Source organism: Bradyrhizobium tropiciagri, from assembly GCF_018130545.1.
Classification (GTDB): domain Bacteria; phylum Pseudomonadota; class Alphaproteobacteria; order Rhizobiales; family Xanthobacteraceae; genus Bradyrhizobium; species Bradyrhizobium tropiciagri_A.
The window spans coordinates 57672-113130 of sequence record NZ_JAFCKF010000014.1; the positions used below are offsets into that span (position 1 = coordinate 57672).

Sequence of the window (55459 nt, forward strand, 5' to 3'; positions counted from 1 at the left end):
GTGCAAGCCGAGCGAAAGATCGATCTCAGGCTGCTCAAGAAGCGCTATGCTGACGAGATGGAATCGACATTCTGGAAGACGGTCCATGACGGGCGGCCAGCCAAGGGCATGCCGGCCTGGAAGGACGTCTTCAGCGACGATGAGCTCAGAAACGTATATGCCTATCTGCAGAGCGTGCAGGACACCGGCGGGAACTAGGCGAACAGCAGTGCGAGGGTCCTCATGATGGGGTTCCTGATCATCGACGATCACCCCCTGTTTGGCGAAGCGCTTGGCAACGCCATCCGCATCTCGCACCCCGATGCCCGGATCTATGAGGCCACCTCGATCAAGGGCGCGCTCGGCATCCTCGCCAGCGAGCCGAATATCGATCTGGCGCTGCTCGATCTGCTGCTGCCCGACGTCGTCGGCTTCTCCGGCTTCCAGAAGATCAGGGACCGCTATCCGCGACTGCCGATCGCCATCGTGTCCAGTGAAGAGGACAAGCACACCATCCGCGAAGCGCTGGAAATGGGCGCCGTCGGCTATCTGCCGAAGTCGACCTCGCTCGGGGAGCTGTCGCAGGCGATCGCGCGCGTGCTGAGCGGATCGGTGTCGGCGCCGCGCGATTTCGTCGCGGTCGGCGCACTCGATCAATCCGAAACCGCGCGGACGCTGCGTGAGCGGATCCAGAAGCTGACGCCGCAGCAGATTCGTGTGCTGCATCTGATCATCCGCGGCCTGCAGAACCGCGAGATCGCCTCCGAACTCAAGCTCGCGGAATCCACCGTGAAGGCGCATGTCACCGAGATCCTGCGCAAGCTGAAGCTGTTCAGCCGCAACAAGGCGATCATCGAGCTCGGCAAGATTCCGCTTCCGGTCCTCGAGACCAGCTCGGGTGCGAAGGCAGAGAAGGCGCCCTAGCTTGCTGCATCACGAGGCGATTGCATTGAACGTCCTGCCTATAGGCTGCCGCTCAGCTTTGGGATAACGTCGTGCGCATCATGGCTGTCACAAGCGATCCGAAGGAGGACGGCGCAGCGTTGACCACGACCGCGCCCCTGGCGGACCAGCCGCCGCTCGAGAAGGCGGGTGCGCCTCGACTGCTGATCGTCGAGGATCACCCGCTGTTCCGTGCCGCTTTGATCGGCGTGATCGAGGCCGAATTTCCTGATGTCGAGGTGCTGCAGGCGACCTCGATCGATGGCGCGCTGGATGTGATCGCCGCGCGCGAAGGGCTCGATCTGATCCTGCTCGATCTGTCGATGCCAGGGACCACGGGGCTGCTCGGTGCGTACAGGGTGCGGGCCGCGGCACCGCGCAGTGCGCTGGTGATCGTGTCGGCGCATGACGATTCCCGGATCGTCGGCGGCGCGATCTCGCTCGGCATCTCCGGCTACATCCCGAAATCGACGCCGAAGGTCGAGCTGGCGCGGCTATTGCGCGGCATCCTCGAGGGCGAGGTGTGCCTGCCGACGCGTTTCCGCGATACCGCCGCCGCACGGAAGGCGCAGGCCGAGACCAAGCAGCTGATGCAGCAGCTCGGCCAGTTCACCGCCCAGCAGCTGCGCGTGCTCGACATGATCTGCCGCGGGCTGCAGAACAAGCACATCGCCTATCAGCTCGATATCTCCGTCACCACCGTGAAGGTGCATGTCTCGGAGATCCTGCGCAAGCTCGGCGTGCGCAGCCGGACCGAGGCCATCATCGCGCTGTCGAAGCTCGATTTCGGCAAGCACGACCATGCGCCGGTAACGGCCTCGCCGCACAACGCCGAATCATAGCCGCGCGCCGGACTGCTCCGCCGCCAGCAGGAACGACAGCAGCGAGCGCATCTCGGCCGGCTTGATCGGCTTCTTCAGGAGTTCATGGCCGAAGGCGGAGACGTCGGATGCGGCCTTGGCCGAATAGTCGGCGGTGACGATGATCGCCGGGACCTTGGCGTTGATCTCGCCGCGGATCACATCGACGGCCTGGATGCCGGTCTCGCCATTGTCGAGATGCAAATCGGCGATGATGGCGTCGGGAATGCCGTCCAGCGCATGGATGCGCTCGAGCGCCTCGGTCTTGGAGATCGTCACCGCGACGTCGCAGCCCCATTTCTCCAGCAGATGCGCGAGACCCTCGGCGCTCGACAGGTCGTTCTCGATCAGCAGGATCTTCGCGCCTTCCATGCCGCCGTAGCGATAGTCGACGCTGGCCTGCTCGCGCACGGGGATCGCGACCGGATCGAGCGTGCGCGGCACGGTGACCGAGAACACCGAGCCCTTGCCGGCGTGCGAATTCAGCCTGATGTCATGGCCGAGCAGATCGGCAAACCGGCGCACGATCGAAAGCCCGAGCCCGATGCCGGCCTTGTCGCCGGCGCTGGTCTCGCCGCGCTGGAATTCGACGAAGATCGCCTCGCGCTGGGCTTCCGGGATGCCCGGCCCGGTGTCATGCACCTCGATGCAGATGTCGTCACCCCTGGCGCGGCATCCCATCAGCACGGTGCCGCGATGGGTGTAGCGCAGCGCGTTGGCGACGAGGTTTTGCAGGATCCGGCGCAGCATCAGCGGATCGGAGCGAACCACTGCAGACGACGGCATGATCCGGAAGCCGAGGTTGCGCTTGGCGGCGGTCGCGACGAATTCCTGCTCCAGCGCCTCGAACAGCGCGGCGATCGCGACCGGGCCGAATTCGGGTCGCAGCACGCCGGCATCGAGCTTCGAGATGTCGAGCAGCGTCCGCAGCATGTCTTCCAGCGTCGCCAGCGAACGGTCGATCTGGTCGGTCAGCGCAACGCTCTTCGGCTCGGTGGCCATTTCAGCGAGTGCGGACAGCGTCAGCCGTGCCGCGTTGAGCGGCTGCAACAGGTCGTGGGTCACCGAAACCAGCACCGATGATTTCAGCGAGCTCGCCGCCTCGGCCTGCTGTTTGGCCTGCAGCAGGCGTCCATTGGTTTTCTCCAGCGATTGCAGCGCCTGCTTGAGCTGCTGGGTGCGGTCGCGCACCTGCTGGTCCAGCGCAATCGCAGTCTCGAACAGCGAGAAGGCGTTGAGCTGCTGGTCGGTCGACCGTTCGACGCGCGACATCAGCGCGGCGTTGATCTTGCGCAGCTTCTCGGCTTCGCGTTCGAGGGCTGCAATGCGCGTGGTCTTGCTGTCGGTCATTGCGGCGCGATCGCCCGCTTGCCGATGGCAATGCCGGTCAGCGTCTGGTTGACATGCATGGAGCGATATTGCTCGCCATAGGTCTGAAAGCCAATCACCTTGTTGCGGCGATAGAGCTCCGACATCTCGCGTGACAGCTGGCGCTGCTCGACGTCGAGCCGGCGCAGCACGCATTCGAAGCCGATGAACATCGAGACCTCGCCGAGATCCTCGGTCAGCTCCTTGAGCAGGCGGCTGGTCACGTCGATCGGGTCGCGCTCGCGCGCCACCGTCAGCACCATGCCCTCGTCGATCGCGCAGAAGAACTGCAACGACCCGTCGGGATTGGTACGCTGGATCGAGCGCGCGTAATAGGCGCCGCCGACCCGGACCAGCACCGGATGCGCGGCGAACGAGAACAGTTCGAGTTTGCTGTTGCTGAGACCCACGGCGCGGGAATATTCTAGCGCCGCCGGCTCGGCGTTCAATTCCTTGACGATACGGTGCTCGGTGTCGGCCTCGGTCACCACCATCTTGGTCGAGGTCGGCTCGAAATGGTCGCACTTGAAGGTGCGGAACGGCAGCCGGGTCCGGATCAGAATCAGGACGGCGGCATCGCTATGGGCCTTGCCGTCATGGAAGACCCAGGACTTCTCGAACCGCAGCCCGTCGCCGGCGGAGCCGCCGACCACCGGGATGTCGCCGAGCGAGGCGTAGATCGCCGACATGATGGTCTCCTCACGCTGGCACATGCCGTCGATGAAGAGCAGTCCGAAGGACTCGTCGGTGTGGTCGCAATGCTCGGTGCGTTGCGCGAATTCGTGCTGCAACTCGGTGCAGATCGAGCGGCCGTGGTCGACCCGGAAGGTCGAGACGTCGAACAACGGCCGGGCCGCGATGACGAAATCGGCCGCCACGAAGCCCATCGCGACGACGCTGTCCTCATCCCAGCCGCCCGGTGACAATTCGCCGGCGGTGGTGCAGCCGAAGATCGGAACATCGGGCATCCGCCGCGACAGTTCGGCGATGAATTGCTGCGGATCGTAGAACGGCGACACGAATACCACGAGCATGGCGAGATCAGTCGCCGCCAATTGGCGCGCGATCTCCTCGGCCGCCTCCCGCGGCCCATCGGTCTTTGCCTGCACCACGACAATGCTGTCGGTGGCGCTGCCGTTCTGCTTCGCCAAACGCGTTCTCCCTGACCAGAATTTTTTGCTTTTCTTGGCGCGGCCGGTCGTGACAGCGCGGGTCTTAAGGGCATACGGGGCCTGCCGCGATCGGTTGTGGCCGGGCCTGCCTTTATATTCTAGGTCGTGAGGGGAAATGTCATTGGCCGGCCGACTTCGCCGGCAGCCAGGCTCGCCGCGAGCGCCAACGGCGCCGCTCGACGCGATGACATGGGACACCTCCCGATGTGTTGTCCTGGCCCGGGCAGGGTCAGGTTTGATCGGTTCTAAACTATCGGGCCGGACCCGCGCGTCAATCACCTTGCCCACCCCCCTGGCCCGACCAAGGTAGTACTGGGCCGATACGGGTGGAGCCGCTGCCCATTTACCGGGCCTTATTGATTCTGCCTTAGTTTTGCCCTCCGGGGGCTGGGGCAGGTTGCTGCCGGACCCCGCGTGGTTTTCAGAATGAAGACGGGGGTTGGAATGCCGGGACTGAAGCGATCGTTGTCGATCAGGTTCCCAACCCTCAGATTCCGCGCCAAGATCATGCTCGGCTTTGCCGTCACCTTGGCGCTGTCGGCAGCCACCATGGGCTTTGCCTATATGGGCTTCGAGCGGGTCTCCGGCGGCGTCGGCTCCTATCGCCAGAGCGTCGCGGAAGCCGATCTCGCCCGCAACATCGACCGCGAATTGATCTCCTACCGTTCGCTGGCGCGCTACTACGTCGCCACCGGCAAGGAGGACGACGCCAAGGCCGCGCTCGCCGCCGAGGCCAGCCTGAAGGATGCCATCGTGGCATCGATGAAGGGCACCACCAATCCGGCCCGGCTCGAGCAGGTCACCAAGCTGGAGCGCGAATTCCGCGCCTTCACCAAGATCTTTGCCGAGATCGTCCGCATCAAGGACGACAGCGCGCTGACCGCGCAGAACAAGCTGACGCGCAGCGCGACCTCGATGCGTTACAAGCTCGACGATCTCCCGAGCAACGCCGATGATTCCGAGCTGCAATCGATCCAGTTCGGCGCCAAGAAGGTGGCCGACCAGTTGCTGTCGATCACCGGCGCGGTCAACACCTTCGTCGTCAATGGCGACAAGACCGTCGCCTCCAGCGCGCTCGCCCGCTTGAAATTCGCCGACAATCTGGTGAAGGCGATCACCTCGAAGGACGAGCGGATCACCCAGAGCGTGAAGGACATTACCGGCCTGCTCGAAGAGTACCGCGAGGCGCTCGCCAAGCTGATCGCGAATGCGAAGTCGATCGACGAGTTGACGGTCGAGATGACGGAATCCGCGGCTGCCATCAGCCAGGGCGCGGCGGCGATGAAGTCCGATTTGCTCGCCGACCAGAAGCGGCTCGAGACCGAATCGCACACCATGATCGGCGACACCGAGCAGCTGATCCTGATGCTCGCGGCCGGCAGCTTCGTGCTCGGGCTGGTGTGGGCATTCCTGCTCGGCAAGGGGATTTCACGGCCGATCGCGGCGATGTGTGCGGCAATGCGCGAGCTCGCAGCCGGTAATTTCGACGTCGTGCTGCCCGGCCTCGGCCGCCGCGACGAACTCGGCGAGATGGCCGGTGCGGTGGAAGAGTTCAAGGTCCAGGCGGTCGCCAAGGCTGAACGCGACGCCGCGACCCAGGAAGCGCAGAACAAGGCGAGCGCGACCGCGCGGCGCAACGAGTTGATTCGCTTTGCCGACGAATTCGAATCCGCGGTCGGCGCGATCGTCTCCAACGTGTCGGCTTCCGCCGTGCAGCTCGAATCCGCGGCCGGTACACTGACCCGGACTGCGGAGACCACGCAGAACTTGTCGAGCCAGGTCGCCGGCGCGTCGGAAGAGGCCTCCAGCAACATGCAGTCGGTGGCGTCTGCGACCGAGGAATTGTCGGCGTCGGTCGACGAGATCGGCCGCCGCGCCAAGGAATCCAGCCAGATCGCCGATTCGGCCGTGCGTCAGGCTGAGCAGACCGATGCGCGGATCGGCAAGCTGTCGCGCGCCGCGCAGGAGATCGGCGATGTGGTCAAGCTGATCACGGCGATCGCGGAGCAAACCAATCTGCTGGCGCTGAATGCCACCATCGAGGCCGCGCGCGCCGGCGATGCGGGTCGTGGCTTCGCGGTGGTCGCCTCCGAGGTGAAGTCGCTGGCGAGCCAGACCGCGCGCGCCACCGACGAGATCTCCAGCCACATCTCCGGCATGCAGGCCGCAACGCAAGAATCGGTCGCCGCTATCAAGGAGATCGGCGGCACGATCGGGCAGATCTCCGGGATCGCGACCAACATTGCAAGCTCGGTCGAGCAGCAGAGCGCGGCCACGCAGGAGATCGCGCGCAGCGTGCAGAACGTCGCGCAAGGCACCCAGGAAGCCGCCTCCAGCGTCACCCAGGTCAATCGCGGCGCCACCGAGACGGGTGCTGCCTCCGAAGAGGTGCTGAACTCGGCTCGCTCGCTGTCGGTCGAGAGCTCGCGGCTGCGCGAGGAGCTCGACCGCTTCATGGCGAACATCCGCGCGGCGTAGTGCGCACGCTTGCCAATCAATGATCGTCGTCCCGGCGTGCGCCGGGATGACGCCGTTGGTTGACGAGACGGCGAGCCAAATCCCGTCCGAACCCGTGCTTCAACTCGACTACCCATGCCGCAATGCGGGAACCCTTGCCGGCCTGCGGCGTTGAGGTCGCGTGGCGGGCACTCGGTTTGCCGCAATTCCGGGAGAGTGAACCTTGGAACACATCGTTCCGGGGTTTTTCTCATTGGCCGATTCTGATGACACTGCAGCCGACACAGATGAACTCCGCGACGCACGAGGCCGTGGCTCCGGTCACGCCGAATGACGATCGCATCATCGAGACCTCGATTCCGCTTCGGCTCGACAATCTCCGCTGGAGCGGGTTTCACACCCGCGTCGTGCTGGCGCTCGGCATCACCTGGATCCTCGACGGGCTTGAAGTGACGCTCGCCGGCGCGTTGTCGGGGGCGCTGAAGGAGAGCCCGACGATGAGCTTCTCCAACGCCGATGTCGGGCTTGCCAGCAGCGCCTATCTCGCCGGCGCCGTGCTCGGCGCGCTCGGCTTCGGCTGGCTCACCGACCGGATCGGGCGCAAGAAGCTATTCTTCATCACCCTGGCGGTTTATCTCACGGCGACCGCCGCGACCGCGCTGTCGTGGAATGTCGCAAGCTATGCGCTGTTTCGCTTCCTCACCGGCGCCGGCATCGGTGGCGAATACACCGCGATCAATTCAACCATCCAGGAGCTGGTCCCGGCGCGCTATCGCGGCTGGACCGATCTCGTCATCAATGGCAGCTTCTGGATCGGCGCCGCGATCGGTGCGGTGAGCGCGATCGTGTTGCTCGATCCGGCGTTCCTTGCGCCGGACCATGGCTGGCGGATCGCCTATTTCACCGGCGCGGTGCTCGGCCTTGTCGTGCTGTTGATGCGGATGTGGATTCCGGAAAGCCCGCGCTGGCTGATGATCCACGGCCGCCCCGAAGAAGCCCACAAGATCGTCGCCGATATCGAGACCTCCGTGCTCGGCCACGAACAGCGGAGCGAGGGCTTCGAGAAGATCAAGCTGCGGATGCGCGATCACACGCCGCTGCACGAGGTCGCGGTGACACTGTTCTCCACCTACCGGCAGCGTTCGCTGGTCGGGCTGACGCTGATGGCCGCGCAGGCATTCTTCTACAACGCGATCTTCTTCACCTTCGCGCTGATCCTGACAGATTTCTTCGGCATCGCCGCCAGCAATGTCGGCTGGTACATCCTGCCGTTTGCCGCCGGCAATTTCCTCGGGCCGCTGCTGCTCGGCCGGCTGTTCGATACGCTGGGCCGCCGCACCATGATCGTGCTGACCTACAGCGTGTCCGGCGTGCTGCTGGCGGTGTCCGGCTATTTATTCTCGATCGGCGTGTTCAGCGCGCAGACCCAGACCATCGCCTGGATGGTGATCTTCTTCTTCGCCTCGCCGGCGGCGAGCGCCGCCTATCTCACCGTCAGCGAGACGTTTCCGCTGGAGGTCCGCGCGCTCGCGATCGCCGTCTTCTATGCGGTTGGCACCGGTATCGGCGGTGTGATCGGACCGGCGCTGTTCGGCGTGCTGATCGACACCGGATCGCGCAACAGCGTCTTCGCCGGCTACCTCTTGGGGTCGGCACTCATGTTGGTCGCCGCAGCCGTCGCGTGGCGCTATGCCGTCGCGGCCGAGCGAAAATCGCTCGAATCTGTCGCGCGACCGTTGGCATTTGTGGAGTAGACTATGACGAAGCATAACGTGGCCGAAATGGATGAAACTATCACCCCTGACGCCAGGATTGACAGCGTGCCGGCATCGCTGATTCCGCCGCTTCACCAGACGGCGGTGCTTCTCGACATCGACGGCACGCTGCTCGACTTCGCGCCGACGCCGCGCGAAGTCTGGGTGCCGCCGGAGCTGTCGACCACGCTGAAGCAGCTGCATCAGCGCACGGGCGGCGCGCTGGCGCTGGTCAGCGGCCGATCGCTCAACGACATCGATCTGATCTTCGCGCCGGACGTGTTTCCCGCGATCGGCGGCCATGGCGCCGAGATGCGGCTGCAGCCTGACAGCGAGGCGGTCGCCGCGCATGCGCCGCCGCTCGACAAGGAATTGAAGCGGCGCCTCGCCGCGATCGCCAAGCTCAGCCCCGGTATTCTGCTCGAAGACAAGGGCTATTCGCTGGCGCTGCATTATCGGCTCGCGCCCGCCGCCGAGAAGGCGATCTATGAAGCGGTGTCGCTGATCCGCGCCGAGCTGCCGAATGCGCCGATCGAGGTGCTGCCGGGCAAGAGCGTTTGCGAGATCAAGCATTCCGGCTTCACCAAGGCGACCGGCGTGCTCGAGCTGATGACGCATGAGCCGTTCCGGGGACGCCGGCCGTTCTTCATCGGCGACGACGTCACCGATGAGACCGTGTTCGGCATCATGCCTGATTTCAACGGTCTCGCATTCTCCGTCGGCCGTCACGCACTCGGCGTCGACGGACATTTCGACGGGCCGAGCGACGTGCGTCAATTTCTTGCGCAGCTACTCGGCGACGATAGGGACGCGAGCCTGTCCTAACCAAATCATCTGCACTGCGCGTTGCGCAACGCACGACCGAATGCGGTTGTTTTGCGTCGTGCGAGCGACCTCGCGTGCATTTTTCTTTTCGCGAGTTCCCGCGAGTTCCTTATCACTTCGCCAGAATTTGGTTTCAATTGGGAGATTCTTTGATCCGGAACCATCTTGATGAATGGTTGTTAATACGCGAGTTGACCAACAGGAGGGGACCTGGTGAACCTCGTCGTCGTATCGAACCGCGTCTCGCGCGGAAAACCTAACGAACCCATGACGGGGGGGCTTGCAGCGGCCTTGTTGCCGGTGGTGGAAAAGACAGGGGCAATATGGGTTGGTTCCAGCGGACGGGTCCGCGACGGGAACCACAAGGAACCTTTCGCGGAAGTCGAAGCTCTCGGTGCGGGCGCGCTGGCGATGCTCGATCTGCCGGCCGCGCACTATGGCGGCTATTACGAAGGCTTTGCCAATTCGGCGCTGTGGCCGGCGATGCATTCGCGCGCCGATCTGATTCGCGCCTCGCACGAGGACTACACCAGCTATCGCGAAGTGAACGCGTTCATGGCGCGCGCGCTGCTGCGCTTCCGCAAGCCTGACTCCGCGTTCTGGATACAGGATTATCATTTCCTCGCACTCGGCGCCGAGCTGCGCGACCTCGGCGTCACGCAGCCGATCGGCTTCTTCCTGCATACGCCGTGGCCGGCGCGCGCGGTGATCGCGGGCGTGCCCAATCATCGCGAGCTGATCGAGGCGATGCTGTCTTACGACCTGATCGGCTTCCAGACCGATGAGGACTGCGAGAACTTCCTGAGCTACGTGCAGAACGATCTCGAGTTCGAGGTGCGTGACGGCGTGATCAATTCGTCGTTCGGTCGCACCCGCGCTGCGGTGTTTCCGATCGGCATCGATCCCAGCAAGTTCGCGCAGCAGGCTACCAAGGCGATGACGCATCCCGACGTGACGCGGCTGCGGCGCAGCCTCAACGGCGAGAAGCTCGCGATCGGCGTCGACCGGCTCGATTACTCCAAGGGCCTCGTCAACCGCATCAAGGCGTTCGACCGGATGTGGTCGCTGTATCCGAACCTGAAGCGTTCGGTGTCGATGCTGCAGATCGCAACGCCGTCGCGCGGGGCGATCGAAGCCTACGGCAATCTCGCCAACGAGGTGGCGAAGCTGGTCACCGACGTCAACGGCGTGCATGGTGAGGTCGACTGGACGCCGATCCGCTACCTCAACAAGGGCTTCGGCCAGGGTGTGCTCGCGGGCCTCTACCGCACCGCGCAGGTCGGCGTCGTGACGCCGCTGCAGGACGGCATGAACCTCGTCGCCAAGGAATATGTCGCAGCCCAAAATCCGGCGGATCCCGGCGTGCTGGTGCTGTCGAAATTCGCCGGTGCGGCGAACGAGCTCGACGCCGCATTGCTGGTCAATCCACACGACATCGACGGCATGGCGCGTACGCTCGCAACCGCGATGGCGATGCCGCTGACCGAGCGGCGGATGCGCTGGGAAGCCATGATGGAGAAGCTCAACAGCGGCACCATCCAGCAATGGTTCGCCGACTTCATCGAGGCGCTGCAGGAAACGCACAGTGCTGGAAACGCGGCGCTGCCGGAGCCACCAACCCTGTGGCCGCGCCGCACGGCGGATCTTGCCGCTCGCTATCGCTGAGCGTGGAGGATGGGTAGGGCGCGTGGCGTCGTACCCCACCTCGGTGCGGCGTGATCGCAATCGGCGGCAACGTCCGCAGCCTCGCCGCTGAAAAGCGAGAGGCCGCAGCTCTCTCCGTGTGTCGTCCCTGCGGAAGCAGGGACCCATAACCACAGGGTGGGGTTGTTGAAGTGGGCTGTGGCCACAGCGTAGCAAACCAACAGACATTCGTGGCTATGGGTCCCTGCTTTCGCATGGACGACACCGATTATTATGCACGGCTGGTGAGTCAAACACTCTGATTTGCCCTGGCCTCCGGCCGGGCAGCCGCAGGAATCACCTGCGGAGAGCCATCACGGCGGCCAGGCGCGATCGGGATCGTTGCCAATTTACCTAATATTTTCAATCCATTGGGGAAATTTTGCCCCGGGGGCCCGCGCTCACTTGCAAAATCCGGCTGAGCCCTTCAAGAGAGGCCTCCCGGAGAGATGGCCGAGTGGCTTAAGGCGCACGCTTGGAAAGCGTGTGTGCGGGAAACCGTACCGTGGGTTCGAATCCCACTCTCTCCGCCACTACATTGTTCTCCTCAATATCCAATTATCCGAAACGACAGCAAAAACAACGACTAGCGCGACGACGAATGTTGCCGCCAATGCCGCGATGTTACTCTGGGTCATCGCGCAAACCGTAGTTTTTGACGTGGGTTCGGAGGACGGATTTCCGCGATGGAGAACATATGGCCGGCAAGCTCAAACCCCTCAATGTCGAGCGCGAATCTCGGCCGGGCAAATATCCCGACGGCGATGGCCTGTACCTCATCGTTGCGAGCGCCTCCTCGAAGAATTGGAGCTACCGATATTGGAAGGACGGCAAGCAGCGCTGGCTCGGGCTAGGGTCCTTCAAGGATGTGTCTCTTAAGGAGGCGCGCCTAGCTCGTGATGCAGCCCGACTTCGGGTGAGAGGAGACCGAAGTAACCCTGGCGTCGACATCGTTCAGGAAAAACGTACGGCGCGCAATGAAGCAAGAGCCGTAGAGGTCAAAGTCACTTTACCCACGTTTGAACAGTGTGCCGAAGCCTACATTCGCGAGCATTGGTCGATCTGGAGTAGGAAGCACCGCAATCAATGGCCTTCGTCGCTTAAGCGGTACGCGTACCGCACGATCGGGAATCTCACAATTCCTGAAATCAAGCCAAGCCACATCTATGAATTGCTGCAGCCAATCTGGGTCGGGAAACGTGAGACGGCCAATCGTGTGCGCGGAAGGATCGAAACGATAATCGCGAAGAACGTGGACGTTGATGACGCCGATTTTCGGAATCCTGCCGAGTTGACCAAGCAATTGCGGGAGAAGCTTCCCAGGCGGCCAAAACGCGTCGTACGGCATCACCCAGCCTTGCCTTATGCCGAGGCGCCGCACTTCATGGCCCGCCTTTCCTTTGCCAGCGGCATGGCCGCTTCGATGCTCCGCTTTCTGATCTTCACGGCATGTCGTACTAACGAAGTCGTAGACGCTCTCCGATCCGAGATTGATCGCTCCTCATCGACGTGGAAGATTCCCGGTGAGCGCATGAAGATGAACCAGGACCATGTCGTGCCGCTTTCCGAGCCTGCACTCTTAATCCTTGACAGGGTGCCAGACTGCCCTCGGCGCGAGTTGATATTTCCGAACCCGGATGGAGGAGCGTTCTCAGAGAATGCCATGCTCGCCGTACTGGATCGCCTGGGCTACGGTCATGTAACCGTGCACGGATTTCGTTCGACATTCGCAACCTGGGCCGAGGAGTGCACGGACTATCCTGATGGTGTTCGGGAGGCAGCTCTAGCGCACAAATATAAATCAGAGACCACCGCAGCCTATCAGCGCGGCCAAAAGCTCGAGAAGAGACGCGTTCTCATGAAAGATTGGGCTCAATTCCTTGTCGGATCAAATGTCATTCGCTTCGACCAAACCGGTTCGGTCGATTTCGAATCGACAGGCTTTTCTAGGCCGACTACCGACTCGCGGCGCGTCTAATGCCCTAAGTCGAGTCGAGATTAAGTCGTGAACCGAAAAGAGCGCGAAGTCGTACGACCGAATATCCAAAAATGCGCACGGCAGCAAACGTGGTTTGCGCTGGGAAATTGGTCTGGCAAGTTCAAAAGCGTTCGAGAAAATAGGATGCTTCGCATGTCTATCGCATTTGATGTCCCGCTCGTAGCCTCGCCAAAACAGACGATGAAGGCGATCCAAGTTTCGCGCAAGAAACTGTACGAGCTCATTAACACCGGCGAACTGGAAAGCTACACCGAAGGCAAATCGCGACGCATCCTAGTCAAATCGATAAATGAGTACATCGAGCGTCGGCTGACTGCGGAAGCGGCTCGGCGCGGCCGCGCGGTGCCCGATGGAGATAATGAATCTGGCCGGTAGAGGCCAAGGGCGACCGACGGGTCCGATTGGCAGCCACTGTGATGGCGTAGGGAGGACGATAACGTACGGCCCTAAGCGGAGTTCGCTCCGCTCGCCCAAACCACCCGTCTAACGAACAACGTCGTCCATATAGGAACGGTGGGGCTGTCCAAGGTGACGCCGACGTCGCGTGAGCCGCTAAAATCCTTCGCTTGGTAGAGCGGGCATCGTCAGGATGATGCGCTTAAGTTCGCCGATCTGAAACTGTGTGTCCATGACCTGCTGGTATTGAGCGTACAGCGCCTCATTTCCGAGACTGAGGTGCGGCGCCATTTGGATTGCCGGCGCGGCGCGAAACCAATCGACCACGGATCCCCACGGTAGATGCGAGAGAACGTCTATCAGGTATCCGAGCCCATACGAGGCTATTCCGATAGAACTCAAGAGTTGGATGATCTGCTGGACAACCGCTGCCATGCCGAATCTCCCTGTCAGTGAGGAGGGGAGGGTATTCTGATTCGCCTGGATCACTTCTGTGGATACCGGGGATTGGCGCTGGGAAGGAAGCGCACTATATTCGGGGTACGTTCTGACCGCTTGCAAGCCCGTGCGAGCGGAGGGGCGGGAGCCCATTTTGGATGGGCAAAGTGCCGGGGTGCGGCTACGCCCCTGTTAGACGGCCGGGAGGCTCCCGGTTCACGATCTTCCTGGTGTCCGCGCGTGACACCACGTGCAGTAGGGCTTCGACTGCACAAGGGATGATCCCAGACGGTTAATTTTTTGCCGGAGACTAATCCGGCACGTTGGGATTGTTCCTATGAAGACACTCGGCTGGGCTGCAATTATTTATAATGTTCACGACGCACTGACGTTCAGCGCAGTTCTCATGCTGATTGTTGGCGAGTGCACGGCCACCTACATCGCAAATCGAAAGCCACAGCGACGGTGATGTCACTTTCCGTACTGATCGGCTGCGACGACCAAGTAGCTGGAGCAGTTATTAAAGGCCGTACTTATCATCTGAGGCTCTGTCATTGCCTCGATGCCGGGACGCTGTTCCGGCGACACCCAGGCGAGCAGCGCTTTCTTAAGCTCGGCTGACCGTTGAACAATTTGGCCTTCGCTGTGACCGTGGGCGACGGCGTTCCTGAGAGCGTTGGCGGCTTTGATGGTCGCCCAAAACCCAGCATCCAACTCGGGACAGAATAACTTCTCAGCCTTGTCGATTTTTCCGGCAAAGGTGCGGCGTTTCCACCGTCTACCCGCGACACTTAGCAAGTCATTCAGGGCCTGCTCTGTACTGAGGCTGCCTTTCAATACGGTGACGATGCGCTCATCATATTTCTCGACGCGCTCGGTCATCTTCTTGTGCGCTTCGATCAGGCGCGGATCGCTAATGTCCAAATTCCCGCTCCCGTTTTTGGACCAGCCGGTTAGAATGAGGGCTGGTAGCTCTCCCCTCATGTGAGGGGCGTCTTCGCGGTTGGCAATCCCGCACGCACATCTTGACAGAGCGCGGGATCAATACGCACCGTGATTGCTGACTGCAAATATGAACAAACTCATCATTGGCCTTGCCGGCGACTTCGCACAACGCCTTTCGCGTCACGGCTTCCTTTCGTTGAGGACTTTATCGACGACGATAGCGTGTACCTTGTCGAAGAGCTCAGCGATGGCGTCGGTCGCTGCCTTTTGATTGGGAAATGCGTACGGCTTGTCCGGGCGATACCTGAATGTGTAATCCTCATGCCGAGGGGAAAGGGTCGCGATGACACTTTTGGTCTGGTCGCTCAAGACCAAACCGACATTTTCCGCCTCAGTGAGGCCGACAAGAAGTTTGTGCCCGAGCTTCTTCCGGCAGGCGTCCAGTGTCCACCCGTTAGCCAGGAGGCAGGCCTTTAACAGCAGTTCGATCGCGTGTCCGCGCAGGAAATATGTTGGGGCGACCAGGTAAATGCTGTGCTCGTCGGTCCTCAGGTTCTCAGCTGCTATCATATAGTCGCCGGCATCCTTCTTGAAGATCACGGCCATTTCTTTGTCAGAAAGTCCCGTCATTGGCGGCCTCGGATCACGCGTCAAAAAGTTTGATAGCGAAGGTCGCGGCGCTCGCCATCTGCGCCAGCACGGCCTCAACAGGCCGTCTAACAATACCGGGTTCTTCAATTGCGATGTAGAACCTCGTGTGGATTGCTGGCGTCGGAACACCTTTCCGGATCATTCCTAGCACTGTCTCTTCACCGACCTGTATCGAACCCTCGCCGCCGAGCGGCGTAAAGTCGCCTTCAGCAAGAGTGCCGGCCATCCACATATGGATAGGTTTGAGCTGAGTGTTCAGGAGCCGCCGATGCTTTCGTACTATGTCGAGATGGTGCAACATCCAAAGCAAATCGTTGCCGCCCAGATACGGCTTCACCTGTTCTCTCATTAAGCGTTGATCGAGTGCCGACAGGCCCGCGAGTAGCTGCCTTCCCTTTTTCTCAAACTCCTCTTCGGTTTTTGTGATTGGAAAATAGACCTGATGCTCAGGTATCGCGATGTTGTGCCGCTTCACGAGCGTCATCGCGAGCACGTCGAGGCTGCTGCGAATTGAGTTTAGGTAAGCGCCGACCTCCGCATGAAACGCGAGCGGCAACAGTTCGTTCTCGACTGCGACGATCAGGTTGTCTGCCGGCGGCGGGAGTACTTTGACTTCAATGGTCACGCCGCGCTTCAGCCACTCATCCAAGCGCTTGGAGAGGTCAGGCAATTGTCCGATTGCCCAATCGACGCTTGCTTGGGCTTGTAAAAGGTCCGGGCGCATTTTACGGGCTTTCAGGCGTTAAGTTGGGTTTAAGGAAATTACCCTTGAAAAGCCTCAAAGTGCGGCTATATCGAGGTTGAATACGGAAATACGTGCAGTGTGTTGTGGGGTCACCGGTGCACTCAACAAAAAATCCCACAGCCTACTGGCCTTGTGTGCGAAGGCACGTACCGAAAGGGACCCTCGCGCAATAGAGAAGGAGCTTCACCATGACGGTGCTGTTCACTCTCGAAGCCAGCCAGCCGTGCGGTAAGACGTTTCGCCTGGGCCTTGGATGCAATTTGCATCTGGCTTCGATGATCGCCTTACTATCACGACTGTTCTAAACAGATCGAGCGCTCCCATTAAGTTGGGGGCGCTCTTTTCGCTTCAGAAGGTTCCCACGTCGTACCGCTTTGTTGCCGGACTATTTGGATTCCTGATCTTCAGCCAACACCTTGACCTCCCACTATCGTACACGGGAGGTCTTTCGTTTGGCGACAATGCCCTCATGACCGAGCCTGCACACGTACTCGAGGATGGTGTTGCCGCCACCTTCAAGATGGTTGTACTCGATGCCGTCCGGCGCCTTCTGCAGGAGATCGTCGAGCAGTCCTTTGCGACAAGCGGCTGCTTACGCGCCTCAGTGCCGTTGAGCTCCAGCAGATGCCCAGACGCATGCCTCCGAGACTCTCGTCTGCAGAAGTAGCTCACACTTTCCATCGACGCATTCGAAAAGGGCGAGGCTGCGGCTCGCGATGGCCGCGGCCGGCGGCTCCCAAAATGAATGGGCTGCCGCGTCGTCGGCGAGGGAAACTCTTTGTCATGAACGGCCAGTCCACCAAGCCGGCAGATCGCCGCCATTTCGGGTTCTTGCGGCATCGTCCGTCATTGGCCGTGCGCTGCCGGTGTCGGTCCGGGAGGAATCATCGTACACGTATTGGGTATTGGAACTGCCATTCCTCTGTTCGGCCAAATGCTGCACCATTCCTCCGTTCTCTAATCGCGGCCCATCATGCAAGTCCGCTTTTTCCACTTCTCAGTACACACAAGAGTGCTGCTCTTGTCCGTCGAAGCGATGGCGAGCGAAGGTTTGCTTGGCACGGCGAGGTCAAACCCGAAGCCGCCGGAGGCGGGGGCGCAAAGCGCCAGGCTTGAGCTTGCCGTGTCAAGCAAACATACTGTTCAGCCAGTTTCGACCCTTCAATACAACACCGTCGGCCATAGCGTCAGCCGCTGCCAAGTCCACCGTTCTCTCCGCAGTCCGATTGGTTTTGCGGCTACATTTTTGCGTCAGAAGGTCGACGCCGCTATGTCCCGAGCGGGGTCTGCATCTCTGCAGCCGCAGGAGGAATGGCGCGATAGCCGGCGCTCGTCCCGGTAGTACCTCTTACCGCTGTCGCAGACAGAGGATCTCCATGTTGGTTGTACCGATCAGGCGATCGAGGTGCGACCACTCCAGTGGAATGGCGTCTCGTTACGCCACATGTGATGCAAGATGACCGCCAGTTTCCTCGCTACTGCGACCATGGCCAGTTTACTTCCCGATCGCTCGACCAATGCGCGTCCCCATTGCCGGAGCGCGGAAGGTCGGGAGCAGCGGCGCAACACAACGCGTGCAGCTTCATAGAGCAAGGTTCGAATAGTTGCATCGGCAGCGCGCGAGGTACGCCCAGCTCGATTGGTATCGCCCGACTGGAACCTACGCGGTGTCAGCCCAAGGTATGCGGCAACAGTCCGAAAACGTCGAGAGAAGTCTGTGCGCCGTAGTGACGTTGTTCTTTGCGCTGAGTGTGAGCAACGTTCCTGCTTTCGCCGAAGTGCGATGCGACGAGTGATCGAGCGATCGATCCGTCTGCGGCTTTCGTCGGGCAGGCCGCGCTGCGGTTCGGCGTCCCGGTGCACTGGATACGCGCAGTCCTAGACGTCAAGAGCGTCGGCGACATGCGTGCGAGGTTACCAAGAGGCGCCATGGAGCTGAAGCAGATCATGCCGGAGACGCGGTCAGAGCTACGTCCGCCGTACGACCTCGGCAACGATCCCTACGATTCTCGTGACAAATTCTTGCCGGCATCGCGTACCTTTGCGAACTGCGCGATCGGTATGGCTCGCCTAGCGTTTTTACCGCGAACAACCCGGGACCATCTCGCTATGAAAGCATCTCGCAGGCGGCTGTTTGCCAGACGAGACGCGAGCATACGTCGCAAAGTTTGCAAATCTGCTTGCCATCGAACTGCCGCCAAGGTGGACGTCCAACAGCAGCCGCGGCGCTATCCTTCACGCGATCGGATCTAAGGAAGACGCGCGATCGGTTGCTGGCGCTCATGCCGTCGATTGGTGTCACGACGGCAATTTCAGCGCCCGATGTTTCACCCATGGTCCGATGGCCTATTGGCGTATTCGTCCCTCGATTGGATTCGGGAGGATCGCAATGACCAACTGTGTGAGCTCGCAAGCTGACGGCGTATGGGCGATGCCTTCGGCCCGCGCTCTACTCGTCGCTTTGCTCCTCACCGAGCCACCCTTCGTGTGTCTCGGCCCTTCGGGCAACGATCGCTATCGCAAGCGCTCGGAAGCAGCGTGGGCTTCCCGGGTTGGCTGCCGAGTCGCTGCGGCTTTTTCGGGAACTGGCGGTCGGGAGATCACGATGGACCTTGAGGATGAGGGCTCTTCAAATCGGGCTTCGAGATACCGGTGCACGGGGATAAGACGGCCGTGGCCGAATCCGGAGCCTGGTGCAACGACTTGGAAGGTCGTTGCCACAAGGGAGAGCTCCGATGAAATTCTATGTTGGATTGGACGTCGGCCTTGAAGAAACCAGCGTTTGCATCGTCGATAGCGAGGGTCTCACAGTCCGCGAAATTAAGGTCAGCACGGAGCCAGAGGCGATCCGCTCCGCTGTGGAGGGCTACGCGGATCGCCTCGATAGAGTGGGGGTCGAGGCGTCATCGCTAGGTATCTGGCTGTATCGCGAATTGCAGCCAGCCGGGCTTCCAATCGTTGTCGTGGAGGCGCGCCACATGCGTGTTTCGCTGTCGACAATGCGTAACAAAACCGACCGAAACGATGCGCGCGGCATCGCGCAGATGATGCGGTTGGGCTGGTACCGCGCCGTCCATGTCAAGAATATCGACATGCAAAGAATGCGCACGTTGTTGACCAACCGGAAGCTGCTCAAGCGCAAGTTGGTCGACCTCGAGAACCATGTTCGCGGCGCGCTGCGGGCCTACGGATTGCTTGTCGGAGCCGTCGCCCGAGGTGCTTTTGAGGCCCGTATTCGCGAGCTGATTGAGCACTGCGACCCGATTTTTGTGATGTCCATCCAGGTCATGCTGGACGTGCGCCGGGCCCTCCTCGAGGGCTATGATCGGCTACATCGCGTGCTCCTGCAGGTGGTCCAGCATGATCCTGTTTGCCGGCGTCTGATGACGGTTCCAGGCGTCGGTCCAGTCGTTGCCTTGTCATTCAAAGTTGGCGTTGATGACCCTCATCGCTTTACCCGATCACGCACCGTGGGCGCCCATTTTGGGCTGGCGCCGAAGCGTCACCAGTCTGGTACGTCGATTGATTTTGAAGGTCATATCAGCAAACAGGGCGATATCTCGGTGCGGGAGGCGCTGTGCGAAGCGGCCGCAAGTCTGCTGTTACGGGTCAGGAAATGGTCGGCGTTGCGAGCTTGGGGCCTGCGGATCGCCAGGCGGTCGAGCATGCTGTGTGCGATTGCCGCGGTCGCGCGGAAGCTCGCATGCATTCTGCACCGGATGTGGGTCAGCGAGACCGATTTCCACGTCGGATTCGGCGCCAAGATCACGCAGCGGCTGCGCCTAAAGCCGGCGCAGTAGCCGCTGCGCAGACGAGCATAGAAGGCGCTGGGGGTACGCCCAGCATGCTGAGGAGGAACGAAATTAGAGATCCGCGCGCGCGGTGAGCGTCCCCTGGCGGGGCCGCGAAACGGGGAATGTCCGCTATCTCTTGCCTGCTGCCGCCCTTCGGGGACGAGAGCGCAAAACTGCTTGGACAGCCCTGTTTACGAACCTGATGAAGAGCATGCGACGGCCTAAGTGCTGAACGCGAAGGAACGCATGGACCCCGCCTGGTGAATGCGACCGCAAGCGCGGTGTGGTGACGTTTGTGCGTTGTCGATGCAGGGAGTCCGTCATGGTTGAAGTGCGACGAGTCGAAGAAAAGCGTAGGAATGAGTTGACTTTGAACGCCCGATTAGGAAGGCAAGATAAAGCGAACTTTCGTTCGCGCCTCGCTGTGCTCGTCAAGTTGTTGTGTGCACATTGTCTTTTCGAATTTTAGCAGAGTGGCGAGAAGGTGCGCGCGAGCCGCCATCGCCGTTTTCTCTTTAGCTTCCAATGCTCCGGGCGGCACCATTCGTCATGTGATTGGGGGCGTCTGCTTACGATTGCGCACGTCGTTCGACGCGAGAATGCACCGACCGAATTTGCGATCTTGCCGGAGTTGCTTCGTGCTCCGATTGTCGTGATATGGCGCACGACGAAGACAATTTTCGCATCCATCCTGGCAAAGTCCGTGACCGCGGTGGCGCTCGATTGCGTGCGGGCCGGATAGGTGGGTCACGTCGACGACCGAGCAGCTTTCTTGGCGAGGTTCAGCAGGCGATCCGGCGCGCTGGAGGTGACCCCAATCGACTACCTGGGACCGTCGGACGAAGCGGCCGGTTCAACGCCCGGGGCCGGGGCGCGAAGGTGGTGGCGTCCTTTGCCAGGGACGGGGGAGGATGGAGCGGGGACGGGAGCGGCGTCCGCTTCCGGGCACGGCGGGTCGTCGTCAAGGCGCGCGTCGTCAAACTCAATCCGCAGGGTCGTAGTCGCAGTCCGAAGATGCGAGGCGCGCTCAGCAAGGCGGTCGATGCTCATCTGCGCTATCTCGAACGGGACGGCGTCACGCGGGACGGTGAACAGGGGCGGGTCTATTCTGCGGATGAGGATCGCGCCGACGGCCGCGCCTTCGTCGAGCGCGGCCGTGATGACCGGCATCAGTTCCGCTTCATCGTGGCGCCGGAGGATGCTGCCGAGATGGGCGACCTGCGCGCCTTTACCCGCGGCCTCATGCACCAGATGGAAACCGATCTCGGGACGGAGCTTGATTGGGTAGCGGTCGATCACCACAACACCGGTCACCCCCATACCCATATCCTGCTCCGGGGCATCACCGACGATGGCAAGATCTTGAACATCGCAGGCGACTACATCGCTCACGGCCTCCGCCACCGGGCGAGTGAACGGGTGACGCTTGAACTCGGTCCGCAGAGCGAACTGGACGTCGCCCGCAAGCTGGCGAGCGAGGTCGACGCGGAGCGCCTGACCCGGCTCGACCGGATCCTGATCGAACAGCAACGGGACGAAGGTTCTATCGATCTCAGAGCCGGCGAAGGGCAGAGCTTTCTGGTTCGGGAGAACCGCCATCTGCTGATCGACAGGATGAAGCGGCTGCAGCGTTACGGTCTTGCCTCGGAGGACGAACCCGGACGCTGGACCCTCTCCGACCGGGCCGAGACGAGCTTGAGGGCGCTCGGCCAACGCAACGATATCATCAAGACCATGCACCGGGCGCTGACCGATCACGGCCTCGCCGAGCAGCGCGGCGTAGACCAATACGCCGTCCATGGCGGCAAGCTTGCGGAGCCGGTCACAGGCCGGGTGGTCGGCAAGGGCCTTGCCGGCGACGAGATGGGGGAACGGGTCTGTCTCGTCATCGACGGCGTCGATGGCCGCGTCCACCATATCGAGTTCGCCGATGCTTCCCGCCTTGAGGATGTCAGCCGCGGCATGATCGTCGAGGCAGCCCCTGTCGTCTCCGGGCCGAGAGCATCCGATCGCAACATTGCCCTCGTGGCGGAGAGTGATGACGGCGTCTACCGGCCGAGCCGCCACCTGGCACAAATTCGCGACCGGCTGGAGGCGACGGGGAAGGACCCGGACGCGTTCGTCCGCTCCCATGTTCGCCGCCTGGAAGCCTTGCGACGAGCCGGCCATGTCGAGCGCATCGACGCCGACCACTGGAAGATTCCGCAGGACATGACGGAGCGGGGAATGGCCTATGACCTCAGCCATGGCGGCGGCGATGGGCTCTCGGTCCGCACACTCTCGACTTTTGATCTCGATCGGCAGGTCGGTAGCGACGGGGCAACCTGGCTCGACCGTGAACTTGCCTCGCGCAGCCGCACGCCTCTCGTTGCGGCTGGCTTCGGCCGCGAGGTTACCGACGCCCTGGAGCGGCGCAGGCAAAGCCTGGTCAGCATGGGGTATGCCACCCGCCTGCCGGACGGCAGGATCCAGGGTCCAAAGGACCTTGTTGCGACGCTGGAGCGTGCCGAGGTCGCCCGCGTCGGCTCCGAGATGGCCGCCGCCCGCAAGCTGGCGTTCCAACCGCCCAAGGCGGGAGAATACGTCAGTGGCCGGCTGCTTGGGTCGGCCAATCTGGCCAGCGGACGCTTTGCCATGATCGAGACCTTCATCGGCGACGGAGGCCTCGGCTTCAGCCTCGTGCCATGGCAGCCCATCCTGGACCGGCGCATTGGCCAGCACATCACCGGCGCCATGCGGAGCGATGGCAGCGGCATCGAGTGGAGCTTTGGACGCAAGCGCGAACTTGGGCTGTGAGCGCGACCGGCTAGGGGCTTTACCTGCCCTGGCGCGAGTGGGCCGGACCGCCGCCATCCCGTCAAGGCTGGCGCTACCGCGCCCCCGCTTCGCGGCTGGCGGCCTTGACCGGATGTCGCCGGCCCGGCAAGGGCTGGTCAAGCAGGTAAGATTCATTGGGAGCAGGGCGCTCCCTTTGCGAAAGGCGGCGACGTGATTGCCTCTGCGCCAAAGAGCTAACTAGCCGTTTGTCGCGCAGCAGCCCGCGGTACAGATACTCGGTTATTCACCGCACAATCCCTGGTCGCGTCTTCTGCGTTCTGGCTGCGCTGATGACTTCACCTGCGAATACATGGTTCCGTCTGCGGGGCACATCCTTGCCCGGCTCGTCTGCCGCGAGACGTGGCGCCTAGTCGCCTTTGAGCAATTTCCAAGGCTCAATCTGTAACCCACTGGCAATCCGAGCCAGGTTGTCGAGAGAAACATTTCGCTCGGAACGCTCAACGGAGCTCAGATAGGTGCGGTTGATTCCGGATTCGTGAGCGAGCGCTTCTTGGCTAAGACCGCGCGCAGCCCGGAGCCGGCGCATATTTTTCGCCAGCACGTCTCGAAGCGGTCCTTTGTGCGTCCTCTTCACGGACGCAGATACATCTGTTTGACGCTTTTAAGACTACCGCTTTTAAGTTACATTCCGCCGCGCAATTCTATTCTTCAACAGCGCGGCTGAAGAGCTGACCGACGCTAGCTCGAACGTTCAATTAGGCAGGGGCCCACAAGACATGACTGGATTTATGACTGATCCCGAGGTTGCAGCAATTGCACCGGCCGAACCGGCTTTGACCCCCTACGATCGTGCCCACCGTGTGACATATCTCAGGTTACTCGACGCACACGCTGAAGGCATTGAATGGCGCGAGATCGTACGAACCGTTTTGCATATCGATCCTGACCGGGAGCAGGAACATGCGCGCAAAACGTTTGAAAGCCATCTCGCCCGAGCCCAGTGGATGACTGAACAAGGCTACAGGCAATTGTTGAAAGGCTTTGAATAGATCGATATCGCTTAGCGAGCCGCAGGATTTCAGGAGATCTTGAATTTCTAACCTAACTATCTTTTGCCGAGCCAAATTGCGCGCATGCGTTCCAATTCTTCTTCATTCGTAAGGAAATTCCCCAAATAATCCGATCATAAGATCGCCGTCGTAAAGGGAAAATGGAATCTCGACATAGTGGTCCGGATGGCGAGGCAAGGCGCGTCCGTCATTGGGACCGTTCTTGGTGTGTCCCCGAATCTGCTCACCACTTTCCTTGATGTAGGGCAGCACGACCAGGCGGCCGTGATTGGTGGAGAGGATCGTCCCTTCCTTCCAGATCGTCGCGCCTTCGGACTCGCGCGTCGACGATGTCTCCTTGACCTGCCAGCCGATGCCACCATCGGGCTCGTACCAAAATACAATGCCATTTGAGACCAGCACTTGTTCGCCTCGCGCGAGAGCTTCGGCGAGCATCCGCTGAACGCTAGCGAGCTTCAGCAATTGATTAGCGCGGGGGAGTAGGATCTGCCGGATCTTGGCCTTTGTCTTTCCCCAATGGGTGCTGGCGCTCAGACCGAATCCGTTGGCGATCTTAGCGCGTTCGGCGATCTGCGCGGCCCTCTCGCCGGCCGGATAGGGTTTTGACCAAACGCCATTCGGGGCCAAGTATAGAAGGACGTAGCGCCATTGGTTGCCTGAGCGTCCCACCTTGGCCACTTTCAGATACGGCATTGTGGCCAGTTGTTCGGCAAGGTCCTGACGATAGCGCTCGGAGTCCGGCGCGAGTTTCAGGGCGGTGGCGTCCGGCCGCCCGTCATCAGCGTGTCGGCGCAAGGCTTCGGCCAACATCAATGCTTCTTCGTCTTGCAGGCGCTGTTTCGCTTGCAGGGCCTTGTCGATCTTGAGTTCGAGCGATCGCTTGACAACGGGGTCCATGGTCCGCACGGAGAGTGCCTGCCGCAAGGTTGGATTGAGTGCATTGGCGGCCGCGATGGCAGCCTCGCGATCGGGATAGCGGTCCATAAAGACGCTGTCGTTTTCTCCCGGCACCATGCGCTCGCGCCAGATCGGCGCCAGTTCGCCCTTGTCGATGAGCTCCTGCATCAACCAGCGCTCGAACAGGGGGCGGTAGTGGGGCCAGACGGCCAGGACGATATCGGATGCCCGTTTCAGCTCGGACCATTTCACCATAAGGGGTCGCCTCCAACGCGAGGCCGCATGGCGTGAAGCGGCATCATTATGCGGTATTCTTTTTGCCGCGACCGGATATTGGCAATCCAGTTTTCAAGGCGGCAATTTTCGGTTCGATTGCCATCATTTTGATGGTTATGGACGTGTCACCGGATCAGGTGCTCCCCTTGATACGCCGATCCTCACCGATGGGAATGATCCAGCCGCCGGCGCGATCCGGCCGCGCAAATTCATCCGGTCGTCCCGTCTGGATCACGCGGGCGCGGACCGCCTGCGGTTCCGCGTCGATGGCCGCGCGGATGAGGTCGCGATCGATGCCGACGAAGACCGGGCGGAGGTTGAGGCGGGCGAGTGTCTCCTGATCGGCCGGCGCAACGTCGGCTTCCGTGACCGGTCCCGCACGGGTGACGACACCACCGATCAGCCCGCCCAAGGCGGTCGCCTTCTCCACCTCCCTTACCGGCGCAGCATCGAGCAGCGCCTTGGCGCGGCCGAGGTCGTCCTGGAGCCTTTGCGGGAATGGCTGATGCGTGAGGCGCTGGAGCGCGCCTGCCAGTTCGGCGTGGCCGAGTGGCTTGATCAGGTTGGCAATATGCAGACGAAGGAGACCGATGAAGAGCGACTCCTGATCTTCCGGTTCGATGGGATCGCCTTCGTCAACGGGATCGCGCGCCGAGAGAAAGGCGTCGCTTGGGCCTGAGGTAGCCATTCCCCAACGCGTCGCGATCGCGATGCGCTTCACGCTGACTTCGCGGTCCTTCACCGTAACGTCTATTCGCTTTGCTTGCGCCCATGCGCGATCGAGCGCTTTGGCCGGGCCTCCGACATCGTGACAGCCTTTCGCTTCGGCGACCGTCAGGGAGGACAGGTCGGAGGCACAAGCGATCCAGTCGGGCAGGTCGCCGCGGGCCAGGCGCTTGACCTTGATCTTCTTGCGGCGATCCAGGTCGATGATGCGGCTGCCGAGATGGGCGAAGATGGAGAGCTTGAAATAGCGTTCCAGATAAGCGCGTGCGACGAAGCGCCCAAACAGACCGGAGAGGGCGACTTTTACTTCTCGTGCCTGTCCGAGCGGCTCTTTGAAAATAAGCGGCGTCCCGGCGCCGGTCGGTGTCAGCAGCGTATCCAGGATGGACCAGGCGCCGTAAGCCGTGCCGGGCGTCTGCAAGACCTCTCGGATGCCGGCATCCTCGATGTCCGAGACCTCGAGGTCGACGGTCGGCCCGCTAACAGGGCTTTCCGCGGGTGGATCGAAGCTGTGAAGGAGCGTTCTGGTCACAGCGCGAGCGCCCGTTTCAGGTCGTCGTGCTCAAAGGCGCTGGCCATGCGGCTGATCTCGGCCGACCGGGCGCCGACGGCCTTGGCGATGTTGCGCCAGGTCGCGGTGACGGTTGCGACCTCTTTTATGATCGTGCGGGCTTGCGCCAGCGTCAGCCCGAAATATTCCGACGCGGCCTCGAGCAGATCAAGCGAGCAGGTGCCTTCGTCGAGATCGATGTTCGTGGTCAATACGCGCGCCTTGACGTCTGTTGGCACGGGATTGAGATCATAGGCCGGAGAGAGCGACCACCCGGCTTTTCCCAGCCAGAGGAAGCCGTGGTTGCGCAAATGGTCGTCGACATTGGAGATCAGGACGCTGAAGACGACGCGTCGATAGAGGGCATGAGCGTCGGTCTTTCCCTGCGCGCCATGCTGCGTGAGGGCGTCGACGATCTCGGGATAGCTACCGCGCTCGCCATCCTTGGCGCCCATCATCGCCATGGCTGACAGGAAAGGAATGCGGGTCGCGCCATCGCGATCGAAGCGTCGCGACAACATGACCGCTTTGCCGGCCACTTCGATGAGTTCGTGTTGCGGGGTGGCGATGCCGGCCTGGCCGGCCAGACGCAACGCGATCTCCTCCCAAGTCTCCATGCTGTAGTCGTCGGTCTCCTTCGGAAACTTGGCGATGGAGAGATGGCCGTGCTGGTCGACGACCGAGGCCTTCGGCCGCGCGCCGCCGAGGGAGGAGCCGGGTGCGAAGATGAGCTGAAGGTCTTCCTCCGTTTCCTCGTCCCGGAGAATGCGCTCGGTGATCTGCAGCAGCCGGCCGAGTTCGATCAGGGCCGGTACACCGGCGCGGATCGGCGCCTGGAAGGGGTCTTCGCCGACCCAGCGGAATCGGAGCGCGCCGAGCCGGGTCTCGTCGGCGACGCCGAGCAGATAATCGCTTTCCGCAAGCGTGCGGACAGCGCGGCCTTCGCGATCGGCGAGGCGGCGCTCGGCGCGCTGCATGAGACGGCGGCCCCAGGTGTCTGGCGCGGAGTCGCCGATGGAGCCGAAGGTTGCGAGACCCGCAGGGGGAGCGAAGGTGCCACGGGTGAGGGCGAGGGCAGGCTCCAGCGAGAACCGGTCCGGGTCGCCAAGCCATGCAGCATCATACTCGAAGAGAATGGTCTCCGAGCCGCGAACCTGATTACTCCTCGCCAGGCCGATGCGCCGTGTGGTGCCGTTCAGATCGATATGGACCTCGAAATCAGCCATCGCGTGAGGCTCCGGTCTTGCGTTTGAGGTGGACATGCTTGGGCAATGCGGCGCTGGCGAGCGCCTGTCCGACGCTGTCGTTGCCGATGTCGGCAATCTGGCTCAGACCGTCGAGCAGACCTAGCGCCTGAAGGACGCCGGCATAGATGCCAATGCTGACGTTGGTGTCGCCGGCCTCGACTCTTTGCAGGGTTGAGCGCGACGTGAAGGCCCGCTCGGCAACGACTGCCATCGGCAGCCGTCGGCGCCGACGGGCGTCGTGGATGTCGGCGCCGAGCTTGCGCAGCGCCCGCCGGACGGCGGCGGGAGGATTGTGGGGGGTCGGCATTTGAAGCCTTCATGCTACATATTTGAAAGTTATGTAGCACGAAGCTTACAATTCTCATAGAGGAGCTTGAGGTTAACAAAGTCCCAATTCCAGCCCATCCCAGGCTTGGGAAATCGGGGGATAAAATCGGCGGCCCTTGACAACAAACGGTGCCCTTCCCATCTTCACTACTCTCAATGAGGATAAAAAGTGAAGCTGTCGATTGTTGTTTTGGCCGGTGGCGAACCGGTGCTCAGCGGGGTGCAAGCCGGCCGTCAGCTCCTGGGGAAGCTGGTCGCCGCCGCGCGCCCGCCCGCCGATCCGGAGCCCGCCTATCTGGATTTCGATGGCGTCACCGTCGCGACCGCCTCCTTCCTGCGCGAGGGTGTGATCGCTTTCCGCGATCACGCGCGCGCCACTTTGCCGGGGCTTTACCCGGTTATCGCCAATGCCTCGCCGTCGGTGAGCGAGGAGCTCGAATTTTTCCTGCGGCATCGCAAGGACGCGATGTGGGTTTGTCGCCTGACGCCGACGGGCGAGGTGCGTGATCCCAAGATTCTGGGTGAGCTCGATGAGGCGCATCGCTCGACCTTGGACCTCGTCGTGCGCCTCGGTACCGCAAGCGCACCGAGCCTTGCGGCGCAGAGCCAGGAGAGCTTGACGCCAACGGCCTGGAACAACCGTCTTTCGAGTCTGGCCGCGCGCGGTCTTCTGATCGAGCGCCGGTCGGGGAAAACCAAAACCTTTGCACCTGTCTTGGAGGTCGTGTGATGGGAATTGAATTCATCCGCAACGCCAGCGGCAAGCCCTACACCAAACGTTGGGCGAGGGGTGTCGACCGCATCAAGGCACCGACCTTGATGGATGTGAGCATCTCCGAGGAGAGCCGGACGCTCACCGCGAAGCTGACCGCGAAGGGAGCGGCATGTCAGGGCGCCACGGTGCTGGTCCAGTCGAAGGGTCCGGATCTGGTCGTGTTCGACGGCCTTCGTCAGGTCGCCAGTATCGCCAACGCGCCGCCCTCCGTACGAGCCGCTGTTGATGCGCGACAGGGCATGGCCCCGGCCGTCGTCGAGCGCGTCGGGATCCTCGGAGCGACTGCGGAGATCAAGCTCAAATGACCCGCCGCGCCCCGCAGGAGCCCACACGCGACTTCAAACCGTCCCATCGGCTTCGCGACGACGCCGCGCTGCATGCGACGTCGCTCGGCTGCGGTGGCTGCCCGGACTTCAAGACCTGCGGAGGTCTGCACACCGATGCTGGCGTGTTCGACTGCAACGATTTCTGCTCGTGCGAGGATCGCAGCGTCTGCGACACCGTCTGCCGCAACAAGCCCGACCAGTTCTTTGAACGCTACCTGGAGACCGACGGCTTCGAGCTGGACTCGACGCCCCGGGTTGAGGCACTTGCGACGCCCGAACTGCCGTCTGTGATTCCGCTCATCGGACATAAATACAGCCGCAAGGCGGTGCTGAACGAACCGGTTGTCGCCGTTCCCTTGTATGAGCTGTTCCACATGCGAAGCGGCCAGCCGCATGTTCGTACCAGTGCCGAGCTCGCCGCGCGCTTCCTCATCCCGGAAAACGCAACGGTCATCGCCTCCGGCGTCGACCGGGACATCAAGCTCGAGGCCTGGTGGGCGTTTGCCGACCGCGCGCGGATCATGTCGACGCTGCGCGATCTCGGGATTGCGCTGGTGACCGCGCCGAATTTCAGCATGTTCCTGAATGTGCCGCGGCCTGACAATCTGCACAGCATGAAGCGCATCGCGCTGGGCTGGGCCGAGATGATGATGGCCGGTATTCCGGCGGCACTTCACCTCAACGCGCGGACCGATCAGGACTATGCCCGTTGGATGCGCTTCGTGCGGGAACGTCCGGAAGTCGAGATCGTCGCCTTCGAATTTCGGACCGGCGCCGGCGCGCCGTCCCGGATCGACTGGCACGTCGATCGTCTCTGCCGGGTTGCCGACGCGGCGGGACGTCCGCTCACGCTCGTGGTGCGCGGGGGCGCCCAGGTTCTCCACCGCCTCAACCGCCACTTTGGCCAAGTCATCCTGATCGAGACGGATGCCTTCGCCCGCACCCTCAAGCGCCGCCGGGCGGAGTTCACCGAGGCCGGCCGTCTGCGTTGGCCACGGATCTCTACCCCGAAGGGGGCGCCGCTCGACGAGCTGCTTGCCCACAACATCGTCACGAAGCGCACGGCGCTGCAGCTCTCCGACTTCGCGCCGGTGACACGGTCAGAGCGATCGGCCCGGAACACTCGCCGGTCGGCACAACACGCTGACGGTCAGGCCGGGCAGGGCAGCTTTCTGGCGCAGTTGGACGCGACCTTGGAGGCTCGGGCTGTGTCCACGGATCTCGAGCGCGTGATCGTCGCTGCGGAAACGTAGATCGCCATCATGGTTGGCCAGCGCGCGAAACATCTGACCCATGCCGAAGCCGCAGCCGCTGTCGCGGCCGAATCGGGACTCGCCGTCGGCCACCGCGACCTTCAACGCCATGCCGGCGTCCTCGGTGCCGGCATAGTCCGCATGCGAGCGCAGGCTCGCCAGCACGCCGATCCCGTTATCGCTGACAACGACTTCGAACGTGCCCGGAAGCGCGGCGAAGGCAACAAGGCCGGTGCACGCCGTCTCGCTGTGACGGAAGACATTGTCCTGGAGTTCGCCGAGCGCGCCGACAATCTCGGCCGCGATCCGCGCGGGGAAGCCGGCGGCGAGGGCAGCCTGATCGGCCCGGCTCGCCCAAAGCTGCCAAAGGTCCGATCGCTCGCCATCCGCGCCGAGCCGCTGGAGCGGGAAGACGCCGGCCTGTGCCTTCTTCTCGGTGCCGGTCACCGTGTCACGGTCGAGCGCGGCTTCAATTGTCGCGACGAATGGCGCTTCGAGCGCAACGGACGCAAAGGCTGCGGGATATCGCCGTCGCGCGCGTACGAGTTCGACCAGGGGGCCGATCTGTCCCGATCGCTGCACGCGAATGGGCCCGAGACCGGGCAAGCCGCCGCTCTCAGCTGCAAAAAGCAGTTCGTCGGCGGCCTCGAAGTCGCCGATGACCGTCTCCCCCGGTGTCTCCTCTTCCGGCTCCATGGCCCCCGATCTTGCCCGCCAGCGCCGGCAGGGCGTCATCCTCATGAAGCACGCGGTCCAGAACCACCTTGATAACAGATGAAGGCTGAGTTCGCCTCCTGATTGCGCGCTTTTGGCAAGAATGGATCGCCGGGCCGCACCGAAATTTGTGGATTTCTTATGTATCTCGAACGACTTCTTCTGACGAATTTCCGGTGCTTTGGACCACAGACGACGACCATCGACATGGCGCGGGGCCTCACCGCCTTCGTGGGCGTCAATGGCTCAGGCAAGACTGCGGTGATGCAGGCGATGCTGAGGCTGTTTGGCGTCACACCCGAGCATCGACGGTTGCGCCGGCAGGATTTCCATGTGCCCAGTGCTGAAGCCGGTGCCCCGCTCGAACGAGAGTTCGTGGTCGAGGCCATTCTGGCTTTTCCGGAGCTTGATGGCGCAGACGGCCACGCCGCCGTGCCCGAGTTCTTTCATCAAATGGCCTGCGAGGAAGATGGGCGGTTGAAATGCCGACTGCGGCTCGAAGGACGCTGGACCGACGACGGTTCGCTCGAAGGCGTGATTGAACAGAAGTATCAGGCCATCCGTGCGCTCGGCATTTTCGCGGATGGCGATCGCTCGGATCTGCGTCCGACTGACCGCGCCCGCATTCAGATGATCTACGTGCCCGCGAGCCGGGACGGCTCTTCTCAGGTTAGCGCTTTCCTGCGTGGTCGCCTGTGGCGCGCGATCACCTGGTCTCAGGATATGAAGGACGTCTTCCTTGACGCCGGGGGTCGCCTCAATGGTGCCTTTGGCAATGAGGCAGCCGTTGATCTCGTTTCTGAGGCGGTGGAACGGCGCTGGCAGCAGGTGCACAGCGCAGGCACTGACACAAAGCCGGTGTTCCGGCCTGTTGATCTGCGTTTCCAAGAGTTCATCCGCAAGGTTGAGGTGGTGTTTCATCCCGACGAGGAAGGGCGCGACCGCGGGCTGGAGGATCTGAGCGACGGCCAGCGGTCGCTCTTCCATCTCGCGATGACCGCCGCGACCCTCGATGTCGAAGGCCGGATCGCCGACGGCACGGCCGGCGCCGCATTCCGGGCCGGCAGCATTCCGTTGCCTGCCCTGACCGTCATCGCGGTCGAAGAGCCCGAGAACAATCTCGCGCCCTTTTATCTGTCGCGCATTGTCCGCCAGATCGAGGAATTGACCGCCACGGGACGGGCGCAGGCCTTCGTCTCAAGCCATTCGGCGAGCATCCTCGCCCGCGTTGATCCCGGCCATGTCCGGCACTTCCGGCTGGAGCCGGCCGATCGGACCGCCCGCGTCAGGGGCATTCGGCTTCCCGAGAATGACGAAGACGCCGCCAAGTTTGTGCGGGAAGCCGTTCGCACGTACCCCGAGCTCTATTTCGCACGGTTCGTCATTCTCGGTGAGGGCGCGTCGGAGGAGGTGGTCTTGCCGCGCCTCGCGGAGGCACTAGACCTTCCGATCGATCGGTCGTTCGTCGCGATGGTGCCGCTGGGCGGCCGCCACGTAAATCATCTCTGGCGATTGCTGAGCGACCTCGCGATACCCTACGCCACGCTCCTCGATCTCGATTGGGGACGCGACGGCGGTGGTTGGGGCCGGATCAAGACGACCTGCGAGCAGTTGCTGGCGATTGGGCGGACCTCAACTGAGGTCTTCGGAGCCGAGCTCGGCGTTGCCGAGATTGCGGTGCGGCTTGCCGAACTCGCAGCGCGCGATCCGCGCGACACCGCGGGTTTGATGCAATCCATTAATGCGCTCCGGCCTTTCGGCGTCTTCTTCTCTGCGCCGCTCGATCTCGATTATTCGCTGCTTACGGCGTTTTTTGCGGCCTACCAGCAGCTGGAGCCCGGCATGCGCGGACCACGCGCCGGGGAGCCGCGGCCGGCTGTACTCGGCGATGAAGGTCTGCCGGCGCTTTACGATGCGCAATATGATGCGTTGCTGCTTTGGTATCGATATCTCTTTCTAGGTCGTGGCAAGCCCAGCACCCATGTGCGCGTTCTGGCCCGGCTCGATATGCAGACCCTGAAAGCTGGCATTCCGGAAGAGCTGAGGGCGCTTCTCAATCATGTCATCGCCGCGATCGGCGTCGTGCCGGTGAGGTGATAATGCCCCTTGCTGCACCAAATGCGTGGCGGCCGCGTGGCATCGCCGATCTCGAGCCCAACGCGTGGCATGTTCTCCGCCGTCACGGAAACACCTGCGTGGTCGCAGGGCCAGGCGCCGGCAAGACCGAGTTTCTGGCGCAGCGCGCCGCCTACCTTCTGGAGACTGGCGCGTGTCCGGCACCGCACCGCGTTTTGGCAATCTCCTTCAAGACAGACGCCGCCGAGAACCTCGCAACCCGTGTGCGCGAGCGTTGCGACCGCGCGCAAGCCGATCGGTTTGTGTCGATGACTTTCGACGCGTTCACCAAAAGCCTCGTTGACCGCTTCTTACTGGCCCTTCCGGTCGACTGGCGCCCAAGCTACCCTTATGAAATCGCTTTTTCCAATCGTCGACAGGTCGAAGATTTCCTGACACGCGCGCGGCTTGCCGCGCCTCAGCAGCGGCAGGCGGCTATTGCTGGCTTCGGCGCAGCCGATTTCGAATCCAAGATTATCGGCGCCTTTCGCCTGCCGCTTCAGGCAATGGCGCCGGCGACGGCGATTGAGTTTGTGATCGAGCGCTGGTGGAGCGAACTGCTGCGTCGGCCCGGTCGGTCTCACCTGACATTCATCATGCTAAATCGCATGGCGGAACTGCTATTGCGCGCCCGGCCGCAAATCGCGCGCGCCTTGCACGCGACCTATCCGTTCGTGTTTGTCGATGAGTTCCAGGACACGACCCACGCGCAGTATGATTTTCTAGTTTCCGCGTTTGGTGATCCGCGGATTACCATAACGGCGGTTGGCGACGACAAGCAGCGCATCATGGTCTGGGCGGGCGCGCGCACCGATGCGTTCGATCGCTTCGAAGCGGAACTGGCTGCCGAGCGGGTACCGCTCGTGTTCAATTTCCGATCGTCGCCAGACCTTGTCCGAATTCAGCACGTCGTAGCTCAGGCGCTGGACGCCGGCGCGATCCCAACCATCGCGCAATCTGGCCGACAGGTGAATGGTGACGTCGCTCAAGTCTGGACATGTCCCACCGTGGCCGGCGAGGCGCAGCATCTGGCGCGGTGGTTGGCACAAGACATGGCTTCTCGCGGAACGCGCCCTCGCGACTACGCCATCCTTGTGCGACAGACCGCGGATCGGTTCGAGCACCAGCTCGCGCCCGCAGTGGCGGCATTCAATCTTCATCTTCGCAACGAAAGCCGCGCGCTCGGCAGGACCACGTTGCAGGATCTGCTTGTCGACGTCTATGCCGGAATAGCGCAAGCCGTACTGCGTCTTGGCGCTGTTCGTCGCGTGCCGACGTCGTGGCAATTGGCGTTGGACGCTGTGCTTCGGCTGCGCGACGTCGATCACGACGACGAACTGGCTTGTCTGCGCGCGGAAGAGGGCTTGAGCGCGTTTCTGCACGGCTTGCGCACGACTATGGCGGCAGCACCGCCCTCAACGGCGGCGGCGGAGGCGCTTGCTGATCAGGTGCTTGCCTTCCTCGATCCGCGCGCCCTGGCTCAGTCCTTTTCGGAATATGCGACAGGCGAAGCGCTCGACATTGCGCTCGAAGCCTTTCGATTGCATCTTGCTACTTGTGCAGACGGCAGTCCTGATTGGGTGACTTGCCTCGATCGCTTTGCCGGCGTCGATCAGGTGCCGTTAATGACTGTGCACAAGAGCAAGGGCCTCGAGTACGACACCATCATCTTCGTCGGTCTCGACGATGCAACGTGGTGGAGTCACAGCGCCGGCAATCCAGAAGGGATCGCTACCTTCTTTGTCGCGCTGTCTCGCGCCAAGCAGCGCGCAATTTTCACTTTCTGCCGCGAGCGCGGCCAACGCGCTCGCGTCGCCGATCTCTATGCCTTGCTCACCGCGGCTGGCGTTCCGGAGGTGGCATGCTGACTCCAGGGAACAACGCGCTCGCGCTTCGCATTGCCGAGGTTCTGAAGAACCGATGCACCCACGAAACGCTGACCGGTGCGGCTGAGGACGCGGGGTTCATCCTTGGCGCGGAAGGTTCCAAGCGCGACCGCGTGCTTGGCGGCCTGAAGGCCACCGAACGCAAGACCCTTGCCGTGATTGCCGAGCGCGTGGGTCGCCGGTTTGCTGACTTCGATCTGGAAGAGACCGGATGTCTTGTTTGTGAGGAAGGTGAGCCGCCGATCAGCGAGATCACACGGCGCGATATCGCGAAGGCCTTTGGACACGAACTCGGCGGCGAGCTCGCGATCGATGACGTTTTGAGGCCGTTGTGGCCGATCGACAGCATGGGCGATACCTTCTTTTCCAATCGCTCGCTTGCGCAGCAGGTCGTGCGGCATATGGTCGTCAATCCGACGGATTGGGATGCCGAGCACCTGTTCGGTGAACTGAGCGCGTTTACTTGCTCACGCTCACGTTTCGCACGTCTTCTCGAAGCGGTGATGCACCCGCTGGCACGACGCGGACCTGAGGTCCAACGTCTCGCGAGCGAATTGAATGAAATCCTGCGAAGGGACGGCTACAGACTAGAAGCGACTGGCGAGGCTTCTGGGTATCCGGTCTATGCTCTTTCGCGCATTCACCGTGGGGTCTCAGGTTCGCCAAAGAACCTGATCTTTGCCTCAACAGGCCCGAAACCTGAGTTGGGCTTCGCCGATGCTGTCAACAATGACGTCGTCATCCTGGCTGGTGCCGATCACTGCCTGATCTATGACCGGCCGATACGCAGAGACGGTCTCCTGTGGTCGGAACTTGTTGGCTGGTGGGGTGAGCAGCATCCAGATGAAACCGACGTTGCCAAATCGCTCGGACATCGCCTGCGCGCTTCGCTGGATTCCCTGGCCGAGCAGGGGCTCTTCGACAACTACTTTCGGCGCTATCGGCCGATACTGAAGTCCAACCTTCCTGCGCTTATTCCTCAAGTCTATCTGCATTACGATCCGGCTGTGGTGCGGACCTTGAGACACCGCACATCTTTCCCGCGCCAGCGGATGGATTTCCTTCTGTTGCTGCCCAATAGCGCGAGGATTGTGATCGAGGTAGACGGTCAGCATCACTTTGCTCGTAATGACAAGCCATCGCTTCCTGCTTATTCAGAGATGGTGTCGGCTGATCGTGACTTGCGGTTGGCGGGCTATGAGATTTTTCGGTTTGGCGCGAACGAACTGGTGGGCGGCGGGGCGCAAGCGCTGATCGAACGGTTCTTTGACCGGCTGTTTCAACTTCATGGAGTCGGGTCTGCCGCCACCGGCGAGACACCGATCGAGCGGCCGGAGGCATCCCGCTAATGGGGCAGGTGACCCAGTTTTTTCAGCCGCCGCTTTATTGGCAACAGTTCGAGGATCTGACCCAGTCGGTCGTCGAACTCGTTTATGGAATCGCGACGGCCGATAAGATCGGTCGGCCCGGACAGGCCCAGGAAGGGGTGGATGTCTACGCCGCCAGAACTAGCGTTGGCTCAATCGGCGTGCAATGCAAACGTCTCGACGACCTGGACGAGAACAACAATCCTCTTCCCGGCGGTCCGATCAACCGAAAGCTGCTCAAATCGGAATTAGATAAAGCGCTTGCCTTTCGGCCGAAACTCGACATCTGGGTTTTGGCAACGACGGCAAAACGGGACGCCGGGATACAACGCCAAGCCCGACTGCTTGACGAGGAACATCGGGCGGCGGGTCGCTTCCAGGTGCAGCTCTGGTTTTGGGACGACTATGTTACATGGCTGAATGCCTATTCCGATCTCCAGCGGCGGTACTACGATCAAATCATTGGCGTCCGGAACGCGCGCGACCAGGATCGCTTGATCCTTGAGACGATCGCAATCGCCTTCCATCGCCCGGCGTTCACCGATCCGCTTGGGCAGGAACATTTTGACGATTTCTTGCAGGCCTTGAAGGACACACAGGCTGCACTTCGGACAGGGGAGCTCGTCGACCGTCAGAGTCGTCACGTGATCCGCAAAGCTATCGGCGGTTGGCGGTATCTCGAGGAACCGGCTTGGAGAGCGGGTCTGAAGGACCTGGACGATGAATTGACCGAGCTACGGGGATTGCTCGTCGCCGGGATCAAGGATGGTCGCTTGGAACAACGGCACGGATATCTCGACGTGCGGGATCATCGTTTGGGACGCGATCTTGAACGGCGTCGTCATGATTGCCTTGTTCGGCTTAACGACTTGTTGGTTCGCGCTGCTCTGCGCCCGATCTGACGTGCTCGACCAAAGATCAGTTGGCAGCGGGCACGGATCCACGAAGCTGGTGCCTTCTCCAGCGTTTTTCCCGGCTGCGTTGGGTGTAAACCGGGAACCCGGCGCCGATCGATTGCCGATTATTTCATGGCCTTCACACGGTCTCTGACGACTGCAGCATGGCCTTGGTAGATTCCGCAGTCCAGCGCGAGCTTGTAAAACTCCTCGGCGGCCAGCTCCGTGTCGATCGACAAGCCAAATCTGCGGGTAAGATCCCGCGCTAGTGCTCCCAACTCCAAAGCATCGCTTGGGCCGACGTGACCATAAGAGTGAGCTCTCTGAGCGAATATATTGACAGCGTCCTTTGGCAGTTCCGTCCCTGAGATAAAGTATCGCAGATGTCTGAGAAAGTTCGGATGCCGGTAGATATCATCGCCTGTCGTCTTGTTCCGCTCGAAAAGGGATCGATAGGAGCCTTTGATGCGCCCGGTACGAAACGAGGGATCCTCGAAGTATTTCAACCGGACCTCCGGGATTGCCTTTCGCTGCAGTAACGATCTCATGAGCGCCAATGAAAGCTCACCATTGCGCTCAGCCAGGCTATGGTCGCCGAAGAGCAGCTCCTGGCGTAGTTTTATCTCCTCCAGGATTCGGTTCTCTTCGGGTGTCAGTTCGATAGCGCCAATTGCAACGTCGTTCAAAGCGTCCTCTCGTCAGTTCGGATGTCGATTATTCTTTCGGTGGTTGATGGCCAAGCCGCATGGCTTGCTTGCGCTGTGCGGACGTTAGCGCGCGCCAGAAAAAATGGACTTTGTCGCTTGCCATCTCCTGTAGGTCGGTCGCGTGCTGCTTCCTGCGTAGCGTAACCTTAAAAAACGACGGCGAGTGATCAATGCGATTGCGACGTAGCCTCCAGAACACGACAAACGCTTGTTTTGGCGTCAGCTTTTTGTTCTTTCGATAGTAGGCAAGAGCGTTGTCGAGAATGTTCGAATGCTCGGCGCGAGCGAGTGCCTCGAGGGCCTTGGTGCAGGAATCGAGGCGCATCTGCTGAGTAAGCCTATCGAGTTGCTTTTTGGCTTCCTTGGCTGTGAGGCGGCGACTTCCATCGTAAACTGCGACGTCGAACTGCAGGATGCAGTGCGATCCGACTTGCAGCGCCCGTCCGGTGAACCTGTTGCTGATTTCGAAATGATATCGTAGGCCGTCCTGACCGCACAGCTCGCACGTCTCGCAGGGCTCTTCGTGATCCTCAGTGTTTCCGGTGAAATACCATTCCTCGAACGCTTTCGGCAGTGTGTCTCCCACCGAATGAGGCAGGATGCTGTCTCGAACACGCTGGGAATAGGATTGCATGGCTCGGACACCGGTGAAAATCTGTGTCTACGGCGGCGGCTTGGGCGGTGGTGTTTGAATCTGCGCGGGACCCGGTCCTCCGCTTGCGGTGGTAGGCGAGGGTGTGACGTCGCTTAGCGTGTACACGCCAGAAGCAACGAGAGCCGCGATCAGCAGCGCGTAAACCACCAGCAGGACCCCGCGGGTTTCCCGATAGTTTTTCATCGCTTGTTCGATTGGCGCTTCGGCTATTTCCTCTCGCTCGCGAACAGAAATGTAACTGTAGAGACTTTGTATCCAGCTTCGCCGCGAAGAGGCCTGACTTTCGAAGAAAGAACCATTGATCCGCCATTGCAAAACGAACGACACGCAGATGAATGCAGCAGCCGCAAAGTAGAATATCGATGTAACCAGAACGCCTGACGTTTTGGTCGTATCGCCCAGGGTCTTCAATATGAACGGCGCCGCGGAGACGGCCAGGTCACGCCAGAGAGTAGCGGCGAGATCTTGTGCCCGCTGTGCGACCTTCTGGGTTTCGTCAATGACGGTCTTGCGCAGATCGGCGAGCGCCTTCAGGGTTTCACGGCTTGATGATTGAACATGAGCCTCATAAGCGGCTTTCGCTGCCTCGAGCGCTTGTTCCAGTGTCGTTGCAAGGTCCTGCTGAGGTCGGCTGGCGCGAGCCAGCTCTCCGGAAAAGAGCAGGTGGCGTGCCTCGATGTCCGTTCCGGAAAGAAAAACCCACGAGGCGGCTTCGGTCAGCGGAACGCGTGCGCCGGGCAGGGCATGATCGTCAGCTTTGATACGATAGATTGGAGGTGTGGCCGCGGCCTGCAGCCAGACTTGACCGTCCTCAAGCCATACGCGGGACACGAGTCCGCCCAGCAAGCGCCGAGCCGCAACGGCATCCCATGCTTGATACGCCGCCGACGAGGCTGCCGGCATCGTTACCAGCATCCATGGATTGAGATCGGTCGCCACCTCACGATCCGGAACAAAATCGCGGACATATCGGGTAGGATCGATAACGCCAAGCAGAGTTTCCGGAGTTGCGATTGGTTGTTCGAAATCCCATGGCACGACATCTAATCCGCGTGTGCGGAATGCCTGAGCGACATTGAAATCGGCGATTGCAAGTCGCGCCAGGACGGCCCGCTGCGCCAAGTACCGAGGAATGCTGGACTGGAAAATAAAGAAAGCGCAGGCATCGGCCTTCGGCTTTCCAATTGTGATCACGACCGCGCGCGCGGGGTCGAATACATCGCCCGTGACGAGGTCGCCGCCAAGAGCCGTATTGTACACTTGCACGGATGTGAACGGCGATGGCACATCGTCCGCGAATCGGAGCCACGCCACCTGCGCCTCGGCCGACAACAGCCGCCCGCTGAGGACGAGGGCATCGACACGCTCGTTTGCCGACGCGCCACTGGCGACCAGCTCACGTACGCGTTCGACCAGATGTGCTGAGCTCGAGGTCATCGAGTGTAATCGTGTCCTTGATGATGATCTCGCCTTTGTCGCGATTCACCGATACTACCGAAGGCGTCAAACTGATCGGGAAGGTCAGCTTGACGCCGCTTAACGTTTCCACTCGCCGGTTTCTGGGCGGGGGAATTGCGTTCTTTTGGAGAACGAACGATTCTCCAGCCATTCCTTCACGCTTCAGTTTTGCCTTGAAGTCCGTCACGACTGGACTGTCGTCAGGGAGGGGGCCGAAAATACTTTTCAACCAATTTTCAGCGTTCTCGCCATCAACAGAACCGCCCGACCGGCTTGCATCGTAAAGACGCTGCGCCAGATTCTTCATCGTGTCTGGTGGAAGCACGTCTTTGTACTTTTGAGCGATATTGCGGGTGACATCTACAATTGTCTTGGTCAACTCATCTTCCGTTCGCTGACGCCGGACCAGCAAGAATTGCTCGAAGTAAGCAGCAGGCCGCTGCGGGTTCTGCCGATCGATAACGCAGACTTGGTCTCCCTCTTTATGCAGCTTGATGAGTGCAGCCTTTTGCAATGCATTCCGGTTCTGCACAAAGTTTCGTTCGATTTCGCCAAAGGTTGGCTTTGGCTTCCCCGCGCGTCCGCGGCTGACATCGTAGTCGTAGCCGAGAACCTTTTCGTCCTCGAATTTCAGAAGCGCAAACAAGCGACCGCTTGAACAGGAGAGCGAAAAGATCAGGAAGGCCCCGACCGCCGTGCTTCCCCCGTGGGCCTGATTGAATGCCGTCGCCAGCTTCTCACTCTCTTCCTGGAAAGTTGCCTTGTCTCGGCTGATGCGGGCGAGCTGTGCTCGGACCGGCGCATCCTCCAAGAACTCGTACCGGTTTCCGCTGTTGACGGATCGAACACGGCCCAAAAAGAAGGCCGCATGTCGTCCTGCATCGAAGGCCGTCAATAGCTGAAAGTGTTCCTGACCCGGGCCGACGATGTGAAACACGCTCTGATCAATGCGCAGGCTTTCAAGTTCCTGCTCAGTAAGAAAAGCCATGGCACTATCCTAGAACAAATAGAGAACATTGGCAATTGTCTTGGTTTTCTGTACCTTAATTACCCCGCATCCCATTAAGAATCCTGCATTTTGTGGAGTACTCCACTTAAAATTGAAGCTGTGGGATTGTTTATAGGATGGTTGAAAGAGGGTGGGCGGGATGTTTCAGGGTCGATAGGTCGCATCAAGCCACTTCGTTATTTCGTCCGATCGAAGAAGACAGAAGCCTGACTTGGACGGGCAGAAGGCCCAATACCGGTCTGGCTACGGGAAGAAGTGAAAGTGCTGAAGTTAAAGCGCGACGCTTTCCTGATGAGGAAATGACCTTGAGCCGCATTGACCGAGAAGAGCCAGGGACTAGCGTCCAGCCCGACAGTGGGATTAACAGAACCGATCTCGCTTTCATCGGCTATGGCATGAGCACGACGCAGGCCGTCAAACTGAGAAAGGACGGTTACACCGCAACGAAACTCAAACAGATGCAGCGTGCCGACCTGAAGCGGCTCGGTCTGAACAAGCTTGTGGTTGACAATATCCTCGGAGATGGCCGTCCGCCTCCGCCGGCCAAGAACCTGATCGAAGTCCTATTCGCCAACGCATTCACTTGCTGTGTATGCCGAAGGCCCAAGCGGGGCGTGATCGTTCATCACATCAACAAGTGGGCGGAAACACGCGACCATCGTGTGGCCAACCTGTCCGTGCTTTGCACGCTGGACCATGCAAAGGTTCACACCAAAAGTGAGCTGACACAAAATATCGATGTCGCAATGCTCCGCGGCTTGAAGAAACAATGGGAAGCTGAGGTGGCCGAGATGGGCACCAAGGCCATTCTCGATCAGTCCCGTGAGAATCATTCGGCGTGGGTCTACTTTAACCATCAGCGCCTCTTCGAACTTGCGGCTCAGCAGGGCGTCGTGTTCAAAGACCTGGACGGGTACGACACCGCTAGGGCTTTGGATTCTGCGCTGTTCTTCGCGCGGGCTGTAGATTCGCCGCGGGTTCGGAGGATAGATCTTCGCCGGGATACCTTCTTCGATATCCCGGTGCTGGCCTGTTTTAGACGTCAATGGGCTTAATCTGAAAATCGCATTAGGCTGAATTGGCCAGCAGACAACCCGGAACAAAGCTAACCCATGCTAGTTAGCAGGCAGTTCTAGGGGCAACGGTGCCGTGTGCGAGAAATGCGACGAACTTGACGAGAAGATCGCTCATGTAAAGAGACTATCTCAACCCGCCTTGGACCGGCTCACATTGGACAACTTCGCAGCTCTTGTAGAGCAATATGAGAGCGAGAAGAAAGCTCTCCACCCGGGAGATCGAGGGTAGTGCCGCCACTGTTGGCGGCCTCCTTCATTCCGCGGTTTCATTGTCATCGTCTTCGGACAAGACGTGTGATCATGCGAGATTGCAGCCTTGTTCGGCAGGATCACCCGGCTTGAGCCCAAGCCGCATGATCGCAATGGGCGCGGTTGGCAAGTTTGCGGCTTGTTATGCTGCTAGGTCATCTTCAGCTTCAACGTTGACCAAGGTCTCGGCGAGCTTGGTAAGTGCAGAATCAGTCGCCTGTTCTTCGTCCAGAGTCGCTTGCAGGAGATTGGCGGCTTCCGGCATTCCGAGCTCTTCGGCCCATGTCCGCAGCGTTCCGTAACGCGACATTTCGTAATGCTCGACGGCCTGGGCCGCCGCCAGCAGGCCGGCGTCGAGCGCGGGCATTCCCTTGAAGTCCTTCATGATCTCGGCACCCTCTTCAGTGATGCCATTGATCGCCGCGCAGGTCTTTCCACGCGCCGGCTTGCCGATGATCTTGAATACTTTATCGAGCCGCTTGATCTGGCCTTCCGTCTCCCGCAGATGCTTGGTGAATGCCTTCTGCAGGTCTTTCGACTGTGCCGCTTTCGCCATCTTCGGAAGCGTTTTCACGATCTTGTTCTCGGCAAAATAGATGTCCTTGAGCGTTTCGTGGAAGAGGTCGCTCAGCAACATTGGCTTTTTGGCCATGGGGTGTCCTTTGTTTGAGAGGTTGTCAGAAGCTGGTCCGGCGTCAGCGCAGGAGCATGATCAGGATGATGAGAGGGATCGGTATTCCGACTAGCCAGAGAAGGATCGGCATTGGTTGCTCCTGTCAGGTGCGCATTGCGGGTTTGAGCCGGGAGTGAGAAATCCATGTGCCGTCCCGCAGGCCACCGCCTTCGGTTGCCGCGAGGCTGGCGCAGAAAGCTCCCAAGAGCAGCGACGCCGTCAGCCAGAACGCGAGTTGAGCCGTCGCCTTTCGCGCCGCATCGGCATCGGCCTTGATTTGTGTAACGACATCGTTGACCCGTTTTTCGGCGTCGGCCTGGCTGAGCCCCGTTCGCGCTGCCACGACCTTCGCGACGTACTCCCGATCGTTCGGCTTCATTTCAGCCCCCGTCTGAAAACTCGACGTGAACAATCGCAGCATCTCGCCGCGCGCGTCGCTTGCTGGCGCTTGCGCCGATGGCGTATTCGGCCTCAGCAGGGTGTCGACGTAGCTGTCCATGGGGCCGGATCGGCTCGCGGACGAAGCTGCGCCTGCGGCGCCGATGCCGCCTCCGATCAAGCTGGTTGCGGGAGTGGCCAGGAGGATTGCGCCGATCACGGATGCGAGCGCCCAGGCGACAAAGCCGTGAGCCGTGTCCCGGAAGTAGACCTCGTCAGTGTGGACACCGATCCAGCGGGAGCGCAATCGGCCTGCAATGTAGCCACCGATCGACGATGACAAAATGGCGATGACGATCAGATAGAGGCCAGTCCCGACCTTGAAGGTGGTCGTGGAGACGCCGGCACCGGCCCACGGAGAGACCACAGACAGGCCTAGCCCTACGCCGAATGCCAACAGGACCAACGTCAAAGCGCAAGAGACCACGGCTCCGGCCGTGACGGCGCCCCACGACACGCCCGAGACGGACGGTTCGCCGGGGTCGGTTGCCGGTTGGACGACAACGGTATCAATCATGATGCTCATCCCAATTTTGCGATGAGATCAGCTCATCGTGCCGCAACAATAGGCAGCTCTGACAAAGGTTCCTCGGCGAGCGACCTGCTGACTTGGCCGTGCAAGGGACGCTTGGGCTCAGCGAAGTGCGGCTGGCTCAACCGCGCGGAGGGGCTGAACGATCGACGCTAGCAGGCGAAGGGCGCTGGCTATTCCAATCTGTCCCGAGGCGGCTCAGGCGCCGCCTCCGTGCGGACCTCGCGCTCCGCTTGCAGCCAGAAATCCATTTCCGAACCGTCGGTTCTGCCGCTTTGCTCCCAGAGCTCGTAGGCGCGTTGTCGAATCTTGTCTTCCAGGCTGCTCATGACCTGCTCCCTTTCTCGGGCATCTTGACGTTGGGCTCGCGTCCCCAGACGCGCAGCTTGGCGAGGCCGTCGACAAACGATTTGGCACCCTTGGCGCCTTCCAGGACGACACAGCCTTCATCGAGATCTTCGGTGGCGATGCCGGCCTTCGCGAGCAGCGGCAGCGCAGAGCCGACGTAGCCGATGAACTTGCAGTGAGCAAAGGCGTCGGCGACAAAATCCCTTGCCGAGGAATCCTGCAGCAGATCGTCGATGGCTGCCTTCGCCGGCAGCAGGGCAACGGCATCGTACAACACCGAGGGCCCGCCATCGATCATTTGATCGGCGTCGATCCAGCTGCCGTCGCTCGCCTTGGCGCCCGTGACCGTCGGCGCGATGATCTCGTATGTCGCTCCCGCCTTGTCGAGCGCGCCCTTGAGTGCGTGAAGCAGGCCGGCATCGGTTCCGTCGGAAACCAGTATACCCAGCTTCCGGCCCTCGAAGCGCTCGGGTCCGTTCTCGACAATGCTCAGCGCCGGCGAAGGATCGAGATCCTGACGCGTTGGCACGGCCGCATCCGCGGGCTTCGGCATCTTCGGCAGACCAAGCTTGCCGCCGACCGTTCTAGCCAATGTCTCATCGATGTTGAGGAGATGCGAGACCATGCGTTCCCGGATCGCGGGCGTCTTGACCTTGCTGAGCTCGAACGTCAATGCGGCGGCGATGTGCGCCTGCTCTCCCATGGTTTGACTGATGAAGAACTGACGCGCCTGGCTGTAATGGTCCGCGAAGCTCTCGGCCCGCAGACGGCGTTTCGGGCCTTGTTCGACGTCGGCGAACGACGCGAAGCCGCGCTGTGGTGACTCTCTTGGTCCTTCACCGAAGGAGTTCGGCTGGTAGTTGGCGCGCCCGACCGGATTGCGCATCGCCATGTGACCGTCCTGCTGGAAATTCGCGAACGGACATTTCGGCGCATTGATCGGGATGTGCGTGAAGTTCGGGCTTCCCAGCCGCTTGAGCTGGGTGTCGAGGTAGGAGAAGTTGCGTCCCTGCAGCAGCGGATCGTTGGAGAAATCGATCCCCGGCGGAACGTTCTGGGTCATGAAGGCGACCTGTTCGGTTTCCGCGAAGAAATTGTCGGGCATGCGATCGAGCACCAGCCGTCCCACGGGGACCGGCGGCAGGATCTCTTCCGGTATCAGCTTCGTCGGATCGAGCACGTCGAATTCGAAGGAATCGGCGAAGTCCTGATCGAACAATTGCAACTGGAGTTCCCATTCCGGGAAGTTGCCGGACTTGATCGCGGTCCAGAGATCCCGGCGATGGAAATCAGGATCGGCACCATTGATCTTGACGGCCTCGTTCCAGACCACCGACTGCATGCCCAATTTGGGCTTCCAGTGGAATTTGACGAATGTCGACTCGTTCTTCGCGTTCACAAGGCGGAAGGTATGGACGCCGAAGCCTTCCATGAAGCGGAACGACCGCGGAATGGCGCGATCGGACATCACCCACATGATCATGTGCATGCTTTCGGGCGTCAGGCTGATGAAGTCCCAGAAATTATCGTGAGCCGATTGCGCCTGCGGAAAAGCGCAGTCAGGCTCTTCCTTGACCGCGTGGATCAGGTCGGGAAACTTGATGGCGTCCTGAATGAAGAAGACCGGCATGTTGTTGCCGACGATGTCCCAGTTGCCTTCCTGAGTGTAGAGCTTCACGGCGAAGCCGCGGACGTCCCGGGCGAGGTCGACCGAACCCTTGCTTCCGGCCACGGTTGAAAACCGGACAAAGGCAGGCGTCTTTTCTCCGGCGCGCTGGAACAGGTCGGCTCTGGTGTACTTTGAAAACGGCTTGTAATTCTCGAAGTATCCGTGCGCGGCATAGCCGCGCGCATGCACGACCCGCTCGGGGATTCTTTCGTGATCGAAGTGGAAGATCTTTTCCCGAAAGTGGAAGTCCTCAAGCAGCGTCGGGCCGCGCGGACCGATTTTCAGGGAGTTTTGATCGTCGGAAACCGGACCGCCCTGTGCTGTCGTGAGCACGGCTGTTTTGCCTGACGCGATCTGATGAAGTTCGCCTCCCTCACCAACTTCAAGCTTTTGATCGTGGATGGTCGCCATCTCGCCTGATTTGCGAGATGCTTTCGTTTTCTTCGCCATTGTTTGGTTTCCCGGAGACGGAGTTGAGGAATCCCTAATCCGGCGAAGTGGGGTGCGTTCCTATTTCGAGCGCAGGCGCCATCCATCATCTGGCTTCGACGTTGCGCGAGGCGATCCGTCTGTCGATCAGGGTCGGTGAAGTAGAACGGCGCACCAACAATGCGGCAGGCGCCCCGACCAACACAAGAGGGCCGCGGCCGCGTTCCAAACAAAACAACGCGGCCTCGGCTCCGATTATCCCGAGGCCGCCAAAGTTGTCCACGCTCGTCTTCCCCGCCCGCACCTGGTCGGGGTCATGCAAGGTCAGCCCCGGCGCAGCCCAGGCACGTACATGTGCTTGATGACGAGCGGGACTGAAGCTGGTCACTCTACGATTTCGACAATACGGTGTGTGCGAGGATCGACCAGCACCGTCCGGCCATTGACCACGGTGTAGCGATAGTCATGCGTGCCATATTCCGGCGGCACGTCGTAGTAGGTTACGCCTTCGCCCGGAAGGTCGGCGCCGACCCTCACTTCGCCGTCGTAAGTGTAGGACGGATAGTGCCGCTCGGCCACATAACTGCGAAAGCGGGGCCGTTGGTCGATCCCCAGCACGCCGTTCACGCCTCCAACGACGCCACCGATTGCACCGCCAACCACGGCACCGACCGGCCCAGCGGCGCGTTCGCCCTCCCGGGATCCGCGTTCGATTCCGCCGGGGACGCCCTGTGCCGCGGCGGCAGCGGGCAGCAAAACGATTGTGGCAAACGCTGCCGCGACCAGGGAATATCTTTTCATTGCGTAACCTCATTGTTGGAGAGCCCACGACAAGTCGGGGCACAACCAATGGTTCCCGCAATGCATTCAGCGCGCGGAGATCGAATGCGGCAGGCTCACTTCACGCGGCGTCCCTTGAAAAAGCCTGCATTGGTCGTGTTCTGCTTGATGTTGGCAGTCTCACCCTGTTCAGATGAGTTTTGGATGTCGCGATGACCTTTTGACGTGTCGCGTTCGGCTTCAGCATTCTGCTTCGGGCCTTTCGTGCTCTGATTGCCTTTCGGGATGGGTGGCATTTTGCTCATGTCAAACACCTCGCTCAAGTTGAATGCGCCAGCATAGGCGTTTCTCGGGGGCAGCGAGTGAAAGCATTTTCCTGGCAATTTCTCGGGCGGAGGAACCCTGGGGTCATCCGGGGACTTGGTGGCGGCTGGGAGCTGACGACAAGGATACACGATCATGGCACGAGACGAGCACAACAAGGCCGCGGAACACCACGAGAATGCAGCCAAGGCCCACCGATCGGCTGCGGAACATCACGGCAAGGGCGATCATGCCAAGGGCAAGGAGCACGCCTCCACCGCCAAGCAGCATTCGCAGACTGCCCATCAGCACAGTGATGAGGCGCACTCCAAGAGCCAGCAGCAGAAGTAATCTGTAGGGATAGGCCCGGCTGAAGCCGGGCCTATCTTTACAAGTCCTTGACCGATGTTACGAGGGCGCATCCAGGTAAGCTGTTTGGGCAGTTCGAGGCTCATGTCAGCATATCCGGCATCCCGGGCCGGTCCATGCGCTTCGGCAAATCATCGCCCTGGGCGCAGCGCTCGAATCGCAGCACTGCATTCCTGGCGGGCGCCGACCTGCATCCTCGATCAGCCAACTGCCCCCGCTGTCGTTGATGCCGGCCCATCTCGCTGTATTCCCTGAAGTGTCGATGACGAGCAGTTGGTCATCAAAGCCCAGAAGCCGATGCAGGCGGTCTCTTATGTCATCTGCGCCATCTACGCACTGGACGATCTAGACCGTTTCAAGACGATGCCACCAGGCGCCCAGCAATTTTATTGTCTCGCCGAGTTCGCCATAAGCAGTTCCTCGCGCCGGATGGATGTCATAGACGATGAGATATGTTGCGGCTCTGTCGGTTGCTTCAAGCCCTCTCCCTGAGGGCCTGATGTTCCGGTCCATTGCCGCTGCCGTCCGAGAGAAGCCATTCAATCTCGGTGTGCGCGGCACCGCCGCCAGAGCCAGCATTTGTGCGATGTAGCACAACCACTGGCAGAACCACAACGTTCTAAGCCGCGGGCAACTTCGATGCTCTTAAAGCTCTGATGCTCGTGCGTTCTTGGACAAGCGATGACTCCTCCTAAGCCGGCCCGGCGGAATGCGAGCGACCCGTGAGGCGCTGGCGCAAAGCAAGAGAAATAACGCGCGCTGCGCCTTGTACCTTGCAGCATTGTGACTGCATTCCGAGCCGCGGATCAGAGAATGCCCGTCGGTCGTAGACACAGACCACTTCCACCTGCTGCGCCCACGCCGCTTCAGCACGATGTCGAACGCCGCGAAGCGGTCATCACTCGGCTGATAGTTCATGCCGCGAACCTGGCCGGGAAGCCGTCGCGGAGCTTGTCCAGCAGCCGCTGCTCGCGCTCGATCCGGCTTCTGTAGAGTTCAGCTTCCTTCTCGGTCTTTGCTCGCGCCAGCAGTAGGCGATAATGGCCGATAATCTTTTCGCTGCCCTGGATCAGCAATTCTCGAACGTCGGTCATGAAACCACCCTCATGCTCGACAAGGAAGAGAATTCCTTCAAAGAAGGAAATGTCACCGGAAAGGTCTCGGTCATTAGAGCATCGAGCGCGGTCTGCTCGTCGGCCATCCGCTTCTCAATGAACTCACGGTCGAAGTCGGACAATTCCGACCGGAGCAAGTCTCGAAAGCGATGGATGTTGTTGCGGTGGGTACGAATACGAGCCAAGTTCGCTTCGAACATTGTTTCCATCCTGATTGTGATAATCCGTCCGAGTCCTGTTCTTTGCTTCAGGCCGCCGTACGCCGTTCGGTCGATCGCAGCCGCATGGGCTTGCCGCCGGGCGGTGGCGCCGGGCCGCCATCCAACGCGCGAAGCGCCTCCAGGATCTCGTCGATGGTCACCGGTGCTTTCAGCCCTTCGGGAGCGCGCAACGAGGGGCAGGACGCGATCGCGGAAGCGTCGGATGCCCATGAAGCTAGGATGGCGCGCTTCTCCGCAAGGGTAAGACCCGAATGAGAGACCACGTCCCTCGGGTGCTCGAATCTGATGCCGCGATGAAGCAGGTAGTCGAAATCGAAAACATTATGGTCGAGCGCGGTCGTCGGCCGCATGGCTGCCTCCATTCGAGACGAGTTGAGGGAGGGCCGCGTGGGAAATCCCGCGCGGCCGAGATCGAACCTGTCCACCGGGTCCGGTAATCAGGCGGCCTTGGCTTCGATCTGAGCTACGTTGCTTGTAGTCGCGCCGTTGATCTCGATCCGGCGGGGCTTCATCGCCTCGGGGATCTCGCGAACTAGGTCAACGACGAGCAGGCCGTTCTCGAAGCGGGCGCCCTTGACCTCCACGTGGTCGGCGAGCGTGAACTGACGCTTGAAGTTGCGCGCCGAGATGCCGCGATGCAGGAAGGTCTTGCCTTCCTTCTCCGACCTGCGGCTTTCGAGCGTCAGAACGTTCTGCTCGACGGTGAGTTCGACTTCATCCGGCTTGAATCCGGCCAACGCGACCGAGATCTGGAAGCGGTTCTCGTCGAGCCTTTCAATGTTGTAGGGGGGATAGCTCTCTTCGCCCACGCGCTGGGCGGCTTCGGCGAGGTCGAACAGGCGGTCGAATCCGATGGCCGACCGGAACAGGGGCGAAAAATCTACAGTGCGCATAGCCAGATCCTCCTGGGAGCAAAATGGTTACGAGCGGCACCGGACACGTCCGGTGCCCGTCTCAAGTGGCGGGACCCTATGGCATCCCGGTCACCACGATGGTGACGCCGAAAGAATTTAGAATCCGGGAAATAGTTTCAAGGGGGCCGCGGAAATTTTTTTCGGCAAGACGGGATGGTTAATCTGTCGCCCCGACGACCCGTCAGTCCCGTCACACCGTACAGCCCCTTCAGCCGTTTCTCTATCCTGTCCCCATCGGCATCCGAAGCGCCGCGGGCTCCTCGCCGCCGAACATGCCCCTCCAGCCTCGGTAGGCTTGGCCGATGCTTTAGCGTGGGTCGCGAGGGACGTATTGGGCTCCGGACGGATTGGCCGCTGACGGAGCGCCGACTGGCCGACGAGACCCACTTCGGAGTCGGATCACTGAGGCCACGATCTGCGCGGTTCGTTGAGATCTGAACGATGCCGAGCAGCATGCGAGCCTGCGTGATCCGGGCTCTCAGAGACAAGGCTTTGACCTGGCCTTCTTCAGCTCCTGAAAATCGCCCACGGCGGTCGTCCGTCACGAAGGAGCCAACGCCAATACCTTCGACGTAGGCATTGCCGACGAGTGCCTCGACATTCTCTGGTTCCAGCGCCAGGGCCTTCTCAAAGACGTTCTTGGCTGATGCCAAGTGCTCGGGGGCGGGGCCCCTGTTGACGGGCGGTCTCCCGAAAATACAGGTCCATCACATCGCGATGAACCGCGCTCTTGGCACGCAGTGCCTCGGCCGCAACGAGAAGCATGCCTTGGCCATGGCGCGCAATCTCCAACCCCGATCTCCCGTTTGCCGAACCGAGGTCACCGCCGGCAAGCGCCATTCTTCAAAACTTGAATTGCGGCGAAGTTTTCGTGGTGGGATTGCGGCACACTGAGAGTATAGTCAGTGCATGCAAGACGCCCAGGTGGTCTTCGAAGCTGAACGGGTCTCTGCCGGCAATTGGCGGCTTGTGTGTCATTGCCCTGGCGGAAAGATCGAATACATAACTGGGTTCTTGGACGAGCAATCGACCAAAAACTGGCTGGCGACCGAACACCTTGACTATTGGCTCAAGGGAAGAGGCTATACGGCATGAGCAGCCACTCCAAGCGTCCACGCGACGTCGATTGAAAATTCTGGCAGCGCCAGTCGTGCTTACTCTGCATCTTGTCTACGCTAACGCACGGAAGCGCCCCGGCACTGGCTCCGTGGCCCCAGGGGTGCCGGGGTCGTCTGCTCTGCTGGCGATCGATGAGAAGGGCTGCCGTTTCCTGATGACTATGAGCCGCCGAAAGAGGCCGCCAGAAAGTGCAACATGCAGCCTAAAATCAAAGAGCATATCTGCCCGAATTGCAATGGAACGGGCTTCCCGGCCGTCGTGCAGTCGGTAAAGCCGGGTTACAAAATCTTTCCGGCCAAATGCGAGGCCTGCGATGGCAAGGGAAGGGTCACGGAAGACAATTAAGGCCGCCTAGACACGGCCGCCCGGTTGAAAATCTTACGGGCGGCGCAGCCGTTCAGGCCGAGAGGGTACCAGCAAAATCCCGGATCGTCTGCTCTGGGTTTGGCCCCTGTTGTGCCGGGTTGCAAACTCGGTCGGTGTGAGCCGTTGAGGCTCCTGTGTGGTCGATTGGTGTTGTGGGCGATCCGCCATTCCTCGATGATCTGACGAGCCTCGTTGAAATCGACGAACAGGCTTTCGTTGAGACGCCGCGACACGCAGGCGGCTGTTGATGCTTTCGACGAAGCCGTTCCGCATCGGCTTGCCGGGCGCGATGTAGCGCCATTCCGATCCCGAGTTCCTGCTGCAAAGCGACGTTGCTGCCCTGCAACCATATGGCCTCAACCCTGTTGTCCTACCATCACCGGTCAAGCTTCATGCGGAGACATCGGTGGCTGAGAGACATGTAGGGCTCCCGCCTGCCCCGGGAGGGCCTGATGACGCGATACTATTTCGATCTCCTGGATGAGGACGGCCTGTTCATTGACGAAGAGGGCCTGGAATTCTCGGACCTTCGAGCCGTGCAAGCTGAAGCGGCGAAGTCACTGGCCGACATGGCTCGGGAGGCGGTGCATGGCTCACCAGGTCTTTCAAAGCGGCATATGATGGTTGATGTACGAGACAAAGTCGGCCCGGTGATGCAGGTCCGGTTCAACTTCGAGGTCGAAAAGATGAAACAATAGGCGCCCCGTTATCTCGATGGATTTGCCTATCGCTCGGCGAGCGGTGGAACGCGGTCCGGCTTCCATTGGTTATGAAGGGAGGGAATCCCAACTGGCGGTCGGAACACGACTGCAATCCCGACACTCTTCGATCATCGAAAGAGAGTAACGCCCTCGCGGGCGCCACAATACCGGTCAAGCTCCTGGCACTAGCTTGTTTGCCACGGCTTACTTCTTCTTCGAGGGCCCGAAATCCGGTTGCCAAGCGGCCTCTTTCCGGCTCGGTGCCGCCGCTATAACCTTGGCTTTTTCCTTTTTCGGCTTCTTGGCTTCGCGATTTCCGCGTTGCTGTCCCTTCGCCATGACGTCCATCTCCTGTTGGGGGGTGAGCTCGTGAAATTCATTCGACTGTAGAACGCGCCCGCGCGGTGTGCATACGCGAACGTCCGTATAACCCTCGCGCAGCAGCTTACGCGCGATACGCAGCGCAAGCGTTGCGCTGCCGCGGCCGAGATTGGCACTGCCATGCGCGTTGGTCCCCGTGATGAGGTACCGCACGCGCGTTGTCCTAGCCATTAAGGACGGCTGCAGCACACACCAGAAGCAAAAGAAACAGCGGAACGATCACCGGCGGGACGATCCATTCCGAGGCGAGAAAGCGGGACATAGGGCGCTCCTGCAACTCTATCGGCGGGAGCGCACGCAACCCTCAGTCACCGGTCGATGCCGTCGAGACGCGCGGTGATGCCACACCCTACGCCTCCGCCGCGCCAATAGCGAGCGCTAATACGCCGCGCATGTGCGAGAGCGCCCTTGGGCGCCAGCGCGCAACAACGGTGAATGTGCTGGCTATTGTCTTGCGATCGGCGCATGCTGGTCGCTGCAGGTCGGTTGGGCCCCAGCTGCAAGAAGGCAGGCGTGCATGACCATCCGCTCACGGCGAGAGACCGTCACGTTCAGGCATCCGTTTCGAATTCGCAGTATCGAGCGGCTGCTGCCCGCCGGCGCTTACGAGGTCATCACTGACGAGGAGGCGATCGAAGGGCTCACTTTCTCGGCCTACCGCCGCATTGCCACGATGATCGTCGTGCCCGCGGAAGGCGCCCACAACTCCATGGAGGTACTTTCGATCGGCTCAGTCGACCTTGCCAATGCACAAGCTGCGGACGCGAGTGCAAGCGATGACTGACCACCCGGTCGATCTCGACAAGCATCGCGGGATGGCTGCACAGAAGGCGACCGATTTGCGCCGCGCTCTGGCCGAAGTCGAGACCCACGCAAGGGAGCTGCGCGAACGTGAATCCGAGCTCGAACACCGCATGATGTCGGCGCCTGCCGCCTCGTGGCCGGAGGCAGCAGTCAAGGCGCGGCATCTGCTTAACCTCTATGCCGCAAGCTTGCCTGCTGAAGATACCAGACACCGCGCGCTGGTCGCGAAGCTGCTCGACGATTTCACCAGGCTCACGGAGGTAGACCGCGGGAGCAGCTAGCAAGAGTTGGCGCTGTCACGGAATCATTTCGTAAAGGAGCAAGCCCATGACGCTGACGAGCGGTCGCTATATTGGCCATGAATACGACAGGATGATCGTCCTGTTTTCGATGCAAGACGGCGCTAAGGAAGTATCCTGCGCAATCTCGACTTCCGCGATGGACTTTCTCGAGGGCGGCAAGCAGATCCGTTCCGAACAGCGCGAAGCCCAGTTCATTCGCCTGCGCGATCGCATCGAGGCGTGCGCGGCGAGCAAATATCGAGCGACGGAGCTCGAAGGAAATCCGAGAGGAATCGTGCTGCGAGGCATCGATTTCAGAACATAGATGCCTGCTGTTTCCTGCTGCCCAAACAAATCGTCCGCAAAGTCTGCCAAGGCGAAGATTCGACGATGCTGTTTCGTCGATTAGACGCATGACGCTTGTGAAGCAGCGTCGAGGGTGCCAGGACGACGCCGAGGCACCCGTCCCTTAGCTATTGGTCTTCTTCGTCGAACGATCGACGCGGACGGTTCGGAATTCTGCAGGCCCTTCAACCAAGCGCCGCTTGCGTATCGCTTGATCATCGGCACTGGCACGATTATCGGCCTTATGGTCGATTGCAGCGCCAGCCAGATGAACAGCACGCTTGCGCTGGCTATGAATGCGACGAGCCGTCGTATCGTCCTTTGGTTTCGCCATCCAAACCTCCTGGGATTGAAGAACCGGCCTGACGGGTGGCACGCGCCCCGACCAACATATCTGGCTGTACCAACCAGGCCCCTGCATCCGAGACCCACCGACCGCCTCGCTGGGAGTTCGCCGATTCATGATCCACGCTTTCCGTCGCGTCACAATCGGTAACGAGAGTTGCAATAGATCGATGACGCCAAGGTTCCGTCGATGCCCGGCGTTCTTCCGATCGCGAGACGTCTAAGCGCGCTCCTTGCTGGCGACCTGCGGCAAAGGTGGTTTACGTTCCGGAAGCTTCTTCTTCGGGGGTGCCGGCAGCAAGCCTTCCCTGATGGCCTGTTTCCGAGCGAGCTTGCGGGCCCGGCGAATGGCCTCGGCTTTTTCGCGGGTCTTCCGCTCCGAAGGCTTCTCGTAGGACCGTCGCTGCTTCATTTCCCGGAAGACGCCCTCGCGCTGCATCTTCTTCTTCAGAACACGAAGCGCCTGGTCAACATTGTTATCGCGAACAAGTACCTGCAAATGAAACTCCTCGCTGGGCTGCGAACGCGGCAGGTCCCTGCATGCAGCCAGTTGCGCAGGAAGCTCGTTGTAATTTTGAGAATGATAAAACGGCGGCATGTCTTCGCCGACGTCGAACGCGCCGGGCTGTTCGTCACGGCATCCAGTTCGGTGTGAGTGACGGGACCACTCCCGGACAGCCATGTCAATCGATAAAGCGCTCATCTTACGATGACGAGGCCCTTCGAAACTGCTCGAACGATACCCAAGGACGCTCTTGCAAAACAAACTTGCTCGCCATCCTTGTAAAAGTGAGAAAGCTGCGTATATTGCAGCTATTCGATTAGCCGCTGTGCCTTGTTGAACGCGCCCGCGGGCTCCTTTTCCAAAGACATCGACGAAGTTGAAAGATGCCGCGTGATCGCCACGCGGAACGCGCCCGTGCGCTTTGGAGAATGAAAATGACGACAGGCACTGTTAAGT

Annotated in this window: 57 protein-coding genes, 1 tRNA gene and 1 pseudogene (2 of these 59 only partly in view); 28 read left to right on the top strand and 31 right to left on the bottom strand. The window is 60.9% G+C overall.

Going from position 1 to position 55459, the window contains the following annotated elements:
* The 3 genes from JQ616_RS37880 to JQ616_RS37890 all read left to right on the top strand — a co-directional run.
* Positions 1-198, top strand: the 3' end of a protein-coding gene (locus JQ616_RS37880; RefSeq protein ID WP_349630109.1) for a c-type cytochrome. It extends 1026 nt beyond the left edge of the window; 198 of the gene's 1224 nt are visible here — the last part of the coding sequence; its start codon lies off the left edge, out of view; the stop codon is at positions 196-198.
* A gap of 24 nt (positions 199-222) precedes the next feature.
* Complete coding sequence (locus JQ616_RS37885) at positions 223-903, top strand: response regulator (protein ID WP_212023283.1); 681 nt, start codon at positions 223-225, stop codon at positions 901-903.
* A gap of 80 nt (positions 904-983) precedes the next feature.
* A complete protein-coding gene (locus JQ616_RS37890; protein WP_249137838.1) occupies positions 984-1763 on the top strand; it encodes a LuxR C-terminal-related transcriptional regulator in 780 nt (259 codons plus the stop codon).
* Here the strand turns inward: JQ616_RS37890 and JQ616_RS37895 are convergent.
* Positions 1758-3131: an ATP-binding response regulator gene (locus JQ616_RS37895; RefSeq protein ID WP_212023284.1), complete on the bottom strand. Its 1374-nt coding sequence runs from the start codon at positions 3129-3131 to the stop codon at positions 1758-1760. The genes JQ616_RS37890 and JQ616_RS37895 overlap by 6 nt on opposite strands.
* On the bottom strand, positions 3128-4300 hold the full coding sequence (locus tag JQ616_RS37900) for an FIST N-terminal domain-containing protein (RefSeq protein WP_212023285.1): 1173 nt from the start codon (positions 4298-4300) through the stop codon (positions 3128-3130). Before JQ616_RS37900 ends, JQ616_RS37895 begins: the two co-directional genes overlap by 4 nt.
* A 465-nt stretch (positions 4301-4765) precedes the next feature.
* Between JQ616_RS37900 and JQ616_RS37905 the strand changes: the two genes are divergently transcribed.
* From JQ616_RS37905 to JQ616_RS37935, 7 genes are all read left to right on the top strand, one after another.
* Positions 4766-6799 (top strand): methyl-accepting chemotaxis protein, encoded by a 2034-nt coding sequence (locus JQ616_RS37905; RefSeq protein ID WP_212023286.1) that lies wholly within the window; start codon positions 4766-4768, stop codon positions 6797-6799.
* Positions 6800-7065: 266 nt separating this feature from the next.
* Positions 7066-8532 (top strand): MFS transporter, encoded by a 1467-nt coding sequence (locus tag JQ616_RS37910; RefSeq protein ID WP_212023341.1) that lies wholly within the window; start codon positions 7066-7068, stop codon positions 8530-8532.
* A gap of 3 nt (positions 8533-8535) precedes the next feature.
* On the top strand, positions 8536-9357 hold the full coding sequence (gene otsB / locus JQ616_RS37915; protein ID WP_212023287.1) for a trehalose-phosphatase: 822 nt from the start codon (positions 8536-8538) through the stop codon (positions 9355-9357).
* 213 nt (positions 9358-9570) lie between these two features.
* On the top strand, positions 9571-11022 hold the full coding sequence (locus JQ616_RS37920; RefSeq protein WP_212023288.1) for a trehalose-6-phosphate synthase: 1452 nt from the start codon (positions 9571-9573) through the stop codon (positions 11020-11022).
* 461 nt (positions 11023-11483) lie between these two features.
* A tRNA-Ser gene (locus JQ616_RS37925) sits at positions 11484-11573 on the top strand.
* A gap of 164 nt (positions 11574-11737) precedes the next feature.
* Complete coding sequence (locus JQ616_RS37930; RefSeq protein WP_212023289.1) at positions 11738-13018, top strand: tyrosine-type recombinase/integrase; 1281 nt, start codon at positions 11738-11740, stop codon at positions 13016-13018.
* Positions 13019-13171: 153 nt separating this feature from the next.
* On the top strand, positions 13172-13414 hold the full coding sequence (locus JQ616_RS37935; RefSeq protein ID WP_249137839.1) for a helix-turn-helix domain-containing protein: 243 nt from the start codon (positions 13172-13174) through the stop codon (positions 13412-13414).
* Positions 13415-13591: 177 nt separating this feature from the next.
* Here JQ616_RS37935 and JQ616_RS37940 read toward each other — a convergent pair whose 3' ends face one another.
* From JQ616_RS37940 to JQ616_RS39995, 5 genes are all read right to left on the bottom strand, one after another.
* Entirely contained in the window at positions 13592-13870 is a 279-nt protein-coding gene (locus tag JQ616_RS37940; RefSeq protein WP_212023290.1) for a hypothetical protein, read from the bottom strand.
* A 474-nt stretch (positions 13871-14344) separates the two neighbouring features.
* Positions 14345-14797, bottom strand: coding sequence for a hypothetical protein (locus JQ616_RS37945; RefSeq protein ID WP_212023291.1), 453 nt, complete (start codon positions 14795-14797; stop codon positions 14345-14347).
* 201 nt (positions 14798-14998) lie between these two features.
* Positions 14999-15448, bottom strand: a complete 450-nt coding sequence (locus tag JQ616_RS37950) for a hypothetical protein (protein WP_212023292.1) — start codon at positions 15446-15448, stop codon at positions 14999-15001.
* A gap of 13 nt (positions 15449-15461) precedes the next feature.
* Complete coding sequence (locus JQ616_RS37955; RefSeq protein WP_212023293.1) at positions 15462-16193, bottom strand: hypothetical protein; 732 nt, start codon at positions 16191-16193, stop codon at positions 15462-15464.
* A gap of 1413 nt (positions 16194-17606) precedes the next feature.
* A complete protein-coding gene (locus JQ616_RS39995) occupies positions 17607-18077 on the bottom strand; it encodes a transposase (RefSeq protein WP_212023294.1) in 471 nt (156 codons plus the stop codon).
* 872 nt (positions 18078-18949) lie between these two features.
* Here JQ616_RS39995 and JQ616_RS37965 point away from each other — a divergent pair.
* A complete protein-coding gene (locus JQ616_RS37965) occupies positions 18950-20014 on the top strand; it encodes an IS110 family transposase (RefSeq protein WP_212023295.1) in 1065 nt (354 codons plus the stop codon).
* Positions 20015-20890: 876 nt separating this feature from the next.
* A complete protein-coding gene (locus JQ616_RS37970; RefSeq protein WP_349630105.1) occupies positions 20891-22804 on the top strand; it encodes a DUF3363 domain-containing protein in 1914 nt (637 codons plus the stop codon).
* Between the two features lie 388 nt (positions 22805-23192).
* Here JQ616_RS37970 and JQ616_RS37975 read toward each other — a convergent pair whose 3' ends face one another.
* Positions 23193-23372, bottom strand: coding sequence for a helix-turn-helix domain-containing protein (locus JQ616_RS37975; protein WP_212023343.1), 180 nt, complete (start codon positions 23370-23372; stop codon positions 23193-23195).
* Between the two features lie 202 nt (positions 23373-23574).
* On the opposite strand from JQ616_RS37975, the gene JQ616_RS37980 reads away from it, so the two are divergent.
* A complete protein-coding gene (locus JQ616_RS37980) occupies positions 23575-23835 on the top strand; it encodes a DNA -binding domain-containing protein (RefSeq protein WP_249137840.1) in 261 nt (86 codons plus the stop codon).
* A gap of 102 nt (positions 23836-23937) precedes the next feature.
* Here JQ616_RS37980 and JQ616_RS37985 read toward each other — a convergent pair whose 3' ends face one another.
* From JQ616_RS37985 to JQ616_RS38000, 4 genes are all read right to left on the bottom strand, one after another.
* Positions 23938-25008 (bottom strand): hypothetical protein, encoded by a 1071-nt coding sequence (locus JQ616_RS37985; protein ID WP_212023298.1) that lies wholly within the window; start codon positions 25006-25008, stop codon positions 23938-23940.
* 154 nt (positions 25009-25162) lie between these two features.
* Positions 25163-26287, bottom strand: a complete 1125-nt coding sequence (locus tag JQ616_RS37990) for a hypothetical protein (RefSeq protein ID WP_212023299.1) — start codon at positions 26285-26287, stop codon at positions 25163-25165.
* A complete protein-coding gene (locus JQ616_RS37995; protein WP_212023300.1) occupies positions 26284-27531 on the bottom strand; it encodes a type II toxin-antitoxin system HipA family toxin in 1248 nt (415 codons plus the stop codon). Before JQ616_RS37995 ends, JQ616_RS37990 begins: the two co-directional genes overlap by 4 nt.
* The gene (locus JQ616_RS38000) at positions 27524-27859 is read right to left on the bottom strand and encodes a helix-turn-helix domain-containing protein (protein WP_212023301.1); all 336 of its coding nucleotides are present in this window, start codon (positions 27857-27859) and stop codon (positions 27524-27526) included. The genes JQ616_RS37995 and JQ616_RS38000 overlap by 8 nt, the downstream gene beginning before the upstream one ends.
* A gap of 189 nt (positions 27860-28048) precedes the next feature.
* Between JQ616_RS38000 and JQ616_RS38005 the strand changes: the two genes are divergently transcribed.
* The 7 genes from JQ616_RS38005 (at position 28049) to JQ616_RS38035 (ending at position 37217) form a co-directional block, all read left to right on the top strand.
* Positions 28049-28609: a hypothetical protein gene (locus tag JQ616_RS38005; protein ID WP_349630106.1), complete on the top strand. Its 561-nt coding sequence runs from the start codon at positions 28049-28051 to the stop codon at positions 28607-28609.
* Positions 28609-28959, top strand: coding sequence for a hypothetical protein (locus JQ616_RS38010; RefSeq protein ID WP_212023302.1), 351 nt, complete (start codon positions 28609-28611; stop codon positions 28957-28959). The genes JQ616_RS38005 and JQ616_RS38010 overlap by 1 nt, the downstream gene beginning before the upstream one ends.
* Positions 28956-30233 carry a DUF4417 domain-containing protein gene (locus JQ616_RS38015; protein WP_212023303.1) on the top strand — a complete coding sequence of 426 codons (1278 nt, stop codon included), beginning with the start codon at positions 28956-28958 and terminating at the stop codon, positions 30231-30233. The genes JQ616_RS38010 and JQ616_RS38015 overlap by 4 nt, the downstream gene beginning before the upstream one ends.
* Before the next feature lie 855 nt (positions 30234-31088).
* Positions 31089-33044 (top strand): ATP-dependent nuclease, encoded by a 1956-nt coding sequence (locus tag JQ616_RS38020; protein WP_212023304.1) that lies wholly within the window; start codon positions 31089-31091, stop codon positions 33042-33044.
* A gap of 2 nt (positions 33045-33046) precedes the next feature.
* Entirely contained in the window at positions 33047-34930 is a 1884-nt protein-coding gene (locus JQ616_RS38025) for a UvrD-helicase domain-containing protein (protein ID WP_212023305.1), read from the top strand.
* The gene (locus tag JQ616_RS38030; protein ID WP_212023306.1) at positions 34924-36297 is read left to right on the top strand and encodes a hypothetical protein; all 1374 of its coding nucleotides are present in this window, start codon (positions 34924-34926) and stop codon (positions 36295-36297) included. Before JQ616_RS38025 ends, JQ616_RS38030 begins: the two co-directional genes overlap by 7 nt.
* Positions 36297-37217, top strand: a complete 921-nt coding sequence (locus JQ616_RS38035) for a hypothetical protein (protein ID WP_212023307.1) — start codon at positions 36297-36299, stop codon at positions 37215-37217. Before JQ616_RS38030 ends, JQ616_RS38035 begins: the two co-directional genes overlap by 1 nt.
* Before the next feature lie 119 nt (positions 37218-37336).
* Here JQ616_RS38035 and JQ616_RS38040 read toward each other — a convergent pair whose 3' ends face one another.
* From JQ616_RS38040 to JQ616_RS38060, 4 genes are read right to left on the bottom strand one after another with little or no spacing between them, the layout of a single operon-like run.
* Positions 37337-37897 carry a hypothetical protein gene (locus tag JQ616_RS38040; RefSeq protein WP_212023308.1) on the bottom strand — a complete coding sequence of 187 codons (561 nt, stop codon included), beginning with the start codon at positions 37895-37897 and terminating at the stop codon, positions 37337-37339.
* Positions 37898-37925: 28 nt separating this feature from the next.
* The gene (locus JQ616_RS38045; RefSeq protein ID WP_212023309.1) at positions 37926-38552 is read right to left on the bottom strand and encodes a hypothetical protein; all 627 of its coding nucleotides are present in this window, start codon (positions 38550-38552) and stop codon (positions 37926-37928) included.
* 27 nt (positions 38553-38579) lie between these two features.
* Positions 38580-40010 (bottom strand): hypothetical protein, encoded by a 1431-nt coding sequence (locus tag JQ616_RS39580; protein ID WP_249137841.1) that lies wholly within the window; start codon positions 40008-40010, stop codon positions 38580-38582.
* Complete coding sequence (locus JQ616_RS38060; protein ID WP_212023312.1) at positions 39970-41019, bottom strand: nucleoid-associated protein; 1050 nt, start codon at positions 41017-41019, stop codon at positions 39970-39972. The genes JQ616_RS39580 and JQ616_RS38060 overlap by 41 nt, the downstream gene beginning before the upstream one ends.
* A gap of 326 nt (positions 41020-41345) precedes the next feature.
* Here JQ616_RS38060 and JQ616_RS38065 point away from each other — a divergent pair, with 326 nt between their 5' ends.
* Positions 41346-42095: an HNH endonuclease signature motif containing protein gene (locus JQ616_RS38065; protein WP_212023313.1), complete on the top strand. Its 750-nt coding sequence runs from the start codon at positions 41346-41348 to the stop codon at positions 42093-42095.
* 412 nt (positions 42096-42507) lie between these two features.
* On the opposite strand, the gene JQ616_RS38070 is transcribed toward JQ616_RS38065, so the two are convergent.
* From JQ616_RS38070 to JQ616_RS38095, 6 genes are all read right to left on the bottom strand, one after another.
* A complete protein-coding gene (locus tag JQ616_RS38070; protein ID WP_212023314.1) occupies positions 42508-43017 on the bottom strand; it encodes a ferritin-like domain-containing protein in 510 nt (169 codons plus the stop codon).
* A gap of 124 nt (positions 43018-43141) precedes the next feature.
* On the bottom strand, positions 43142-43993 hold the full coding sequence (locus JQ616_RS38075; protein WP_212023315.1) for a hypothetical protein: 852 nt from the start codon (positions 43991-43993) through the stop codon (positions 43142-43144).
* A 188-nt stretch (positions 43994-44181) separates the two neighbouring features.
* Positions 44182-44337, bottom strand: coding sequence for a DUF2934 domain-containing protein (locus JQ616_RS38080; protein WP_212023316.1), 156 nt, complete (start codon positions 44335-44337; stop codon positions 44182-44184).
* Positions 44334-46475, bottom strand: a complete 2142-nt coding sequence (locus tag JQ616_RS38085) for a catalase (RefSeq protein ID WP_212023317.1) — start codon at positions 46473-46475, stop codon at positions 44334-44336. The genes JQ616_RS38080 and JQ616_RS38085 overlap by 4 nt, the downstream gene beginning before the upstream one ends.
* Before the next feature lie 363 nt (positions 46476-46838).
* Positions 46839-47255: a DUF1236 domain-containing protein gene (locus JQ616_RS38090; RefSeq protein ID WP_212023318.1), complete on the bottom strand. Its 417-nt coding sequence runs from the start codon at positions 47253-47255 to the stop codon at positions 46839-46841.
* Positions 47256-47350: 95 nt separating this feature from the next.
* A complete protein-coding gene (locus JQ616_RS38095; protein WP_100956130.1) occupies positions 47351-47539 on the bottom strand; it encodes a hypothetical protein in 189 nt (62 codons plus the stop codon).
* Between the two features lie 154 nt (positions 47540-47693).
* Here JQ616_RS38095 and JQ616_RS38100 point away from each other — a divergent pair, with 154 nt between their 5' ends.
* Complete coding sequence (locus JQ616_RS38100; RefSeq protein WP_212023319.1) at positions 47694-47888, top strand: hypothetical protein; 195 nt, start codon at positions 47694-47696, stop codon at positions 47886-47888.
* A gap of 932 nt (positions 47889-48820) precedes the next feature.
* Here the strand turns inward: JQ616_RS38100 and JQ616_RS38105 are convergent.
* From JQ616_RS38105 to JQ616_RS38120, 4 genes are all read right to left on the bottom strand, one after another.
* On the bottom strand, positions 48821-49000 hold the full coding sequence (locus JQ616_RS38105) for a hypothetical protein (RefSeq protein WP_100951589.1): 180 nt from the start codon (positions 48998-49000) through the stop codon (positions 48821-48823).
* The gene (locus JQ616_RS38110; protein ID WP_212023320.1) at positions 48997-49221 is read right to left on the bottom strand and encodes a hypothetical protein; all 225 of its coding nucleotides are present in this window, start codon (positions 49219-49221) and stop codon (positions 48997-48999) included. Before JQ616_RS38110 ends, JQ616_RS38105 begins: the two co-directional genes overlap by 4 nt.
* A gap of 47 nt (positions 49222-49268) precedes the next feature.
* Complete coding sequence (locus JQ616_RS38115; RefSeq protein WP_212023321.1) at positions 49269-49592, bottom strand: hypothetical protein; 324 nt, start codon at positions 49590-49592, stop codon at positions 49269-49271.
* Between the two features lie 87 nt (positions 49593-49679).
* Positions 49680-50135, bottom strand: a complete 456-nt coding sequence (locus tag JQ616_RS38120) for an Hsp20 family protein (protein WP_212023322.1) — start codon at positions 50133-50135, stop codon at positions 49680-49682.
* Positions 50136-51470: 1335 nt separating this feature from the next.
* On the opposite strand from JQ616_RS38120, the gene JQ616_RS40000 reads away from it, so the two are divergent.
* Positions 51471-51620, top strand: coding sequence for a zinc finger domain-containing protein (locus JQ616_RS40000; RefSeq protein ID WP_371682839.1), 150 nt, complete (start codon positions 51471-51473; stop codon positions 51618-51620).
* On the opposite strand, the gene JQ616_RS38125 is transcribed toward JQ616_RS40000, so the two are convergent.
* The gene (locus JQ616_RS38125) at positions 51617-51874 is read right to left on the bottom strand and encodes an integrase core domain-containing protein (RefSeq protein ID WP_212023323.1); all 258 of its coding nucleotides are present in this window, start codon (positions 51872-51874) and stop codon (positions 51617-51619) included. The two genes, JQ616_RS40000 and JQ616_RS38125, sit on opposite strands and share 4 nt — an antisense overlap.
* A pseudogene (locus JQ616_RS40005) lies at positions 51867-52028 on the bottom strand (integrase core domain-containing protein); the annotation flags it as partial. The pseudogene JQ616_RS40005 and the gene JQ616_RS38125, both read right to left, overlap by 8 nt.
* Positions 52029-52093: 65 nt before the next feature.
* Here JQ616_RS40005 and JQ616_RS38130 point away from each other — a divergent pair.
* On the top strand, positions 52094-52339 hold the full coding sequence (locus JQ616_RS38130) for a DUF6894 family protein (RefSeq protein WP_212023324.1): 246 nt from the start codon (positions 52094-52096) through the stop codon (positions 52337-52339).
* A 207-nt stretch (positions 52340-52546) separates the two neighbouring features.
* Here the strand turns inward: JQ616_RS38130 and JQ616_RS38135 are convergent, their stop codons facing one another.
* Positions 52547-52876, bottom strand: coding sequence for a hypothetical protein (locus tag JQ616_RS38135; protein ID WP_212023346.1), 330 nt, complete (start codon positions 52874-52876; stop codon positions 52547-52549).
* Between the two features lie 364 nt (positions 52877-53240).
* Between JQ616_RS38135 and JQ616_RS38140 the strand changes: the two genes are divergently transcribed.
* The 3 genes from JQ616_RS38140 to JQ616_RS38150 are packed head-to-tail and all read left to right on the top strand — an operon-like array spanning position 53241 to position 54133.
* A complete protein-coding gene (locus JQ616_RS38140; RefSeq protein WP_212023325.1) occupies positions 53241-53507 on the top strand; it encodes a hypothetical protein in 267 nt (88 codons plus the stop codon).
* A complete protein-coding gene (locus JQ616_RS38145; protein WP_212023326.1) occupies positions 53500-53808 on the top strand; it encodes a hypothetical protein in 309 nt (102 codons plus the stop codon). The genes JQ616_RS38140 and JQ616_RS38145 overlap by 8 nt, the downstream gene beginning before the upstream one ends.
* Positions 53809-53854: 46 nt before the next feature.
* A complete protein-coding gene (locus tag JQ616_RS38150) occupies positions 53855-54133 on the top strand; it encodes a DUF1488 domain-containing protein (protein WP_212023327.1) in 279 nt (92 codons plus the stop codon).
* A 144-nt stretch (positions 54134-54277) separates the two neighbouring features.
* On the opposite strand, the gene JQ616_RS38155 is transcribed toward JQ616_RS38150, so the two are convergent.
* Together JQ616_RS38155 and rpsU are read right to left on the bottom strand one after the other, a co-directional pair.
* Positions 54278-54487, bottom strand: a complete 210-nt coding sequence (locus JQ616_RS38155; protein ID WP_212023328.1) for a hypothetical protein — start codon at positions 54485-54487, stop codon at positions 54278-54280.
* A 231-nt stretch (positions 54488-54718) separates the two neighbouring features.
* Positions 54719-54997, bottom strand: a complete 279-nt coding sequence (gene rpsU / locus JQ616_RS38160) for a 30S ribosomal protein S21 (RefSeq protein ID WP_212023345.1) — start codon at positions 54995-54997, stop codon at positions 54719-54721.
* Positions 54998-55437: 440 nt separating this feature from the next.
* Here rpsU and JQ616_RS38165 point away from each other — a divergent pair, with 440 nt between their 5' ends.
* Positions 55438-55459, top strand: the start of a protein-coding gene (locus JQ616_RS38165; RefSeq protein ID WP_212023329.1) for a cold-shock protein. 188 nt of this gene lie beyond the right edge of the window; only the first 22 of its 210 coding nucleotides appear in the window; it begins with the start codon at positions 55438-55440; its stop codon lies beyond the right edge, outside the window.

Coding starts and splice junctions, on each gene's coding strand:
- JQ616_RS38095 (WP_100956130.1), bottom strand. CDS start 47,539: ATGAGCAAAATGCCACCCATCCCGAAAGGCAATCAGAGCACGAAAGGC.
- JQ616_RS38120 (WP_212023322.1), bottom strand. CDS start 50,135: ATGCGCACTGTAGATTTTTCGCCCCTGTTCCGGTCGGCCATCGGATTC.
- JQ616_RS37890 (WP_249137838.1), top strand. CDS start 984: ATGGCTGTCACAAGCGATCCGAAGGAGGACGGCGCAGCGTTGACCACG.
- JQ616_RS38010 (WP_212023302.1), top strand. CDS start 28,609: ATGGGAATTGAATTCATCCGCAACGCCAGCGGCAAGCCCTACACCAAA.
- JQ616_RS38110 (WP_212023320.1), bottom strand. CDS start 49,221: ATGTTCGAAGCGAACTTGGCTCGTATTCGTACCCACCGCAACAACATC.
- JQ616_RS38090 (WP_212023318.1), bottom strand. CDS start 47,255: ATGAAAAGATATTCCCTGGTCGCGGCAGCGTTTGCCACAATCGTTTTG.
- JQ616_RS38085 (WP_212023317.1), bottom strand. CDS start 46,475: ATGGCGAAGAAAACGAAAGCATCTCGCAAATCAGGCGAGATGGCGACC.
- JQ616_RS37885 (WP_212023283.1), top strand. CDS start 223: ATGATGGGGTTCCTGATCATCGACGATCACCCCCTGTTTGGCGAAGCG.
- JQ616_RS38015 (WP_212023303.1), top strand. CDS start 28,956: ATGACCCGCCGCGCCCCGCAGGAGCCCACACGCGACTTCAAACCGTCC.
- JQ616_RS37895 (WP_212023284.1), bottom strand. CDS start 3,131: ATGACCGACAGCAAGACCACGCGCATTGCAGCCCTCGAACGCGAAGCC.
- JQ616_RS38155 (WP_212023328.1), bottom strand. CDS start 54,487: ATGGCGAAACCAAAGGACGATACGACGGCTCGTCGCATTCATAGCCAG.
- JQ616_RS38025 (WP_212023305.1), top strand. CDS start 33,047: ATGCCCCTTGCTGCACCAAATGCGTGGCGGCCGCGTGGCATCGCCGAT.
- JQ616_RS37930 (WP_212023289.1), top strand. CDS start 11,738: ATGGCCGGCAAGCTCAAACCCCTCAATGTCGAGCGCGAATCTCGGCCG.
- JQ616_RS37995 (WP_212023300.1), bottom strand. CDS start 27,531: ATGGCTGATTTCGAGGTCCATATCGATCTGAACGGCACCACACGGCGC.
- JQ616_RS37910 (WP_212023341.1), top strand. CDS start 7,066: ATGAACTCCGCGACGCACGAGGCCGTGGCTCCGGTCACGCCGAATGAC.
- JQ616_RS37905 (WP_212023286.1), top strand. CDS start 4,766: ATGCCGGGACTGAAGCGATCGTTGTCGATCAGGTTCCCAACCCTCAGA.
- JQ616_RS37965 (WP_212023295.1), top strand. CDS start 18,950: ATGAAATTCTATGTTGGATTGGACGTCGGCCTTGAAGAAACCAGCGTT.
- JQ616_RS39580 (WP_249137841.1), bottom strand. CDS start 40,010: ATGACCTCGAGCTCAGCACATCTGGTCGAACGCGTACGTGAGCTGGTC.
- JQ616_RS38045 (WP_212023309.1), bottom strand. CDS start 38,552: ATGCAATCCTATTCCCAGCGTGTTCGAGACAGCATCCTGCCTCATTCG.
- JQ616_RS38060 (WP_212023312.1), bottom strand. CDS start 41,019: ATGGCTTTTCTTACTGAGCAGGAACTTGAAAGCCTGCGCATTGATCAG.
- JQ616_RS38115 (WP_212023321.1), bottom strand. CDS start 49,592: ATGCGGCCGACGACCGCGCTCGACCATAATGTTTTCGATTTCGACTAC.
- JQ616_RS38150 (WP_212023327.1), top strand. CDS start 53,855: ATGACGCTGACGAGCGGTCGCTATATTGGCCATGAATACGACAGGATG.
- JQ616_RS40000 (WP_371682839.1), top strand. CDS start 51,471: ATGCAGCCTAAAATCAAAGAGCATATCTGCCCGAATTGCAATGGAACG.
- JQ616_RS38140 (WP_212023325.1), top strand. CDS start 53,241: ATGACCATCCGCTCACGGCGAGAGACCGTCACGTTCAGGCATCCGTTT.
- JQ616_RS37950 (WP_212023292.1), bottom strand. CDS start 15,448: ATGACGGGACTTTCTGACAAAGAAATGGCCGTGATCTTCAAGAAGGAT.
- JQ616_RS38130 (WP_212023324.1), top strand. CDS start 52,094: ATGACGCGATACTATTTCGATCTCCTGGATGAGGACGGCCTGTTCATT.
- otsB (WP_212023287.1), top strand. CDS start 8,536: ATGACGAAGCATAACGTGGCCGAAATGGATGAAACTATCACCCCTGAC.
- JQ616_RS38145 (WP_212023326.1), top strand. CDS start 53,500: ATGACTGACCACCCGGTCGATCTCGACAAGCATCGCGGGATGGCTGCA.
- JQ616_RS38105 (WP_100951589.1), bottom strand. CDS start 49,000: ATGACCGACGTTCGAGAATTGCTGATCCAGGGCAGCGAAAAGATTATC.
- JQ616_RS38080 (WP_212023316.1), bottom strand. CDS start 44,337: ATGAGCAGCCTGGAAGACAAGATTCGACAACGCGCCTACGAGCTCTGG.
- JQ616_RS38035 (WP_212023307.1), top strand. CDS start 36,297: ATGGGGCAGGTGACCCAGTTTTTTCAGCCGCCGCTTTATTGGCAACAG.
- JQ616_RS37955 (WP_212023293.1), bottom strand. CDS start 16,193: ATGCGCCCGGACCTTTTACAAGCCCAAGCAAGCGTCGATTGGGCAATC.
- JQ616_RS37980 (WP_249137840.1), top strand. CDS start 23,575: ATGACTGATCCCGAGGTTGCAGCAATTGCACCGGCCGAACCGGCTTTG.
- JQ616_RS38100 (WP_212023319.1), top strand. CDS start 47,694: ATGGCACGAGACGAGCACAACAAGGCCGCGGAACACCACGAGAATGCA.
- JQ616_RS37940 (WP_212023290.1), bottom strand. CDS start 13,870: ATGGCAGCGGTTGTCCAGCAGATCATCCAACTCTTGAGTTCTATCGGA.
- JQ616_RS37935 (WP_249137839.1), top strand. CDS start 13,172: ATGTCTATCGCATTTGATGTCCCGCTCGTAGCCTCGCCAAAACAGACG.
- JQ616_RS38070 (WP_212023314.1), bottom strand. CDS start 43,017: ATGGCCAAAAAGCCAATGTTGCTGAGCGACCTCTTCCACGAAACGCTC.
- JQ616_RS37975 (WP_212023343.1), bottom strand. CDS start 23,372: ATGCGCCGGCTCCGGGCTGCGCGCGGTCTTAGCCAAGAAGCGCTCGCT.
- JQ616_RS38020 (WP_212023304.1), top strand. CDS start 31,089: ATGTATCTCGAACGACTTCTTCTGACGAATTTCCGGTGCTTTGGACCA.
- JQ616_RS38075 (WP_212023315.1), bottom strand. CDS start 43,993: ATGATTGATACCGTTGTCGTCCAACCGGCAACCGACCCCGGCGAACCG.
- JQ616_RS37985 (WP_212023298.1), bottom strand. CDS start 25,008: ATGGTGAAATGGTCCGAGCTGAAACGGGCATCCGATATCGTCCTGGCC.
- JQ616_RS38030 (WP_212023306.1), top strand. CDS start 34,924: ATGCTGACTCCAGGGAACAACGCGCTCGCGCTTCGCATTGCCGAGGTT.
- JQ616_RS38000 (WP_212023301.1), bottom strand. CDS start 27,859: ATGCCGACCCCCCACAATCCTCCCGCCGCCGTCCGGCGGGCGCTGCGC.